The sequence below is a fragment of the Metabacillus sp. 22489 genome (genome assembly GCF_052044855.1).
In the GTDB taxonomy this organism is placed as follows: Bacteria; Bacillota; Bacilli; order Bacillales; family Bacillaceae; genus Metabacillus; species Metabacillus niabensis.
In genome coordinates this window covers 57,672-115,342 of record NZ_JBQENT010000011.1, presented here as the reverse complement: position 1 = coordinate 115,342, position 57,671 = coordinate 57,672, and the positions used below count along the sequence as shown (strand labels likewise).

The window sequence follows — 57,671 nt, the reverse complement described above, 5'->3', positions numbered from 1 at the left end:
CTTTTCTTCAAACAATTGCTCACCTTGCTTCGCTAAATCTGTTGTTGCGACAGCTTTACTATTTTCCATTTCTGAGATCCATTGGTCAAATTCATCTCTAGAAATGGCTTTTACTTTAAAGTCCATTAATGCGTGTGATGGTCCACAAAGCTCAGCACACTTCCCATAAAAATATTCCCCAGCTTGATCAGCACGTTTGGAATCAAACTTTAACCACATTTGGTTGACATTTGTTCCCTTTTCGATATTTGAATCAACATTTGTATCCATTTTTCCGCCAATTGATGGAATCCAGAATGAGTGCTTTACCTCATCTTGATTTGATTCTAAGTTAAAATAAACTTTTTCATCAGTTGGTACTACTAACTCTTGGCTAGTTACAACTCCATAATCAGCATACTCGAATTCCCACCAATAAAGATTTGCCCGTACATTAACGACGATGGCATCTTCTGGTTTACGATTTTTATCCTCAATTGCATCTACATCAGCAAGCTTAAACGTTGCAGAGACAACTGGGACTGTCAAGACAAGTAATAATAGAATAGGAATAACAGTCCAAATGATTTCTAGCTTATGATTCCCTTCAACTTGAACAGGAATATTGTTTTCTTCACCTTTGCGTCGACGGAATTTTACGACTACATAGATGAAGATTACCGTTACGACTGCAATGACAACAACCATTATGAGTGTACTTAACACCATAAGGTCATATTGCATATCCGCTACCTCACCAGCAGGTTGAAGCGTGGAAAGAAACGGTTCACCACAGCCGGCTAGGACAAGCGTCAATGCCGCAAATAAGGATAATAGACGCCATTTTGTCAGCCTTTTTCTCATAGCTAAATCAAACCCCTCTTTCAATAATTTAAAAATTCCTATTATACTTTAATAAGGAACTTATTTATTAATAAATTCTTTTTAAGAAAGAATTTCAAACTAAAAAGCGGTTAATTCACCACTAATAAATAATTTTTAATAAAAGAATAAGTAGGACTCTCACTATTTTTATCAATTGCCAAAATAAACTTTAACTTATCATTATCATGCCTGCTAATTAGGAGACTATCCAAATAACCTTTATGTACTAACCAAAAACAATAAGGAAAAATATTTTTTAGTAAAAAATTCAAGCCAATAAATTACAATAAAAATGAAGGCGGTTGCACTTACTATAAATTCTATGTTTTTTAAAATAGTCCTCTAGATATTAAAACATACTTCTCACTTAATTTGTGAACAAATCATGAAGTATTTTTGTCGAAATTGTGAATGGATTTTTGTAAAAAGTGCAAGTTTTTCTATTTTAACATATAATTCCAAAAAAGTCTCTAAAAATAAACCGTTTACACTTTTAAAGAAAAAAGAGAGAAAATATTCAAAACCCCTTCTCTATTTCTAACAAAATCCTCTTAAATATTCAACCTTTTTTAGTATATTAAAGAAATCAAAATTGAAGATTTTTTTCTCGCTTCATTATTTACGTCCAACTACAATATCCAATAACTTTGTGAACTTTTCCTTATATTTATTGTCTTTTTCCTATACATTGTGTACTATACGATGAGTATTTACTATTAATTTTCTAATAAAGTTATTAAGAAGGTGAACATATTTTGCAACGTGCACTAAAATGGTTTGCCGTGTTTACGACAATCATTATGTTATTAGTTCTACTTGGGGGAGCTCTTGTTACAAAAACGGAGTCTGGAGATGGCTGCGGAAAATCATGGCCTTTATGTCATGGTGAATTTGTACCTAGTGAAATTACCTTTGAGTTAGTCATCGAATTAAGCCATAGACTTGTAAGTGGGCTCGCAGGAATAACAGTAGTCATTCTCGCAATTTGGGCCTGGAAAAAAATCGGTCATATTAGAGAAACGAAATTTTTAGCCATTTTGTCTGTTTTGTTCCTCATTTTGCAGGCACTAATCGGTGCAGCAGCCGTAATGTGGGGTTCATCAGATGCAGTTATGGCTTTGCATTTCGGGATATCATTAATCTCCTTTGCTTCTGTTTTACTGTTAACATTGCTAATATTCGAAGTGGATAAAAAGTTTGAAGCAAGTTCTCTCGTAATTAATAATCAGATGAAGTTTCATATGATTGGGATTACTATTTATTCCTACTTAGTCGTTTATACAGGCGCTTATGTAAGACATAAAGAAGCCAGCCTAGCATGTCCAGATTGGCCTCTATGTAGCAGACGGGCTAGCGGGATGCCAACTACATTGCATGAATGGATTCAAATGGGACATCGGGCTGCTGCGGCATTAATCTTCATTTGGATAGCCTACGTAACATGGAGAGCTATAAAATATCATAAGCATCAAAAAGTTATTTATTGGGGCTGGATAATTGCCTTTATATTAATCTGCTTACAAGTAATTTCAGGTGCTTTAACAGTTGTTTCCGGATTGAATCTTTATATTGCTTTAGCTCATGCATTAATTATCTCATGTCTATTCGGCCTTCTAAGTTATTTTCTACTACTTGTTGGTCGCTCTAAGTACAATTAAATGTTTAAAAAAGCAGGAACCAAATTTAAAAGGTTCCTGCTTTTTTGTTAAGCTATTTAAGATTATTGTTGATTGGATCTGTAGGCATGAGACTCCTGCTTAGAGAATCCAATCAACAGGAGCCCCTACAGAAGCTTACTTCGAGTAGGGGCCCAGACCTCAGCGGAAAGCGAATACCTCGTTGTCAAAAACTCTATTTTATCTAAACGAAGAGTTTCGTCGATGATTTCGATGATGTCTATGTTGAATTGGCTCTACGATTGTTGGCTTTTTATTTTCCTCTTTTACTTTCGGTTTTTGATATGTATCACGATAATTTGTAAACATTGACACATTTACTAATAAGCCCATCGATAAAAGTAAAAGCAATATCGAAGAACCACCGTAGCTGATAAATGGCAGTGGGACACCAGTTATAGGGATTAAGCCTGTTAGACCCCCTAAATTAATTAAAGCTTGAATTGCTATCATACTTGAAATACCTACAGCAAGAAGAGTTCCAAAAGGATCCTGGCATTTTCTCGCGATTTGGAACCCTTTTAAAATAACAAATGTGAGGAGAACTAATACAAAGATTACACCTAAAATCCCTAATTCCTCTGCAATAATCGCCATAATAAAATCAGTATGAGATTCAGGTAAATAGCCATATTTTTGGACACTCTGTCCTAACCCTAAACCTTTTAAGCCTCCAGCTCCTATTGCATAGAAAGAATTAACTAGTTGATAACCATCACCTTGCACATCTCCAAACGGATCAATAACACCGCTAAAACGGCTTAACTGTTCTTGACTAAATAGGTTAACTCCCCTAATTAGTAAGAAGCCAACCATCATTCCTCCAAAAATAAAGACGAGCGAAACGAGCTTTAGAATATTCTTCATTCCCATTCCAGAACACAAAATCATACAAACGGCAATCATACTAATAATAAAGGCTGTACCGAAATCGGGCTGAATGATAACAAACGTACAGATAATCCCTGTAAAAATAAGCGGTGGTAAAACCCCTCTGCTAAATTCATTTAAATATGATTGTTTCTTATCATAGACGGCAGCAAGGTAAATAATTACACTTAATTTTACAAATTCACCTGGTTGTATGTTCATTCCACCAAGCTTGATCCAGCTTTGCGCATTTCCTGCAGCATGTCCAATAAAAAATAATGAACCAAGTAATATAATGGAGCCAAAAACGATTATTTTCAAAATCGTCTTATTTAAAAACGCGCGGTAGGGAAATATCATCATAACTAAGAAGACAAGGCCTCCAGCTATTAATGCAAGCTTTTGCCTTTGAAAAAAGTGATCTGGTTCATATCCCCATCGAGCAACAGCTGTAATCATACTTGAGCTATAGACCATTACAAGGCCAAACGCGCAAAGTAAAATGATCGCTAGTATTAATGAATAATCATAAGATTTTAGAATTTTCTTTACCATAATATCTCTTCCTTACTACTGTCATTATTCGTACGTTGCTTTTATTTTACTATATCTTCGCTCTAAAAAAGTTAATTTCCTTTAAAAACTGATAGAGAAATAAAAAAACTCAAACTTACTACCTAGTTAGTTTGAGTTTTGTTCATTATTTGCCTGTAAATGCATCATGTAGAGCTGAGAGCTCCCTTTCGAGTGTATCTAGCAATTCTTTTCCTTCACGTTCCTCAACTAAGCCTAATCGTACCGCGAAATCAATTTCTCTAGATAAACCGAACATTTGTGTATCTAAAACCTCTTCATAAAGAGGACACTGAGGCATTGTTAAATTGTCCATTTGGACTTTTATTAATTTCATGATTTTTTCAGCATCTGCCCTAAGTAACGCAAGTGCTTTTTCACGATGATTAATAGCAATCTCAGACGCCAAATGAATCCCTCCGTTTCCGAGCGATTACCCTCTACTTATGATTTAATATTATAACCAAATCATTGAAAAAGCAAGGACAATCAATATAAACTTCGATTTTTCGTAAAAAATACACAGATTTTTGATGATAGTTTCTAATTAATATTATGTGACAATTTGTGATAAAAAAGGTTATACTTGCGTTATAAAGGAGTGTCGTTTATGGAATCAATCGTAATGATTAAAGGTAATGTTCAATTTCAAATTACATTAGATCCCGGTGTTTGGATCTTCGATGACAGAAAGGTTGATTTAACAACGTATTTCACAGAAGAAGCTGCAACAATAGATGAAATTGAAGAATACACGAAGGCAACTTCAAAACATTGGGAACGTGAAATTAGAGAGGGAGCCATTCATCCCCCTACACTTAAAACTGAAAAAATCTATGAAAAACAAAAAGTGCTAAATGGTACTTTCGGTATTCCATTAAAGCCGTTCCTTGAAAACGCTGTTATTCTTGAAGATGCCACAACTGTCAATTTTGTGACGAAAGAAGGAAATATTTCATTATCAATTGAAGAAGCTCTTAATGTTGTTCTTGGGTTTAGTATTAATGGAAAACCTCTAAAAGAAGATGGTCCAATACATATTTATTATGGAGATGGTTCAAATTATTCAAACCCAATAAAAAATGTAAAGGAAATTGTTGTCGTTTAAGTATCTAATAAAGCCCCCTTAAATATGCCTAAGTATAGACCTTAAAAGGGGGCTTCATAAATCCCCCTTGGCTTTCTTAAAGTATGTCAGCTGCTAGTTGTGCTAACCCTGACCGTTCACCCTTAACAAGTCTTACATGTCCAGCAATTGGTTGATCCTTAAATTTCTCAACAACATATGTTAAGCCATTATTGTATTCATCAAGATATGGATGGTCAATTTGTTCTGGATCACCCATTAAGACAATTTTACTCCGTTCACCAACCCTTGTAAGAATAGTTTTCACTTCATGCTTTGTTAAGTTTTGTGCTTCATCTATAAGAATAATTTGTTCAGGGATACTACGCCCTCGAATATATGTTAAAGCTTCAACCTCAATCGACCCCATACCCGCTAAAATCGCATCTAATTCTCCCGGTTTTTTAGTATTGAATAGATATTCCAAATTATCGTAAATTGGCTGCATCCAAGGTCTTAATTTTTCTTCCTTTTCACCAGGCAAAAATCCAAGGTCCTTTCCAACCGGCACGATTGGTCTTGCGACTAACAGCTTTTTATAAGTTCCTAAATCCTCCGTCTGCATAAGACCTGCTGCAAGAGCTAATAATGTTTTTCCAGTACCAGCTTTACCAATAAGGGTTACTAATGGAACATCCGCCCTTAAAAGCAGCTCAAATGCCATTGTTTGTTGGACATTTCTCGGTCTTATTCCCCAAATATGGTCATGGTCAAAAACGAGCCTTTGAATCTTTTTACCTGATTGATCAACCTTACCAATTGCTGATGATGAACCACCTAATGCATCCTTCATAATAACGAATTGATTTGGATAAAATGGATGGTTTGTTATTTCCGAAAGAATAAGTTCGTTCTTTTCATAAAACCGATTTAAATTATCGCTACTAATATACAAATCAAGAAATCCAGTGTATATATGGTCAATTTCGACTACTCGATCACTTAGAAAATCCTCGGCTATAAGGCCAATAGCGTCTGCCTTAACCCTAACGAGCGTGTCCTTGCTTACTAAGATTACAGCTCGGCCATTTTCCTTTGTCTGCTCCTCCAAGGATAAATTTTTTGCAACAGCTAGAATTCTGTTATCATTTGTTTTTTCAACAAATATTTCTTGAAGTTGTTGAAAAGAACGGTGATTTAATTCAATTCTGAGTGAACCACCATTTGGCAACGGAATTTTTTCATGGAGCTTTCCAGATTCTCTTAATTGATCGATTAGTTTTGATACTTGTCTAGCATTCCTTCCAATTTCATCCATGTACCTTTTTTTTGAATCTACTTCCTCTAAAACAACTGCAGGAATAATTACTTCATTTTCTTCAAAGGAAAAGATTGAATTTGGGTCTTGCAATAAAACATTCGTGTCTAGTACATAAATCTTCCTCAAAACTCCGCCTCCTACTCCGTGCTATTTTTTTATGGAGTGAAACAATTAGTTCGTAAAAAAGTCAAGCTGTGAATGAAGCGTTGCTAAAATATATGAAAGGATGAATAAAGATAGAAGGTTTATTAGACAATAAAATTAAAAAGCAAGGAAAAAAACTGCAATGAATGTTCTTTAAATGGATTCAATTGCGGAATTAAGGAGTGATTTCATGAAAATAATTTATTTTGCTTTACTACTACTAACCCTTGCTCTTACTGGTTGTAATGTAAATCAAGGTGCACCCAATACTGACGACTCACTTAATAACGGGACACCAATTAAAGTAAAAAACAGTGTAGATGAAAATAATATAGACCGAAAAACTGGACAAGAAATCTCGAAGCACCTTGTTAATTTGGCTAACAGAATACCAGAGGTCAATGATGCTACTGCTGTTGTATTAGGGGATTTTGCTGTTGTTGGCATTGATGTAAATTCAAATTTGGATCGAAATAAAGTTGAATCAATAAAATATACAGTTTCGGAAAGCTTAAGGCATGACCCCTATGGTGCAAATGCTGTCGTAATCGCAGATGCAGATACAAACGCACGCCTTCGTGAAATGGGAAGAGAAATACAAGAAGGTAGACCAATTGTTGGCATATTAGATGAGCTTGCAGCAATTGTCGGGCGCGTTATACCTGAAATACCTAATGATGCACTTGATAATCAACAAAAACAACCAACTGAAACAAATGACGATCAATTAAATAACAAAAATGAGAAAAAAATAGAAGAAGAGCAGCAGGATCAATCAAATAATCAGAAGCACCGTTAAGACAAAGAGATAAGGAGGCAATCTGAAAGAAGCTAACCTCAAGCAACACTAAATTTGGAGATAAAAAATTGTATGCTCCCATTTAATGCCTAAAGAGGATTGAACACCTTTCAATTAAGAATGCCTCCTTAAACTGTTATTATACTAATTATCAAATTGGGCCTTTCATCCCTTCATTCACTCTCCAATTAATCACAAGTCACATTCATTTTTTCTTAGGTTCTTCATTATTTAACCTCTAACATGATATACTTAATAAAACGTACGACTAAAAAATTGTAAAAGGTTTGAGGTGTCGAATGAAGGTAAAGTGTGTAATTTGTGATAAAGTTGAAAATATTGAAGATGAAACATTAATGGCAAAACGATTAAGAAATCGTCCCATCCATACATATATGTGTAGAGAATGTAATGAACGAATTGAAGCGAAAACAAACGCTCGTATCGCAACTGGAAAATTTAGGCTTTATCAAGATAAAAAAACGGAAGACTCATGGTAACTTAAATTAATTAGGCTTTCTTTAAGCTATTTGTGAAATTAGTCTTTTGCGAATTAATTTATGGATAAAATTCTTTCTCTTTAAAGATACCCTTAAAAGAAAGCTATCAATTTGCAACAATAAAAAGCTGCCTTAACTTATGACCTACTTAAAGGACAAATGTTAAGACAGCTTTTCTTATGCCTCTTTTGCATCTTGTTTTTTTGATTGATAAAGTCTAATTTTGTAAATGATTAAGATTAATGCAGCGACAACTAACCCTTCAGCTATCGGTAAAAAGATACCTAAAAAAGTGAGCACTGTACATCCTAATGCGAGAAATATGTAAATGATAAGGGATTTTAATATCGGAAGCTTTTTGGCAAATCCCAGTTTATAAACAACCACTGATAACAGAAAAATTGTGATATATAACAGCCACATTCCTAAGTCTGGATTTTCGGTAACTTTATACAAACTAGGAAAAAATGATAATCTTTCTTCTATTTCCACCTTTCCCCCTCCTTATTCTCATCACATTTTATAAAAACGATAAAATCAACCTAAAAAAATGGCTGATTCATCTAAAATTATCTTCAAAAATTATTATTGTCTATTGGACTAGACACGTAACATTAAGATAACTTTCTATAGTTGAATCAGCCTTCTGCACAATTAATTATCAGCAGTGAATATAGTAAGCAAGATTAGTTTACTATGTGCACTCTATTCAAAGAAATCGTTAAATTCCTGCTAACTTTTTCTTTTTCGCTGCTTTTTCACGTTCATTTTTATCTAATATTTTCTTTCTAAGTCTAATGGACTCAGGGGTTAATTCACAATATTCGTCTTCGTTTAAATACTCTAACGCTTCCTCTAACGACATTATACGAGGTTTTTTCATTGTATTTGTTTGGTCTTTTGTAGCTGAACGAATATTCGTTTGTTGTTTCATTTTACAAATGTTAACAACTAAGTCGTTTTCACGTGTATGTTCCCCTACGATCATACCTTCATAAACATCAACACCGGCTTCAACAAATATCACACCACGGTCTTCAACACCTTGAATACCATATGTTGTTGATTTTCCGTTTTCCATTGAAACAAGAACACCTTGTCTGCGTCCACCAACTTTTCCTGGCTGCATCGGCTGATAGCTATCAAATGTATGATTAATGATACCGAAGCCACGTGTTAATGACATAAATTCTGTTGAGTAACCTATTAACCCACGAGCAGGAACATTAAAAATTAAGCGAACTTGCCCGTTCCCGTTATTAATCATATCAATCATTTCACCTTTTCGAGCACCGATTGATTCCATTACACCACCAGTATGCTCCTCAGGTACATCGATTTGAACTCGTTCAACAGGTTCACAACGAACACCGTCAATTTCTTTTACAATTACTTCAGGCTTTGAAACTTGAAGCTCGTAACCTTCGCGACGCATATTTTCAATTAAAATTGAAAGGTGAAGCTCACCACGTCCTGATACGATCCATGCATCAGGGGAATCCGTTGGCTCAACTCGTAAGCTTACGTCAGTTTGTAATTGTGATAATAATCTTTCTTCAATTTTACGAGCTGTCACGAATTTACCTTCACGACCAGCAAATGGACTATTATTTACTGCAAAGGTCATTTGTAATGTAGGCTCGTCTATACGTAAAATCGGTAAAGCTTCTTGATGCTCAACAGGACACACTGTTTCCCCAACGTTTATATCTTCCATACCTGAAACTGCAACTAAATCCCCAGCAACAGCTTCTTGAATTTCAATACGTTTAAGTCCTTGGAATCCGAATAATTTTGTCACTCGGAAGTTTTTAACAGAACCATCAATCTTCATTAATGCTACTTGCTGACCTACATGCATCGTTCCACGGAAAACACGACCGATACCAATTCGTCCTACATAATCATTATAATCAAGTAGAGCTACTTGGAATTGTAGATGTTCTTCTCTATTATCAATTGGAGCAGGAATGTGCTCAACGATTGCATCAAATAGTGATGCCATATTTTCTTCTTGATCTGCAGGATCTGGACTTGTACTAGCTGTACCATTAATAGCTGATGCAAAAACAACTGGAAATTCTAGTTGATCTTCATTTGCATCTAATTCAATAAATAAATCAAGAACTTCATCAACTACTTCTGACGGGCGGGCAAAATCACGGTCAATTTTGTTTACAACAACAATTGGAGTCAAATTTTGCTCTAGTGCTTTTTTCAACACAAAGCGTGTTTGTGGCATACAACCTTCATATGCATCAACAACTAATAGAACCCCATCAACCATTTTCATAATCCGTTCAACTTCGCCACCGAAGTCCGCATGTCCTGGAGTATCCATGATATTGATACGAGTATCTTTATAATTAATTGCTGTATTTTTTGCTAAAATCGTAATCCCGCGTTCACGTTCCAAATCATTGGAATCCATTGCACGTTCTGCTACTTGTTCATTCGAACGAAATGTACCAGATTGGTGTAAAAGCTGGTCAACCAAAGTTGTTTTCCCATGGTCTACGTGGGCAATAATAGCTATGTTGCGAATATCGTTTCGTAATTTCACTCTTTCATCTCCCAAAATGTATATTCAAATAGGATCTACTTAAAGGTTTTCCATACTTCTGACAAGTAATACGGTAAGTCTTTTCGCAGTATTCTAATTGATTTAAAAATAAATAAAAATTACCTTGGTATTATACCACAAACAATGTAGAAAAGTGATATGTTTTTATGTAAACTATATATTAAGATACGATAATTTTTTCTTCACAACTTAGGAGAGTGAAGTTTTTATGAAAATTGGCAAGTGGATTTTTCTAGTTTTAGCATGTGTTGCAGCTTTATCTATGATCGGGATTGGAATTGCAGTTGGTGAACGGAGTCTACTCGGAGTCCTACTCTCAATCGTATTATTAAATGCAGTTATGGCATTTGGATTTATCCTAAAAAAAAGAATGAGAGAAAAAGGAATATTAGAGTGAAAATAAGATTGTTAATCCTTAATTGAATAGTCCTTGTGAGACTCCTTATTTAAGGATTAACAATCTTCATAAAGGCTTCACTGTAAGTATATATTGTTGAGAAGTATGGTCATCAATTTCAAATTTATATTGCTCAAAGCCACATTTCCCAAGAAATAACAACCAAGAACTTTGATTTGAAGGACACGCAGCAAATAGCGCTTTATGGCCCCTCGCTTTTAATTCCTCTCCAATCATCGCAATTATTTTTTTGGCAAAACCTTGCCCTCTAAATGATGGATGAATAAGAATTGTTCCAAGCCAAGGCTTTTCATTTGAAGGTGACCACTCCAATACATAGCAAATCCCAACTAAGTCTCCATCAAGCTCCCAAACCTGCCAAACTCCACTATACATACTATAATTTGAGAGATATGTTTCTAGTTGTTCAGGAACACATTCCTCTTTGCTCCATTCGGGACTTGCCTTTACTAGCTCATTAAAAAAATGTACATCCTTTTCTATTTCAAGCTTTTTCCAAGAAAAAGATTGAGAATTCATCATTTGTTTAAATACTCCTCAATAATATGCTTGTGAAGATGTTTTTCACCTACGAAGAACGAGGTTTTTGTTAAAATATCAAGCTTCTCTCCAGTCATCGTTGAAATACTTCCTCCGACTTCTTCAATTAATACTAATCCTGCCGCAAAATCCCAAGGTGCGAGTCTCATAGTCATGTAACCATCTAATCGACCAGCAGCAACGTAAGCACATTCAAGAGCAGCGGAGCCATATGAGCGAGTGCCTCTTACCTTTTTAACAATTGGTACAATTAGTTGATAATCGATTCGCGGATTTTCAGTTACCCATACAGGATTGATTCCTAAAATTGCTTTTTCTATCTCTACTTTATCAAGTTTTGGTAAAGGAATATCATTCATAAAAGCGCCTTCACCTTTAAACGCATGATACAATTCATTATGTACGACATCATAAATTAAACCTATGTAACCCACTCCGTCACCATAGATTCCAATTGATATGGCAAAGTTGCGCTGTTGATGAACAAAATTCATCGTTCCATCAATCGGGTCAATAATCCAAAGAACTCCATCCATTGATGACACTTCATCACCATAACCTTCTTCACCTAAAATTCGATGTTCTGGATAGGTCTCTTGAATCCTGCTTATAAAAAATTGCTCAATTTCTTTATCCATGTTCGTTACTAAATCATTTGGATTTGATTTGTATTGAATGGAAAGAGATGAATCAAATGAATGCCGAATTTTTTCTCCAGCCTCTATTATCCATTGCTTTGCTTTTTGATCTATATCCTTCCAATTTGTCATGCAACAACCTCTTTTCTTTTTATATATCACTTTTTCATTTATAAGAATACTGTATTAAAAGAAAGGACGGAAAGCAAGCAAGACCATTTGCTAAACGCAGATAAAAACGAACCCTGATTAGGTTCGTTTGTAGCTTCATTTCAGCTCCAACAGCTAAGCTTGGAGCTTCATCCACTCTTTTCGAAGTTTTTCCAATTTTTGCTTACATTCTATTTTTTTCTTTACATCTTTATTCTGCATAGCTTCATAAAGGGTGGCTAATTCATAATCAAGTTCGAGTCTTAACACCCCAATACGATTGTTGTTGGTTTTTTGACCACTCGTTTTCACAATTTGTTTCATTTGTTTACCGCCCCTTTCTATCCAACCTTAATTTTTTTTGTCACCATTCAGTTGTCTCAAGAATTCATTAATTAGGATGCTATCGTTTTTTTATATAGTATGTAAAAGGAAAATCAGTTGGAACTATGAGTATGAAATTGTGTATCCACCTAACCGCCTATGTCAAAATGAATCATATTTGTTAAAAGTACATATTACTATCGAAAAGAAGCTTGTCGATATATAATAGTAGAATAGAGAACACAAACAGGAGGAATCATTACGTGAATTTTACCGGCTTTACTGAAAAAGATTTTGAAACCTTTACAATAGATGGGTTAGAAGACCGAATGGAAGCAATAAGGGAAAGAATTCAACCAAAGTTTAAAGAAATTGGTCAAATTTTAACAGATGACTTAACAGCTTCACTACAAAAAGAAATGTTTCTTCATATTGCGAAGCATGCCCGAAGAACGATAAACCCGCCAAAAGATACTTGGCTGGCAATTGCAGATAATAAACGAGGCTATAAACAACATCCACATTTTCAAGTTGGCTTATTCGATGATCATCTTTTCGTCTGGTTAGCTTATATCTACGAATTACCAAATAAAGAGGAAATGGCTGGAAACTTTTTAGAAAACTTAAATACAATTTCTAAACTTGTTCCAGATGATTACTATGTGTCACTTGACCATACTAAAAAAGATGCTAAGCCAATTACAGAAATCGATTTAAAGGGTGCTTTAGAGCGTTTTAGAGATGTAAAAAAAGCAGAATTTTTAATAGGACGTCACATTCCAGCTAATGATGAACTGCTACGTGATGGAGAAAAGTTACTTGCTTATATTAGAGAAACGTTTCATACTCTAATTCCACTATATAAGATGTCATATCATTAATTATTACTATAAACGTAAGGTATAAAATAAGTCACTCATGTATAGAAAAATTGTTCATGAGTGACTTGAAACTTTAAAGGAGTAGGCTAAAAAACTCCTCTCTCATATCCTATTACATTTTAATAGTTTCGCTATCATTGACGTCATCCTTCATTTTCTTTATGACTCGATAAATTGAGTAACCACTTACTTGCTCAAACTCATTTCCAATCGTTTTTTCTTCTGCTTTACTAGGAACAATCTCCTTAAATCTACGATATGCTTCCATTAAACTTTTTCTTTCAATTCCTTTTTCATATGCTTGTTCTATACATTGAAAAAATTGGATAACATCAACTGTTTCCTCTGTACTCCATTCGAAAGAAATTGGATATTGATAATCCATCTATACTCACTCCATCCTTAGCATTTCACTTTCATTATTTTATCAAAGCAAGTAAAGAGAATACAAATTTAAGCGTATTTTACGATGAATGGGAGTTGTCAGTTTGTAAAACAATAGTACTATCAATTTATTTTTATTGACTGTCCTTATTGATAAAGGTATAATTCTTTTGTTTTTTATAAAACAAATTGTGAATTATGCTATAACAGGTCAGGCAGCCATTTAGATATTTAGGCAATTATAATAAATGTATTTTTTGAACCTAAAATTCATAAGAGGCCGTTAGTTTGTCCTAAAAAATAGATGAAATGATTACTAAAAAGAAGGTGGAAAAACTTTGTCACAGAATGAAACACCATTGTTCACTGGTCTTGTTGAACATGCCAAAAAAAATCCTATTCAATTCCATATACCAGGCCATAAAAAGGGAGCTGGCATTGAACCAGAGTTTCGACAATTTATCGGTGAAAATGCATTATCAATTGATTTAATCAACATCGGACCTTTGGATGACTTACATGCTCCAAAAGGGATCATTAAAAAGGCTCAGGAGCTTGCAGCTGAGGCATTTGGTGCTGACTATACATACTTTTCAGTACAAGGGACCAGCGGAGCAATTATGACGATGGTTATGGCCGTTTGTGGACCTGGTGATAAAATCATTGTTCCTAGAAATGTTCATAAATCCATTATGAGTGCTATCGTCTTTTCAGGTGCAATCCCTATATTTATCCATCCAGAAATCGATAAAGAATTAGGAATTTCACATGGAATTACGATAGATGCTGTAGAAAAAGCATTAGAACAAAATCCTGACGCAAAAGGGGTTCTAGTAATTAATCCAACTTATTTTGGAATCTCTGCAGATTTAAAAAAAATTGTTGAGATTGCCCATTCATATAATGTTCCTGTTTTAGTTGATGAAGCACATGGAGTACATATTCATTTCCATGAAGATTTACCGATGAGTGCAATGCAGGCAGGAGCAGATATTGCGGCAACTAGTGTCCATAAGTTAGGTGGCTCGATGACTCAGAGTTCCGTATTAAATGTAAAAAAGGGATTAGTTTCCCCACAACGAGTACAATCTATTTTGAGCATGTTAACAACGACATCTACATCTTATCTATTATTAGCATCACTCGATGTTGCAAGAAAACAGTTAGCAACGAAAGGTCATGTATTAATTGAGAGAACGATTCAATTAGCTAATTACACTCGAGAGAAAATTAATGAAATTGATGACATTTATTGTGTTGGAAAAGAAATATTAGGTACAAAAGCAACCTTTGATTATGACCCTACAAAATTAATCATACCAGTTTATAAATTAGGGATTTCCGGTTACGATGTAGAGAATTGGTTACGGAACAATTATCAAATTGAAGTTGAATTATCAGATCTATATAATATTCTTTGTATCATAACTCCAGGTGATACGAAAGAAGATGTTGATACATTAGTCCATGCACTTAAGGAGCTTTCGACTACTGTTCATAAAAACAACAATATATCAAATGAAAAATCTCACATTTTATTACCAGATATCCCTGTTTTAGCTTTAACGCCTCGTGATGCTTTTTATTCTGAAACAGAGGTTGTTGATTTTAATGATTCTGCGGGTAGAATCATAGCCGAGTTTATAATGGTTTATCCACCAGGAATACCGATTTTTATTCCAGGTGAGATTATTTCAGAAGAAAATCTAACATATATTAAGAAAAACCTTGAGGTTGGATTACCAGTTCAAGGTCCAGAAGATCCTTCTTTAAAAACAATCAGGGTAATAAAAGAACATCGCGCAATTAAATAAACTAAACAAGCTTTCAATCAGTGTATTGTAAAGCAAAAAATGTGAGGAAATTTTCCTCACATTTTTTATTTGAGGTACAGCATTTAATTATTAATTCACTGATTTTCGACTTTCATTCCTACATTCGTGATGATCACATTTTCCATATAACGTTGTGACTTTCTCCCCATCAAGATGGCCGATTGTAGAGTTACAGTTTTGACATACAATTGTACACATGCCCATACCCCTTTCAATCATATATTCACTTTCAATATAAATGAAAGCGTTTAACGAAGTGTTATACCTAATAATATGACCTTCGAAACTTACTAAGAACATATTTATATAACATATTTAAAGAGTTTTTCTCATTAATTTGAGGACAAAATAAAAATTGGTGAGAAAATATATAACTGTATAGAAATTCTCTTTCAAACTATTTAATAAATAAGTGGAGGATAATTTGTAAACAAAGCATAAATATTGATAAACTCACCAACGTTATAACAATTGCATCTCTTTTGGACTTTATTAGTGTTAGTGCAATTAAATAAGCTAAATAGAAAAAAATTGTTAAGAGGATTGTTTTCGAGATAAGACTATCCTTTTTTGATAACCACGAAACAAAAGAATAACTACTCCATAGAATAAGATGATAACAATAAATACTGGAACATAATTTCACATCACCTTCTCCCCTTCCTATCACTTATAAAAGTCTATTCATTTTCTTCTAAAAACATCCATTGTTTCAGTCTAGTATCAATTCAATAATAGCCTACCGGGTAATTTTTCAATTATGTAACAATTAGGTGACAATAGGAGGAAAATCCAATATTTATGATAAAATAGGTTTAATTTAACAGAGAAGAATCGTTTTTAGCCATTTAGACTTGGAATTTTACACTGAATAAGACCTAATGTGAGAATAAATAAAAGAGGTGGGCAAGGATGAAACGCTCAATACTCATTGCCTTCATTATACCAGTTATACTACTTTCTTCATGTGAAAATCAACTTTTTTCTAATACAATTCCTGAAGATAACTCAAATGAAGATATTCAATTATTATTTTTTTCTGATAATAAAGACGTGAAAAAAGAAGAAGTATATTATAATGCTTTACTACAGATTAAAAATGATTTTCCAGAATTATATAATATAGAATTCGCCTCTAAAAAAAGCCTTGAATGGAAATATAATATTGATGTCTATCCTTCCCTTATTGTTATCAATGAAAACGAGGAAGTGGTCGCAAAAATAGAAGGATATGTTGAAACAGAGGAAGAAATTATAAATCCAATTGTTCAGGCATTATCGAAAAATGGAAGCTAGAAGCAAAAGCTTAAACGCACTCTAACAAAATGTTTAAGTGTTCTAAATATAATACATACATGCTAGATTCACTTATATCATGTATTCTTATTGTTAATAAAAAGCTAGTAGTTCATTTGTGGAGAACTAGCATATAAACATTATCATTATTAGAATTGGAATTAACCTTCAAGGCGGCTTTTGCAGCACCTTCTAAAAACTTTAGTTGAGTACTACGGATGCCGAATACTTTTATATTTCTGATTTAAAGACTAGCTTAAAAGCGTTTGCTGATCGTAGTTGATGATGTTATATAACTCCTGCCTTAAAGAGGCGTGCGTATGCCAAAGGGAGACCGGGGCCATAGGATCTTACTTAGAACAGGCTCTCGCACTACCCCAGCGAAACACGAAAGCCTCAAGTGGAAATCAACAAACTATTTAAAAAAGGAGATTACAGTTCAATCTGCAATCTCCTTTTTATATAGAGCTAAAAAAACTATCCCTTGAATAACAAGGAATAGTTTTAATTTTATATATTATTTTACAATATGGATAGGACTACCGATAGCAACTTCAGCAGCTTCCATTGTAATCTCACCTAGTGTTGGGTGAGCATGAATAGTCATCGCAATATCCTCAGCAGTCATTCCAGCCTCGATTGCTAAGCTTAACTCTGAGATCATATCAGATGCACTTGGACCAGCAATTTGTGCACCGATCACTAATCCATCCTCTTTACGAGTAACAAGTTTTAAGAAACCATCAGTGTCATTTAAAGATAGCGCACGACCATTTGCAGCAAATGGGAACTTCGCAGCAACTACTTCAATGCCTTCTGCTTTTGCACTTGCTTCAGTATAACCAACAGTAGCCAATTCAGGCTCAGAGAATACAACCGCAGGAATTCCTAAATAATCAATTTCTGCTTTTTCTCCAGCAATAGCTTCTGCAGCGATTTTACCTTCGTATGAAGCTTTATGAGCTAATTGAGGACCTTCAACGATATCACCAATTGCATAAATGTTAGGTACATTTGTACGACATTGCTTGTCAATTTTAATGATACCTCTCTCAGTCATTTCAACACCCACTTGTTCTAAACCAAGCTCATCAGTGTTTGGACGACGACCAACAGAAACTAAAAGGTAATCAGCCTCAACTACTTTTTCTTCACCATTGATTTCAAATGTTACTTTAACGCCAGTTTCAGACTCTTCAACACTTTTAGCAGATGCTTTTGTGAAAATTTCAGCGCCTTTTTTCTTAAGGTTACGAGTAACAATTGAAGTCATTTGCTTTTCAAAGCCAACTAAAATATCGTCAGCAGCTTCAATAAATGTAACTTCAGTACCGAAGTTAGCATATGCAGAACCTAGCTCGATACCAATTACTCCACCACCGATAACAACAAGCTTTTTCGGAATTTCCGGTAAATTTAACGCACCTGTTGAATCGATAACACGTTTAGAGAATTTAAATGTTGGGATTTCAACTGGACGAGAACCTGTTGCAATAATTACATTTTTAAATTTATATGTTTGAGAACTTTTTTCGTCCATAACTTTTACAGTTTCACTGTCAACGAAATATGCTTCTCCGTATACAACATCTACTTTATTACCTTTAAGTAATCCTGCAACTCCACCTGTAAGCTTCTTCACAACACCTTGCTTGAATTCTTGCACTTTAGAAAAGTCAACTGTTACGTTCTCAGCTTTAATTCCAAATTGCTCTGAATGTTTAGCATGCTCATAACGGTGTCCAGCAGAAATTAACGCTTTAGAAGGAATACATCCAACATTTAGACATACCCCACCTAAAGTAGCCTTTTCTACAACTGTTACTTTTTGTCCTAATTGTGCAGCACGAATTGCAGCTACATATCCGCCAGGACCTGCTCCAATGACAAGAGTATCTGTTTCAATTGGGAAATCACCTACTACCATCGATTACGCCTCCATTAAAATTAGTTGTGGATCATTTAGTAAACGCTTGATGTGGTTAAGAGCATTTTGTGCTGTCGCTCCATCAATCATTCTGTGGTCGAAGCTTAATGATAAAGCTAAAACAGGAGCTACAACAATTTCTCCATCACGAACAACTGGTTTTTCAGCAATACGACCAATACCTAAAATTGCAACTTCAGGATGATTAATAACTGGAGTAAACCATTGACCACCAGCTGAACCAATATTAGAGATTGTGCAAGAAGCACCTTTCATTTCGTTTGGAGCTAGCTTACCATCACGTGCTTTTGTCGCTAATCCGTTAATTTCATCTGAAATTTCAAATACAGATTTACGCTCAGCATTTTTAACAACTGGTACAAGAAGACCTTTTTCAGTATCTGCAGCAATACCAATGTTGTAGTAATGTTTTTGAACAACTTCATCTGTAGAATCATCTAATGATGTATTTAATACAGGATACTTTTTAAGTGCTGAAGTAAGAGCTTTAACAACATATGGTAAATAAGTTAACTTAATACCTTGCTCAGCAGCCACAGCTTTGAATTGCTTACGATGTGCAACAAGCTTTGTAACATCTACTTCATCCATTAATGTTACGTGTGGAGCAGTATGCTTAGAGTTAACCATCGCTTTTGCAATTGCACGACGGATTGGGCTCATTTTTTCACGAGTTTCTGGTAAATCACCTTCAGGAATAGCAATTGCAGCAGGTGCAGCTTGTTTTTCTTCTTTTGCAGCTGGTGCTTCAGTTGCAGCAGCTGGTGCTGTACCACCTTGTAAGAATGCATCAATATCAGCTTTCATTACACGTCCATTTTTACCAGTTCCTGAAACAAGACGAATATCAACATCTTTTTCACGAGCATATTTACGAACTGAAGGCATTGCAATAACGCGTTTGCTTGGATCAACTTCAGCTTCAGCAGTTGCACCTTGTGCCTCAGGAGCTGGTGCAGCAGCTTCTTGCTTCACTTCCTCTTTCGGCTCGTCATCACCATGGTCACCTTTAAATTTCAAATCTTCATATCCTGGTGCATCAAAAGTGATAATTGTTTGACCAACTGTAGCAACTGTACCTTCTTCAACATTTACTTCTGTTACAGTTCCTTTTACAGGTGAAGGGATTTCAACAACCGCTTTATCGTTTTGTACTTCTGCTAGTACATCATCTTCTTCAACTTTGTCACCTGGTTTAACAAACCATTTAACGATTTCACCTTCATGAATACCTTCTCCGATGTCAGGCAGTTTAAATTCGAATGCCAAATCATTCGACCTCCTTGTTGTAATAAAGTGAGATGATTGCTTAATACATTATTCATTTAGACACATGCATGAATGAAATGAGTGTCGATAAATCTCTCATTCATGCAGTGCTTTTTTTATGCTTTTACTAAAAGTAAATTTGTATTAAGCAAAGTGATTAATTACTCTAAAATTAGAAGTTCATAACTTTCTTAGCTGTTTCAATAACATCTTTATATGTTGGTAACCAAACGTTTTCTGCTTCTGTAAATGCATAAACAGTATCAGGAGCTGCAACGCGAAGAACTGGTGCTTCTAAGCTTAAAATTGCACGTTCAGTAATTTCTGCAACTACGCTTGCACCGATACCAGCTTGTTTTTGAGCTTCTTGTACAACCATAGCGCGACCAGTCTTTTCAACAGATGCAATAATTGTATCAATATCTAAAGGACTAATTGTACGAAGGTCAACAACTTCTACAGAAATTCCTTCTTTTTCTAATTCTTCAGCAGCTTTTAATGACTCATGAACCATTGCTCCATAAGTAATGATTGATAAATCAGTTCCTTCACGTTTAACATCTGCCTTACCAATTTCAATCGTATATTCCTCTTCCGGTACTTCTTCACGGAATGAGCGGTATAATTTCATATGCTCTAAAAATACAACAGGGTCATTGTCGCGAATAGCAGAAATTAACAATCCTTTTGCATCATATGGAGTTGAAGGAATAACAACTTTCAAACCAGGTTGTTGAGCAACTAATCCTTCTAAGCTATCTGCATGCAATTCAGGTGTATGTACGAATCCACCGAATGGTGAACGAATTGTAACTGGTGCATTCCAACGACCACCTGAACGGTAGCGCATACGAGCTAATTGTCCGCTTAATGAATCCATTACTTCGTAAACAAATCCGAAGAATTGAATTTCCATTACTGGACGGAATCCAGTAATACCAAGTCCAACTGTAAGACCACCAATACCAGATTCAGCAAGTGGAGTATCGAATACACGATCTTCACCAAATTCTTTTTGAAGTCCTTCCGTTGCACGGAATACGCCACCATTTAAGCCAACGTCTTCTCCATAAACGAGGACGTTTTCATCGTTTTTTAGCTCTGTGCGAAGAGCATCTGTAATGGCCTGAATCATTGTCATTTGTGCCATGGCTTATTTCGACTCCTTTTCTTTGTAAATTTCATATTGTTCTTTTAGGTTAGCTGGCATTTCTTCGTACATAATTTCCATTAAGTCAGTAACCTTTTGTTTTGGATATTTATCAGCTTTTTGAATTGCTTCTTTAATATCTTCTTTAGCTTGTTCAATTGTTTTATTTTCTTCTTCTTCATTCCAAATACCTTTAGCTTCAAGGTACTTACGGAAACGTACTAACGGGTCTTTCGCTGCCCATTCATTTTCAGTTTCTTTTGTACGGTAACGAGTTGGATCATCACCAGCCATTGTATGAGGTCCGTAACGGAAAGTAAGTGTTTCAATTAATGTAGGACCTTCTCCGTTAATTGCACGTTCACGAGCATCGCGTACAGCTGCATATACAGCTAACGGATCCATACCATCAACTTGAACACCAACAATACCAGCTGCAACAGCTTTTTGTGCAATTGTTTGTGCTGCAGATTGTTTTTCTACAGGTGTTGAAATTGCATAACGGTTATTTTGTACAACAAAAATTGCAGGAGCTTTAAATGCACCAGCAAAGTTAATTCCTTCATAGAAGTCACCTTGAGATGCTCCACCATCACCAGTATAAGTGATTGCAACAGCTTGTTTGCCTTTTTTCTTCAATCCAAGAGCTACACCAGCTGTTTGAATATATTGAGCACCAATAATGATTTGTGGTGAAAGACAATTTACACCTTCAGGCATTTGGTTGCCGTGGAAATGTCCTCTTGAGAATAAGAATGCTTGATATAATGGAAGACCATGCCAAATGATTTGTGGAACATCACGATATCCAGGTAAAATCCAGTCTTCTTTTTCTAATGCAAATTGTGATGCTAGTTGAGATGCTTCTTGACCAGCAGTTGGTGCATAGAAACCTAGACGACCTTGACGGTTTAAAGAAATTGAACGTTGGTCTAAAATGCGTGTGTAAACCATACGGCGCATTAATTCTTTTAATTGTTCATCAGTAAGATCAGGCATAGCTGCTTCGTTTACAACTTTACCCTCTTCATTTAAAATTTGTAACGTTTCGAACTGCTTAGAAATCGCTTCAAACTGCTTTTTACTGTCAACAACAGCATTTTTAGTTTTTGCAGCCATCTTATAACCTCTTCCTTTCCTTATTTAAGAGTGTTTGTTTCGGAGCATAATTAGAAGTAGTTTTTGTAAAAGATACTACTATCCTCTTATGACCTTAACTTTTTTAGTTAGTAAGAGAATTCCTTTAAGTACAGCATTAGGTTACCCTAAAATATGTTTCATGACACATTTTTTTGAATTCATACCTACCTACTTAATTTACCACTCATGAGATGAGTTAATCTCTCTATGTATGGTTTAAGAGATGCGAATCGATATTCTGTATTAGTTCCTATAATTTATGAACTAATACAACTATGAATAATTCATTATCAAGTTTACACCAATGTTTTTACGTCCGTCAATTAGTTTGCATAAGGTTTTTTAAAAGTTTTTCTAACTATTACGATTTAAAATTTAACCATTCTTTTATATCTGTATTATTACAAAAAGGAAATCTGTTATAGTTTTTTATAGTACAGTTTATCTTTCTAAAAAGTCTGAATCGTCTAACGCTTTTTATTTACCTAAAATTTCATTTTTGTATTCCTTACGTCATACTAAACGATTTATTATCTATACTTGCATATATCGATTTTTTTCGAGCAAAATATTATTTTAACAAAAGAAATGATTCCTACATGTGAAGATACTTAATTACAAATAAAAAAACCAATCATAAAGATTGGCCTTTGTTTTTATTCATCAGTTTCTTTAACATTCAATTCTGCAGCTTTATAAAAATCCATTTTTTCCTGATTATACTGTTCGGTAAATTTATTGAACGACTCGTTTTTTTCCATTACTTTTTGGTAAGTTTCATTAATTTTCGCCGTTTGTGCTTCGAGATCTTCAATAGATAAATCTTCTTTTTGTAACATTGTATATAGTTCTTTATCTAACGTAATCGAACTTTTATATAACTTATAAAGCTCTTCATATGCAGAATAGCGCTCATCCATTGTTTCCTTGAGCTGATTTGCTTTTTCTAACAAATCTTTATCCTCAATTTGCTCTATCTGTTCATCAATGGATTCGAATTCCTTTTTTGATGCCATAATGCTTTCATATTCACTGTCAATTTTTGATTCCCTGTCTTCAACTAGGGTCACTGCTTCTTTTGAAAGCTCTACTACCTTATTAAATTCATCCATACCTAAATCGATAATTTGATTATAAATTTCAGATTCCTTTTTCTCTAATTCTAAAAGCGGTGCTTGTTGTTTTTCAAAATCACCCTCTAGCTTAACAACTTCCTCAAGAGTGGTATATATTTTCTCTTCAGGAGATGGACCGAAACAGCCTGCTAAAAGTGTGACGAAAAGACAAGTAATAAACAAAATAAAAATCCGCTTATGTTTATAGTTAAACAACAAAAGTATTCCCCCTATCATTTCATTTCTACTATAATCTGTAAAAGACATTTTTACAATTAGTAATCTATTATTTTCATTTAATCTGTTTAACTGCTTATATAATTTATTTATTTTTTTCATCATTCAAAAAGGTTGTCCCTTTTTAAAGGCTAAATATATTGTCATAAATATGATTTATTTAGCGGGATTAGACCTATATTATTTAAATTTAGTACCCAAAAATAAAATTTGCCAATGCTAACTCTAACTATTTAATTAAAAATGGAATCATCTAATGTTTCTTACTAAAATTATTTTGTACCTATTTAATTAAATCTTTTTCAAAATACTGATCTTTTAAGTATACTTCGTAAAGGTTGTCGCGTAATTTGTGTGCCTCCTACAGGCTCTGTCGGATTGGTGAGTCCTACAAGGAAGGTACACCACCTGCTTAACGAGGTATCCAACCAAGCTACTACAAGTAAATAACAGCAGAGTTTACGAAAACAGTCTAACTGAAAGAAAATGATTTATACTCATTTCTTCCCGATTTTTATTTCTTCCGTTATAATTTATTTACTGAATCGTTTAACTTATTGTTTAAAAAGCAATTTGAATTACAAACGTTTATCAAATAAGGAGTGTTACATCATGATAACGATGAAAGACATTGTACGAGAAGGACATCCTACATTGCGTAAAGTAGCTGAGGAAGTCATTCTCCCTGCTTCAGACGAGGAAAAAGAAATTCTTGCAAATATGCTTGAATTCGTAAAAAATAGTCAAGACCCTGAAATTGCAGAAAAATATAATCTACGTCCGGGTATTGGCCTTGCTGCACCACAAATAAATGTTTCAAAACGAATGATTGCGATTTATGTTGAGGATGAAAAAGGTGTGCAACATAGCTACGCACTATTTAATCCTAAGATTGTTAGCCATTCTATAGAAAAAAGTTTTTTAAGTAACGGTGAAGGTTGTTTATCTGTTGACCGAGCAATACCTGGTATTGTTCCTCGGTATGCACGTATTCGCGTAAAAGCCACTACACTTGATGGCGAGGAAATCGATATTCGTTTAAAGGGATTACTAGCAGTTGTATTCCAACATGAAATAGATCACTTAAACGGAGTTATGTTTTATGACCATATTAATGATGAAAATCCATTTTTAGAACCTGAAAACGCTATTGCAATTGGTCGATAATGGTGAATAAAAAAGACGTGACCTTATAAAATGTCCAACACTAGGGTACATTTTATACAGTCACGTCTTTTTTATTTTTCAATCTATATCACAGGAAGAATTGACTTTGAACAAAGGAATAACTTAGCACGATCCTTTTTCCATGATTACCCATGTAAATGATTCGAACATTTTACATATACTATCAATAAAAGCAGCACATATTGAGCGGAAATATCACAATTTAAATTTGGGAGGTAATCATAATGCTAAAAAAACTTAAAGATTCATTAAGAAAACAATGGAAACATTTATTAAAACGTAAAACAATCGCATAAATCCGATATATTTGTCGTCTGAAAATAAAATTGTAAAGGAAAAATCATTATTTTTATTGTTTATTTATTAAAATACATTTGCACATTATTTGATTTTTTTGTTACTATTTATGAATTTAACTTTAATAATATGATAAATTGTTTTGTGCATATTCCCTACTAGGGTTGGCTTGTTCGTCATAATCGAATATAATAGAAAAAGTTAGTCTAACATACGGAAGTTAAGGAGAGATTTGGCAAATGATTTTCAAAGTATATTTTCAGGACAAGATTACAGAGGTACCTGTTCGTGAAAGAACAAACACTCTTTATATTAATGCTACTTCTGAAGGAGAAGTTCGCTCTAAATTAAAAGACCGTCCTTATAATATTGAATTCGTAACTCCTATTGATGGAGCGTATTTAGCTTACGAAGAACAAAGCGAAAACTTTAAAGTATTGGAGATTTGATTGTATGAAATTTGTTAAAAACGACCAAGTAGCTGTTTTTGCCTTAGGCGGACTCGGTGAAATTGGTAAAAACACATACGGTGTTCAATTTCAAGATGAGATTATCTTAATTGACGCTGGTATTAAGTTTCCTGAGGATGAGCTCCTAGGAATTGATTATGTAATCCCTGATTACACGTACCTTACAAAAAATGAGGATAAAATTAAAGGCTTATTTATTACGCACGGACATGAAGACCATATCGGCGGAATTCCGTATTTATTACGCCAAGTAAATATACCAATATACGGCGGAAAACTGGCACTCGGTCTTTTAAGAAATAAGCTTGAAGAGCACGGACTATTGCGCCAAACAAAATTAATTGAAATTCAGGAAGATGACATAATTAAGTTCCGGAAAACATCGGTTACTTTTTTTAGAACGACACATAGTATCCCTGATTCTTATGGAATTGTTGTAAAGACACCACCAGGTAATATTGTACATACAGGCGATTTTAAATTTGACTTTACTCCTGTTGGTGAACCGGCAAACTTAACAAAAATGGCAGAAATCGGAAAAGATGGTGTTCTCTGCTTACTATCTGATAGTACAAATAGTGAAGTTCCTCATTTCACGATGTCCGAGAGACGAGTTGGTGACAGCATTCAGGAAATTTTCCGGAAGGTTGATGGAAGAATTATTTTTGCAACATTTGCATCAAATATTCATCGTCTCCAACAAGTAGTTGAGGCAGCTGTTGCATCGAACCGTAAAATAGCGGTTTTTGGTAGAAGTATGGAAGCAGCTATCCAAATAGGTCAAGAATTAGGTTATATTAATTGTCCGAAAGATACATTTGTTGATGCACATGAAATCAATCGATTGCCTGCTCACCGTGTTTGTATTTTATGTACAGGTAGTCAAGGTGAACCAATGGCTGCTTTATCAAGAATCGCGAATGGAACACATCGACAAATACAAATTATCCCAGGGGATAATGTTGTTTTTTCATCTTCACCAATCCCAGGAAATGCGTTAAGTGTAAGTAAAACAATTAACCAGCTTTTCCGTGCAGGTGCTGAAGTAATTCATGGGTCATTAAATGATATTCATACATCTGGTCATGGTGGCCAACAAGAGCAAAAATTAATGCTACGACTAATGAAGCCAAAATACTTCATGCCGATTCATGGTGAATATCGGATGCAAAAACTGCATGCTAAGCTTGCAGTTGATTGTGGTGTAAAGGAAGAAAATTGCTTCATTATGGATAATGGTGAAGTGTTAGCAATTGGTGATCATGAAGTTGGCGTTGCTGGGAAAATCCCATCTGGGTCAGTTTATATTGATGGTAGTGGTATCGGTGATATTGGTAATATCGTTTTACGTGATCGTCGCATTCTTTCAGAAGAAGGCTTAGTTATTGTAGTTGTTAGCATCAATATGAAGGATTTCAAAATAGCTGCAGGTCCTGATATTATTTCTCGAGGCTTTGTGTATATGCGCGAATCTGGAGATTTAATTAATGATGCCCAATCCCTTATTACGAAACACTTAAATAAAATTATGGAGCGTCGTACGAGTCAATGGTCTGAAATTAAAAATGAAATTACAGACACATTAGCTCCATTCCTATACGAGAAAACTAAACGTCGTCCAATGATTCTTCCAATTATTATGGAAGTGTAATAAATACAGGCATTGAATAAAGGGTGTTGACAATTTTGTCAACACCCTTCTTTTAATCACCGAGCAAACGCTTTTCAAAACGATTAATATCGCTATCTGCTCCTATTACAATTAATACATCGTGCTTTTGGATTTTTTCATTTGCCTGTGGAGAAACAATAATTTCTTTGTTCCTTTTAATCGCTACAATATTTACTCCATATCTTGCTCGAACATCTAATTCAATAATGGAATGACCGTGGATTTTTTCATTTGCACTAATCTCGACAATACTATGCTCATCAGATAACTCCAAATAATCAAGAACATTATTAGAAACAATTTTATGAGCAATTCTTTTCCCCATATCTCGTTCAGGATGGACAATTCGATCGGCTCCTATTTTCGACAATACCTTCTCATGATAATCATTAGTAGCTTTAACAGTAATATCCTTTACTCCTAGTTCCTTCAAAATAATTGTCGTAAGAATACTTGCCTGTATATTATCACCTATAGCAACAATGACGTGGTCAAAATTTCTAATTCCAAGGCTTTTTAATACTGTTTCATCAGTTGTATCTCCTACAACCGCATGTGAAGCAATATTTGCATAAGCATTTACCTTATCTTCATCTATATCAATTGCCATTACTTCTAAACCCTCATCACTTAATGCCTGGCAAATACTACCTCCAAAACGACCTAGTCCAATTACTGCAAATTCTTTTTTCAAAATAATAACCTCCAAAACCTATGAAATCACCGATAATAAGAAGTAGTGCAGCGTCTTATCGCATGACATTATATAAGAGAAATCTAAAAACATTAAAAGCGATTACTTGTAGTCTTAATGTTTAAGTTTACTAGACGCTATAAATATTAACGAATAAATAGTGAACAATTTATATTTTTCTAACCTATTAAAAATCGTACCATAACTTTATTCGTTTTGACAGGGGGCAGTCAAGATAATATAAACCAACTCTTTCTTATGATAAAATACTACTGTTAAAATAAAAGTTTTGGAGGTTACATATGAAGCAGCTATACGTAACACTCTTTCCCTATATTATCGGTTGTTGTGGTGGCATAGTATTTAATGCCCTCAATATTCCACTACCTTGGATATTGGGTCCTATGATTTTCCTCATTACTTTACGGTCTATTCGTTCAAAGCAACCTAAATATGTACAACCATTGTTATTTAAAAATATTTCTTTAAGTATTTTAGGAATCAGTTTCGGACTTTCTTTCAATAAGGATACCTTTTTAACGGTTGCTCCTTATGTGGTACCATTTCTTATAGCAACGATCGTCTTAATTTCCTTTAGTATCATAAATGGAGTAATGATAAGCAAATTTGTAAAAATTGACCGAAACACAAGCATATTTGCATCTATTCCCGGTGGTTTAACTGAAATGGTTACTGCAAGTGAATCGTTAAATGCCAATACTTCGTTAGTAACCATCTTTCAAACCGTAAGACTGCTAACTGTCGTATTTTTTGTACCATTTACTATATTGCATATGTTTGAACCTCAACAAGGTGGAACTTTGATTGATACAATCACAAACAATGCTTCCTTTTTTTCGTTCGGCTGGTATATCCTTGCTGGTTTAACTGGTTACCTATTTAAATCATTTTTACCTGCTTCATACGTGATCGGTCCCCTTCTGACAACAGCAATGCTGAATATCATCGGTATTTCACTACCTTCTTTCCCTAATATTGTGTTGGTTTTTGCACAATTAACAATTGGTATAAGCTTTGGTTTAATGATAACGTTTAAGGATTTAAAAATTGGTGGAAAATATTGCGGATTATATTTTTTAACTACATTGCTTCTAATAGGGGCTAGCTTTGGAATTGGTTATTTATTCACGTTATTCACTGATTTGGATACAGGTACAGCGATGTTATCATTTGCTCCAGGTGGACTTGTTGAGATGGTATTAACTGCATCAAGCATTGGTGCCAATCCGGCAGTCGTAAGTTCTTTACAATTTATACGATTATTATTTATTATTAGTTTTTTACCTAGCATATTAAAATTCGGATTAAAGAAAATTACCTATGAAAGGATTTAAAAAATCTATGAGATTAGCAATGGTCCAGATCGTTTTCACTAACGATCTGGGCCATTGCTTGTATTCTATTTAGTTATAGTCGTTGACTCCAAATTCATTTTACAAATCGTAGCTTTTATTTGAAAATAACTAATTTCAGGCGGTAGTGCCTCTTTTAATGGTTTTAACAACTCTGTTCCTAGCTCATATATTTTCTCAATTATCATCGTTTCCTGCTCAGCTGTCATAATTTTTTCCCATTCAATCGGATGACCTTCTGTTATTGAACGAATAATATGATTCTGTATTGTGATTTCAGTAAGACCTCTCGCTTTACTAATTTCTGAAACTGTCGATCCTTCTTTAAATAACTGATAGCTCAAAACATGACTAGCTGTCTTATCTGTATCTATATTTTGTATGGTTTGCTTTACAACTGTATCTATCTCCTTTAATTCTGAAACAGTATCTTGTTGTAAAAATGCTCGGATTGCATGTAAAAATGCTTCCCCATATCTTTCAAGCTTTGTTTTCGCAACACCTTTTACTTCTAAAAACTCTTCATTTGTTGTTGGACATTTCTGGCTCATATCCTTTAAACTGCTATCAGAAAAAATAATATATGGAGGCACAGACAGTTGTGAGGCTAAGTTACGTCTCACTTGTTTGAGAACATCGAATAGGGCGTCATTTGCTTCAATCGCCTGTATTTTCGCTTGTTCTTTCTTAAAAACATGCTGTTTCTCAATGATTACCTTTCGAGCTTTATTTGTTAGCTCCAAGATTGGGTATTGGGCATTCGATAAAGCTAGATATCCTTCTGCTATAAGAAAATCTAAAAATTCAACAATCTGCTTCTCCGTTTTATGCTTCATTAAGGAATATGTTGAAAGCTTCTCAAATCCAAATTGACTAATCCGTTTGTTTTTTGAGCCCTTTAAAACCTGGGCTACTAATGTCTTTCCGAACCGTTCGTCCATTCTTTTAATACATGAAAATACCATTAACGCTTCATCGGTAACATCGATTTTTTCTCGTGTATCACGACAGTTCATACATTTCCCACAATCTGATTTAGGAGTTTCCTCTCCAAAATATTCAACGATATATGTTTGAATACATCTTTCAGTGTGACAAAGATCAACCATCTGTTGTAATTTTTGATACTCAAGTATTTTTTTTTCATCACTTAAAGTTGTCTGCTCAATTAAATACTTTTGGAGTTGAATATCTTGACCAGCAAATAATATCGTACATTCACTTATTTCACCATCACGTCCTGCACGTCCTGCTTCCTGATAATATGCCTCGATATTTTTAGGGAGATTATGATGAATAACATAACGAACATTTGATTTATTAATCCCCATCCCAAATGCATTTGTTGCAACCATGACGTCAATTTCATCATATAGGAATTGATCTTGCTGTTTAGTCCGTTCCTTTTCAGATAAACCTGCATGATATTTACCTGCTCTTACCCCATTTTTCGTTAAAAATTGATAAAGCTCATCAACTTCTCTTCTTGTAGCTGCATAAATAATTCCTGCTTGATCTTCGTTTGTTTTAATATATTTAGTGATAAAATCTCGTTTATTTTCACCTTTTATCACATTAAAAAGTAAGTTATCACGTCTAAACCCTGTTACAAATGTATTATCTGAATCGATATCTAATAATTGACATATATCGTTTGTAACTTCTTTTGTTGCAGTTGCAGTTAAAGCAATAACAATTGGTTTTTGTTGAAAATCATGAATCATAGTATTGATTCTTCGATAACTTGGTCGAAAATCATGCCCCCACTGTGAGATACAATGGGCCTCATCTACTGCAACCATAGATACATGTAAATCTAAGATGAGTGAGCAAAACGAGGCAGACTCAAGGCGCTCTGGAGCAATATATACAATTTTATAAATCCCATTTCGGATATCTTCTAGACGTTCATTTAATTGATTAATTGTTAAGCTGCTATTAATATATGTTGAAGGGATCCCTACTGTTTCTAAAGCATCAACCTGGTCTTTCATTAATGAAATGAGCGGAGAGATAACGATAGTTACACCATCCATAAGCAATGCTGGGATTTGATAGCAGATTGATTTACCACCACCAGTTGGCATAATCGCCAACGTATCCTTACCCTTTAAAACATTTTCAATGATAGACTCTTGCCCTTTTCGAAATGATGAATAACCAAAATATTCTTTTAATTGCTCTTTTGCTTTTTGTAACATATTCAATTCTAGCTCCTTGTGGTTCTAGTACTTTATCTATTTTCATCATTAATAGTATAACATGTTTCACATACAAGGTTCGGCTATGAAAATTCAGTCTTTTTTTGTATTTTTTTCATTCTCCATGCTGAATCATTTAAATATTGCTTGTAAGAGATATTTTTACTGTGAAAAATTTTCTTTTTAAATAAAATTATGGATCTTTTTTATCAAACTGATAACGATTATATTTCAGTATGATGACACTCCCCAAAAAACAACAAAGTTCAACATATTCTATAAGAAAGAAGGAGAAAAGAGGTTTGATATATCATGTTATCTATGACAGAGTTAGGGATAGATTTAGGAACTGCAAATATATTAGTTTATAGTAAAAACAAAGGAATTTTATTAAATGAACCTTCAGTAGTAGCAATCGATTCAGAGACAAATAAAGTTTTGGCTGTAGGAACTGAAGCTAAAAATATGATCGGTAAAACTCCTGGAAAAATTGTTGCCGTTAGACCTTTAAAGGATGGAGTTATTGCTGATTATGATGTCACAACAGACATGTTAAAATACATCATGAAGCTTACTTCTCGTAAATTAGGTATGTCAATGAGAAAGCCAACTGTTGTTGTTTGCACGCCTTCTGGAGCAACCTCAGTTGAACGTAGAGCAATTCAAGATGCAATAAAAAGCTCAGGCGCAAAAGAGGTTCATTTAATTGAAGAACCAGTTGCCGCTGCTATTGGAGCAGACTTACCAGTAGATGAGCCAATTGCCAACGTTATCGTCGATATCGGCGGTGGTACAACAGAGGTTGCGATTATTTCATTTGGTGGAATCGTTTCCTGCCACTCGATTCGAATTGCAGGAGACCAATTAGACGAAGACATTATTCAATACATTCGTAAACAATACAATCTCTTAATTGGTGAACGAACAGCCGAACAAATGAAAATGGAAATTGGCTATGCATTAATTAAACACGAAAAAGAAACTATGGATATACGTGGTCGTGATTTGGTAACAGGTTTACCAAAAACCATTACAGTATCTTCTTACGAAATGCAGGATGCCATGAAAGAATCACTTTATCATATTTTAGAAGCAATTCGTGCTACATTAGAGGACTGTCCTCCAGAATTAAGTGGAGACATTGTCGATCGTGGTGTCATTTTAACTGGTGGAGGAGCACTAATGAAAGGAATTCAAGAATGGTTAAGTGAAGAAATTGTTGTTCCTGTCCATATCGCACCTAATCCATTAGAATCAGTTGCAATCGGGACTGGAAGATCATTAACAGTAATTAATAAAATATTGAAAGCTGCAAAATAAACAACAATATGGAATCACACCTCATATATTATCTTCATTCGTGCACTTATTACTATGATAGCTGCTTATGAGGTTTGATTTCTAAATTTAATTAAAGACGAAAAAATCCGAACTATTATTTGAAATTTTGAATTTCGTATAAGTTCGGATTTTTTTAAATTGCTTTGAAAAAGCTCGATGTTCGCTTTTCATTTGCGAGATTTTCGTTAAGCTTAAGCTGCATTTCAATTGTTATAGAAGTAAGTGTAACAGCCACTTTTACCTAACCTCTTTTTTTACAAAAAATTTACACATTTATACACATCAAAATATTGCTTTATGAATATACTAGCTTTGGTTTAAATTTCATAACAAAATTGCTACAATTTAGAGCAATTTCATTTTTCGAATCAGTGTGTAAAATTGGGAGGTTTCTTTGTGAAAGATTTTAGTAGAAGAATCATTATTAGTTTGACTTTAGCGGTTATTATTATGGGTGGGATGAGCGTTTCACTCGCAAACATGCCAGCAGGTCCTTCAAATAATCATGAAGTTGTTCAAGTTCAAGGGGAGTAATGACATTTGAAAAAGACTGCATTACCTGTTCAAATTTATCATGTTAATATGAGGAAGAGTTTTCTAGGGCACAAATAAACGAGCTATAAAAATAGACATTTATTCCCCCCACTTTCCCTTACATAATCAAGTATTCAAGAATAGACTCTGAAATCTATTCTTGAATGCTTTTACTTATTTTATTTTAACTATTCACGAAACGCACGATCTGCTAATAGTTTGTATGTAATATCATCTGAAGGTGGATTATGTAAACCTGCACGTACATCTCGATAATGTCTTTGCAACGCACTTGATGTGAAAAGGCTTTGACCGCCAACAACTCTCATAGCAATATCGACAACCTCTACAGCCATGTTTGTCACGCTTGTTTTGACGATTGCTAAATCATAGGCTAAAGATGCACGTTCCTCTTTTGACTCATCCCATTTTCTAGCAATTTGATACATAAGTGAACGTGCTGTTGTTAATTTTAGATCAATATCAGCAATTTTCCTACGCACTTCAGGTACATGCATGATTGGATGTGGAAGACTTGTTGGTTGATATGTTTTCGCAAATTTAACTGCTTCATTTCTTGCCGCAATTGCAACTCCGCTATAGCAAGCTGGTATATGCAATAACCAACCTTGTGCAGTTGGACGTTCCTTTTTTTCCTTACGTTCGACTAAAGCATCAAAAGGCACTTTTACTTGCTCTAAGAGTAAGTCATCACTTCTTGTCCCTCTCATACCTAACGTATCCCATGTTTCCTCAATTGTTAAACCATTTGATGTTCTAGGGATGAGAAAATCACCAATTTCACCTGTTTCTTCTATCGTTGCAGGAACAATAAAATAATCTAATGCTGGCGCAAGGGATGTAAAAATCTTTTTCCCTGTAATAATCCAACCATTTTCACCCTTTTTAGCAATTGTTTCAGGCTTTCCTCCCCGAGCAGGACTCCCTGAGTTTGGCTCAGTTGCAGCACTATTAATTAATTTATTCCCGGAAATAACTTCCTGACAAATTCTCTCATACGTACTTGATTCCCACTTTTTTGTTTCATTTAAATTCATTAATAGCCCTAAATGCCACCCTAATGACAAAGCAGTTGCAGCATCACCTTGGGCAATTTTTTCTTGAACTAGTAAAAAATCATATAGTGATGCTCCATCCCCACCGAGATTTTTAGGGATTGTTAGCTTTAAATATCCCTCTTCCTTAAGACGGGAAAAATTCTCAAAAGGAAATAATCCCTCTCTGTCATAATGGTCAGCACGTAATGCAAATTCGTCTGAAAGCTTCGTAGTTTTTTTTAATAATTGTTTTTGTTTTGCTGTTAAAATAAATTGATCGTCTAAATAATTCAATATCTTCACCTCGATATGTCTATTTTAATCACTTTTTAACTCAGCTCAAAGTAATTAAGCTTTATTTGCTATTTCTTTTCCTAAAAATGATTATTTTGATAAAATAAATCTAACAGTTAAGAAATAATTAGAGATTTTCCAAAACTGTATGTAGTTAAGCATATCTTATTATTTGGAGGTAATCGTATTGTCAACATTTCAACAAAACCTAGAAAAGTACGCTGAACTAGCTGTTCGCGTAGGAGTTAATATCCAACCTAATCAAAATTTAACGATCAATGCTTCAACAGAGGTAGCAGAATTTGTTCGAATCGTTGTTAGAAAAGCTTATGAGGCAGGTGCTCGCAACGTTTATGTTGAATGGCATGATGACATTGTGTCAAGAACTCGCTTTGAGCTTGCATCTGAAGAAGCATTAAGCGAATACCCTGAATGGAAAGCGAAAGGTCTTGAAACATTAGCTGAAAATGACGGTGCGTTTATGTCCATTATATCATCTGATCCAGACCTTTTAAGTGGAATTGATCCGAAACGTATTGCTGCTGCTGCTAAAGCAACAGGGATTGCTCTTACAAAATACCGAAATTATTTGCAAGCAGATAAAGCAAGCTGGACAGTAATTGCCGCTGCTTCCAAAGACTGGGCTGCAAAGGTCTTTCCTAATGAAGCTGAAGACAAACAAGTCGAAAAACTGTGGGAAGCAATTTTCAGAACAACACGTACGGATCAACCTGATCCAGTAAAAGCCTGGAAAGAGCATGATCAAAATCTACATAATAAAGTTGATTATTTAAATAGTAAAAAATACAAAAAGCTTCATTACAAAGCACCTGGGACCGATTTAACAATTGAGCTTCATGATACACATACTTGGGTTGGTGCAGGTAGTGAGAATGAAAAGGGTAATTTCTTTATGGCAAATATGCCAACTGAGGAAGTATTTACTGTGCCTTTACGAAATGGAGTTAACGGTGTCGTAAAAAGTACAAAACCATTGAGCTATAGTGGAAATTTAATTGATAATTTTTCGTTAACCTTTGAAAATGGCAGAATCATTGATGTAAAAGCTGAAAAGGGTGAAGCAGTATTAAAGCAATTAGTTGAAACAGATGAAGGTTCACATTATTTAGGTGAGATTGCCCTTGTTGCACATGATTCGCCAATCTCACAATCAGGTATTTTGTTTTACAATACTTTGTTTGACGAAAATGCATCCAATCACTTAGCTATTGGAAATGGATATGCTTTCTGTGTTGAAGGCGGTAAAAAGATGTCCCGTGAAGAATTAGAAAAGGTCGGGGTGAATTCAAGTATTACACATGTTGATTTCATGATCGGCTCAGCAGAAATGGATATCGACGGAATTTTAGAGGACGGAACATCAGAAGCAATCTTCCGAAATGGAACATGGGCATTTTAATTAAGTTGGGGATCTGATGACGATCCCCTTTTAGAGCGTTTTGAAATGGGGAGAAATAGATGAAACCTGTCGAGGTTTATATTTTATCAGGATTTTTAGGTGCAGGAAAAACAACGTTATTGCAAAATATTCTGAGTCAGGAAAAACAGAATCAGCGAAAAATAGCTGTAATTATGAATGAATTAGGAGAAGTTTCAATTGATTCGAATGCAGTTGATAAAGATACACCACTTAAAGAATTGTTAAATGGCTGTGTTTGTTGTACGATTCAAGGTCAACTTGAAGTACAACTAGATAATATGCTTCGTGAATATGAGCTTGATGCTATTTATATTGAAACAACAGGTGTTGCTCATCCTATAGAAGTATTAGACTCTTGTTTATCACCGATTTTTGCTGAAAAGCTTTCTGTTCAAGCCATTATTACGATTGTTGATGCAATGCGCTGGGAAAGTCGTTCAAGTTTAAGCATACAGCTCAGAAAGCTGCTACTTGAGCAAGTTCAGCATGCAGACATTATATTGTTGAATAAAACCGATCAACTTTCAGAGATGAAAAAGGCAAATTTAGTTGCGGAAATTCAAGCCTTAAATAGCAAGAGTAAACTATTAATGACTGAATTCGCAAGCGTTCCATTAGCACAATTAAAACCGATGCAAAAGCCACTTAAAAGACATCATGAACAAACACACGTCCATGAGCATTTACATATGAGAACATATGTACATACATTTAACAAGCCTGTATCTTTGGAACAATTTGAACAATTTTTAAAAGAAATGCCAGAAACTATTTATCGAATTAAAGGCTATATTACCTTTACACATTCCGAATTACCATTTCTTTTTCAATATTCATATGGAATGCCACTATATATGAAGGAGCAACTGAAACGAAAAAATACGCTCGTTTTTATTGGAGAAAACCTTAATCACCAACAATTAGTAGCAGACCTAAAAGCTTTAGAATTAAATGATTAGAAAAAGAGATATTTTCAAACAGAAAACACATTGAGAAAAATAACCCAATGTGTTTTTTATTTGAAGCCACTTATTGATAGATAAATATGTATTATTTATTTCATGTTTGATTAAGAATAATTTTACGGCTCTATAACAAATTCGACGCGACGATTTTTGAGTTGGTCTTCAGGGTTTCCAGAATTCGGAACGATTGGATTTGCTTCACCAAACCCTGTAGCACTAAATTCAATATGATTCAATTGTTGTTGTGTTTGAAACTGCTCGATTAAATAATTTGCTCGATCCTTCGTTAACTGCAAATTAAAATTGTCGTCATCTTTGTCATCAGTATAAACATTGATATTTACCTTTGTTTTATTCGGTAATTCGCTAAATACTTTAACTAATTGATGAAAGTTTTCAATAGCTCTGTTATTGTTTGCTTGCTCATTCTTATCGTTCGATTCTTTCGGAAATTCAGTTTCATAGTAGTTAAATAATTCATCACCTTCCATACGAAGAATGATGGCATTTTCCTTCTCAATAACTACTGCATCGACTTGATCAAAGTTTACATCAAATTTAACGTTCGATTGAATTTTCTGTCCAGGAGTTACTTCAGTTCCTTCAATTTCACCAATCTCCGTTACTACAGGCTCTTCAGTCGCTTGACAACCATATAAACTTATTACTGAAAAAAATAGAAACAGGAAAAACTTATTTTTCAACAGAATATCACTCCATTACTATTGCACTACATTTACATTATTTAGAAAATATCCCAAAGTTTTCATTTCGGCAAAAAATTTCTAGACATGAAAAAAGAGGGTTACTCAAAAGGGTCTGACCCCTCCATCAAACACCGGTATATAGTAAACTAACCTCATCATTAGACTATAAATTGTGTTTGAGGGGTCTGAACCTTTGGTTTTGAGCCACCCTCCTTTTTATAAGTTAAGCATAAAGTTCCTTAACTTGCTTTTGAACATTTGCATCTTCTAAAAACTCATCATATGTCATTTGTTTATCAACAATTCCGTTTGGAGTCACTTCGATAATTCGGTTAGCAATTGTTTGAACGAATTGATGGTCATGTGAAGTAAATATCATTGCACCTTTATAAGCAACTAATCCATTATTTAGAGCTGTAATAGACTCTAAATCTAAGTGGTTTGTTGGCTCATCCAATAATAAAACATTTGCCCCACTTAACATCATTTTAGAAAGCATACAACGTACCTTTTCTCCTCCGGATAATACACTTGGCTTTTTCAATACCTCTTCACCTGAAAAAAGCATACGCCCTAAAAATCCACGAAGAAAGCTTTCACTTTGATCATTTGGCGAGTACTGACGTAACCAATCCACTAGGCTTGGTTCATTTCCAGAAAAATATTCGCTATTATCCTTTGGAAAGTAGCTTTGCGATGTTGTAACTCCCCATTTAAACGTACCGCTATCTGGCTCCATTTCGCCTGCCAAAATTTTAAATAGTGTTGTAATTGCAATTTCATTTCGTCCAACAAACGCAATTTTATCTTCCTTATTCATAATAAAGCTAATGTTATCTAAAACCTTTTCACCATCAATTGTTTTAGAAAGTCCTTCAACTCGTAGAACATCATTCCCGATTTCACGGTCTGGTGTAAAGTTAACATAAGGATATCTACGTGATGATGGTTGAATGTCATCAAGTGAAATTTTATCTAATAACTTTTTACGGGATGTAGCTTGTTTTGATTTAGATGCATTTGCACTAAAGCGAGCGATAAAATTTTGCAGCTCTTTAATTTTTTCTTCTTTCTTCTTATTCGCTTCTTGTGATAATTTCAATGCTAGTTGACTAGATTCATACCAAAAATCGTAGTTTCCTACATAAATTTTAATTTTTGCGAAATCTAAATCAGCGATATGCGTACAAACTTTATTTAAGAAGTGACGGTCATGGGAAACAACAATAACTGTATTCTCAAAATTAATCAAAAATTCTTCAAGCCATTGTATCGCATGAATATCTAGATGGTTAGTAGGCTCGTCCAATAATAGAACGTCTGGCTCACCAAACAAAGCTTGTGCTAATAAAACCTTTACCTTTTCTCCACCTGTTAAATCAGCCATCTTCTTCGAATGAAGCTCCTCTGAAATCCCAAGTCCTTTTAACAGGATTGCTGCTTCACTTTCCGCTTCCCAACCATTTAGTTCAGCAAATTCTCCTTCTAATTCAGCAGCTCTCATTCCATCTTCATCTGTAAAATCAGCCTTCATATAGATAGCATCTTTTTCTTGCATTACTTCATACAGACGTTTATGCCCCATTATAACCGTTTTTAATACTTCATGTTCTTCATATTCAAAATGGTTTTGCTTTAATACAGCTAATCGTTCACCTGGTGCCATGCTTACTTCACCAGTTTGAGCTTCGATATCACCTGAAAGAATCTTTAAAAACGTTGATTTTCCAGCACCATTTGCACCGATTAAACCGTAGCAATTTCCCGGAGTAAATTTAATATTAACATCTTCAAAAAGCTTGCGATCTCCAAATCGTAAGCTAACATTTGTCACTTGAATCATGAAACAGCCTCCAATACTTTATACATCCTCTCCAATTATAACACTTACTAACAGATTTTTATACTATCACCAATATATAGAGATTCTTTTTACAAAAACAAATAAAGATAACAACAAATATGAAAATTCACTATGCCTTTTTAACATAGTAAAAGCCTTGTTAGACAAGACAAGGCTTAAATTAAAGGAATCATACATTTTCAAACTGCTTTCTTTTTGACTGGTCTAATTGATCCAAAAAGAATTAGTCAATATATTTCAAATTATGCAACCTTACGTTTTTGTCTCCGTAAAACGATAAACATGAAAATTAATCCTGTTATGACTGTTGTTATCGCGGATGTCATCGCATTAACATTTGTCACAACAAATAGCGAAGGAATATCCCCAACAACTGTGTCCTCCATTGTTAGGAAAATACATAAAAACATATTATTTGCTGCATGAGCTCCTATTGAGTATTCTGAACTGTTCGTTTTTACTGTAATATATGTCCAAATAAAGCCCATTGCTAAATAATCAATCGCTACCCAAAATGCACCATGCTCCATCTCGGGATTAAAAAAGTGCAAACTTCCAAATATCCCCCCAATAATAATTGTGAGGATAAGCGGATGTTTCGTAATTTTTCCAGCCCATTGCAATAAGAAACCTCTAAATAATAATTCTTCAGAAGTTGTTTGAATAGGTACTAATAAGAAACACGCGACGACAAGCCACACAAACCGTGATGCATCAAATTCATTAAAAGCGTAATCGTTTGGGAAAAGTGCAAAATCTAGTATTGAAAATATAGCAAATATAGCTAGTGAAATAAAGAAACCAAAAAATATTTTAGACCAATTTACTTTCCTATAAGGCGTAATAAGTGAAATAAAACGTCTTTTTAAAATCGTTTTTACCGCTAGCCAAATTCCCAATACTGTAATGATGTTCACTATATGATATAGGTAAAAATCTACTAACGGATCTGTTAATAAGACACCTTCATTAGTCATTTCATCAAAATTCAGCAAATCAGGATTTATACATCCTGCGATTAACACTGCAATTAAATAGGCTACTGTCCCAATAATAAGCATAAATGCTAATATAACGAGAAGCGAGCTTATGTAACGCCAATGAGTGTTTTTCCCCTCATTTACTGTAATAAATGATTTTGTCATGTAACCTCTCCTCTGAATCTTCTTCAATAAGTATAACCAATCTATTTTTAACAGTTTTTAACAACTTTATCAATATTTTATAAGCTATTTTAATAAATTCTTTATAATCGGCTTCTCTTAACCGTTAAATCACCTCGTAATCTTCGTGATTCCTTTTGTTATCTGTTGTCTTCTTTTACAGGAGTACCTCACAACAATGTTCTTAAACGAAGTAATAAATATGTTATATAACCCAAGAGAAAAAAGTGGTTCACGTAACGTTGAACCACTCTTTCATTTAACCTTGGGTTTTATCACATATTCTTCATTTTCCTAAAAATATTCATGACGTTGACCCATTTCATTGATGCCTTTCCAAAGTCTTCAATATCCCAATAACGGCTTAATATCGTATGACAATAACACCATTTAATCATTCTTTCCTTTGATAAATGAAGCTGTTTAGCAAATAGTTCGAGTCGTTCCGTAATCGTTTCCTCTACATTTTGTTCTGGAAGTTCATTCAACATATATTGCGTCACATCATATTCCTTTTCACCAATTAACCCCTTTGGATCGATCGCAACCCATGATTCCTTTCCTGAAGCGAGGACATTGTAATGATGTAAATCACCATGAAGCAAAGATAATTGATTGATCGTGCTCCCTAAATGAGCATATAATGTTTCCGCTTCCATCAGCATTTCTTTTGTTATTGGTCCGATTCCATTTGGATGTGTTTTTCGGATATTAGAAAATTCATCAATCCTTTGAAAAATGGTAGGGAGTTTTGTATTTCTAGGTGCCGGCTTCCATAATTTTTTCATTACTTTAGTGATAATCATCGTCGCTTGTTTATTGTCTTTGATCGATGAAAGCTTTACACCAGGCTCAATACATTCTAAGAGCATTAATCCTTTATTTAAATCATAATCGATCATTTTTGCAATTCCATCACCATCAAATAATGTTAAAGCTTCTACTTCATTATGTAATGCATCATTTCCCGGGACAACGAGCTTCAGAACCATCCTTCTACCGTCCCTATGAAGAACTGGTGCAACGAAATTATAGGACAATTCATATGGAGATAAGACCTTAATCGACCATTGCTCCTCACATTCTTTAATTAAATCTGGAAATTTACGTAACCACCGTTCACCATGTTCTTTATGTACAGATTTTATTGTATAAATAAATTTTTCTGGTAACATCATGACTTAGAGTTAATACAAATCAAACATATTAATAGGATGATTTAACTGTTTAAGATAATTGAATAACTGTGCACGATGGTGATACGTATGAGTAACAATTTCCATTAGCCATTTTATTTGGACATGACCGCCTTGTTCATAGTAAAATGGCTTTGTTTTTTTATTCAATAACTCATCCTCACTAAGTGAGTTGACGTAATTTTTTAAAACGCTAAGGTTCTCCTTCATCATTTCTCCTAACTTTTCTCGATCTTTAACCTCCGCGATTTCCTTTTCTACCTTTTCATATTCCTCCATACTTTTTTCCAGCATGAGACAGGCTAAATCAGAGCGTGGAATTGCAATTAAATGGTGAACAAGCTCCTCTAGTGATCTCATATTTTCAGTTGGTCTATATTCCCATTGCTCATCCTCTATTTTTAATAGTAAATTTGCTGTTGTTTTAACCGCTAATTCTAGCTCATCAAAGAGCATATTTGTAACTGTATTTATCGAATTCATCTTTTAAAAAATCTCCCTTCCCAATTTCATAATTGCCTATTTTCTACATTCAACATTTCACACAATTGTTCCTCCTTATTTAGTCGATTTAAAGAAGATATGATAAAATAATTAATTAGTGAAAGGAGAATTCATCATGAAATTACATACATTAATCGAATACTGTCTACTTATCTTTATTTCAGGTCTTTATTTTGCTTTTCTTGGTTTTCAATCAAAAGGATTGACATTCATAATCGGAGTAATCTTCCTTTATATTATTATCAATTTTTCCACGAAAAAATTTATTTCAAACTATGTGCCAATTGATAAAAAAATGTCCATTTTAATAAGTGTTTTGATGATTTTAGGAACTGTTTTTATCACGATGTTACTATTAACGCTCCTTGCGATTTAATCGGTAGTTTCATCTATTTTAGGTGGTTTTCCATTTTGTTTGCGTCTCTTTATTACAAAAAGCCAAAGTAGAAATAGTAAACCACCTATTAGGATAAAAATTGGTAGACTTCCTACGAGGAGGACAAATAAGCTTGAGCCCGCCTGTAATAAAAAGTTTAAACTCTTCATAAATTGTTCCTTCGTTTTCTCCCAGGTATTTAAGTTGTCATTATCAAGTGATGGCACTTTTACCGTATCCTGTGTTATATAAATTGTAACCGTAGATAGCTCAACTTGATTAGAAAGATAATTCATCCTCCCTTTTATCTGTTCGATTTCTTCTTGAACAGTTGCTAAATCTGTTGAAATTTTTAATAAGTCTTCTGTCTTTTCTGCATTTTTCATAAAGTCTAATAAACGTGCTTCTACAACTTGTTTTGATTTCAAACGAGATTCTAGGTCTACAAATTCCTCTGTTACATCCTGTCCAGTAATGTTTCGCTCGATTACCTTTGTACTTCCAGCTTCAACAGCTTGGACAAATGATTCAAATTTATTTTGTGGAATTCTGACAGTAAGTGTCCCCTCTAAACCTTCATCTTCACCGATAGAATTTGAGTTAGAATTAACAATATAGCCGTTTGCTTCAGATAATTTTTGTTGAATTAGTTTTAATGTTTGCTCATAACTTTCAACTTTAATGGAGAGGTTTGCCGTATAAATAACCTTTCTTGCCTGTTGATTCATCTGCTTTATCTCCGCTGTTTCATTCTCCTTTTGGTCCATATTAACTTCAGTTTCTGATTTCATATTTGCATCTTGTTCCACTTCTGCTTGATTAGTAAAACTGCTTTTCGACTCCGCCTCAGATGGCGCTTTGTCAGCTTGACTGTTTTCTTCACTTGAATTGTTACTGCAACCGATAAATAACATCATCAGTAAGCTAAGAGAAATGATTGAGAAAATTCTTTTCATCTAAATCATCCTTTTTCATTTTTTTGACGCTTACAGAAGTAGTCGAACCATATGTAAAAATGTTACAAAGAAAAGTAAAAGTTCTCTGTCTATCATATAAATTTAGAGAATGAGCTATTTCGCTTTTGTATCCAGTTTTATCTTCGAGCACCTTGAGCTGCTCTAAAATAAAAAAGATAGAGGTTTTCCTCTATCTTTTTTATCACTATTCTGTTTTACTAAAATGACTTAACGGAAAAAAAATAAATTCCGATTTGCCTAAGATTCTATCTGATTCTATTAATCCAAGTCCATTGCGGCTGTCCATACTATCAAGGCGATTATCTCCCATAACGAAGTACTTATCTTCGGGAACTTCAATTTCTTCAAAATCGCTCGTTAGAAGCAAGCCCATTTCTTCTGCTTCCTCTTCATTAGCTGCTAAATACGGCTCTGAAATCTTCTTACCGTTAACATATACTTCTCCTTGTTCTGCACTAACCTTGTCTCCTGGTAAACCAATGATTCTTTTTACATAGCGAATATTTTCTTCTTTCCCATCTATTATGACGATATCTCCTTTTTTAATTTCTCCAATATATTTCAATGTTTTATTTACAAAAAGGCGATCTCCATCTTTTAATGTCGGATCCATTGATGATCCTTCAACAACATATGGTTCAAATATAAAGAAACGAATGATAAGCGCAAGCCCTAGTGCAAAAACAATCGCCTTCGTCCATTCCCAAATTTTTGATTTTGAAGATACTGTTTCAGTTCGTGCCATGGTTGAATCCTCCTAATTAAATGCTTATCTCCATTATACCTATTTACGACTAATTATTTGCTATAAATAAAAAAAATCCTTTAACTTTTTATATTTTTTACAAAATAATCATATAAAGTAAAAAAATGGGGTTTGTTTTTTTGTGGTAAGTTTATTTCATCTTTTCGTAATTTTTATGACAAAACATATTTATTTTTATTCTATATTAGCATGTTAATTTGCTTTCGAGTAATTACGTTATTAGCATTGCTTTAATTTTTTTATCAATACAAAATTACATATTCGAAGATCCATAGAGAGTTAGTATAAACCCAACATTCATTCGTTATCTTTTCCATTATAATAGAAAAAGGGCCCAAATCTTCGTTTCAAGACTTGAGCCCTTATGTTTATTCGTTTACTGGTTTTTTTAAGATTCCTAACAAAATCGCAGTAACAATAGCACCGATTACAATTGCAACAAAATATAATACTGGATTCCCTTCGACAAGCGGAATTACGAAAGCTCCACCGTGAGGGGCACGAAGACCATTTCCAAAGAACATTGCTAACGCTCCGGCAACTGCTGAACCTGCGACTACTGAAGGAATAACACGTGCTGGATCAGAGGCTGCAAATGGAATTGCCCCCTCAGTAATAAATGAAGCTCCCATAATATAGCAAGTAATACCTGCCTCACGTTCACGCTTTGTAAATTTATTTCTAAAAATTGTTGTAGCAAGTGCAATTCCTAAAGGAGGAACCATCCCACCTGCCATAACAGCTGCATGTGGAGCAAAATTCCCAGCGTCAATCATCGCAATCCCGAAAGTAAATGCCGCTTTATTGATTGGACCACCCATATCAATCGCCATCATTCCACCAAGAATTAAGCCAAGCAACACTAAATTTCCTGTACCTAATCCACCTAAAAAATCACTAATTAATAAATTTAATTCACTTACAGGTTTGTTTACGACAAAATACATAATCATTCCAACTGAAAATATCCCTAATACTGGATAAAGAAGAACTGGCTTTATTCCTTCTAATGAAGCTGGAAGACCAGATAATAGCTTTTTCAATAAGACAATTACATAACCTGCTAAAAATCCTGCAATTAATCCACCTAAAAATCCTGCTCCACCTTGTGCTGCCATAAAACCGCCGACCATACCTGGAGCTAAACCTGGACGATCTGCAATACTTAAAGCGATAAACCCAGCTAATACAGGAATCATTAACCCAAATGCATTTCCGCCACCAATTGTATTTAATGCCGCTGCAAACGCATTATAAGATTCATGATTAGGATCAGAAGCATGAATACCGAACATAAATGAAAGGGCAATTAAAATACCACCACCAACAACAAATGGGAGCATATTTGAAACACCATTCATTAAATGCTTATAAAATCCAGATCTCTCACTACCGCGATCTTCTTTTTTACCTTCACCATTTCCTTTATAAATGGCTGCATCTTGCTTTAATGCACGTTCAATTAATTCCTGTGGTTTTCTGATTCCGTCAGCAACCGGAACAATGATTACGTGCTTCCCTTTAAAACGTTCCATTTCAACATTTTTGTCAGCTGCAACAATAATGGCAGTTGCCTCTTCAATCTCTGCATCTGTTAAGACATTTTTCGCTCCACCTGAGCCATTTGTCTCAACTTTAATTGAAACATTCATTTCTTTTGCTTTTTCCTTTAAAGAATCAGCTGCCATATACGTATGCGCAATCCCCGTTGGACAAGCGGTAACAGCTAAGATTTTCCCACTGTTCAAAGCAGGTGCAACTTCTTCTTCATCTTGCCTATCATATTTATCAATAATTGATAACACTTCATCACTTGTTTTTGCTTGTAACAGCTGGTCTCTCACTTCTTGCTTCATCAAAATTGATGATAATTTCGACAACGCTTCCAAATGCGTGTTGTTCGCTCCTTCAGAGGCTGCAATCATAAAAAACAAATGACTTTGTTGCCCATCAAGTGCTTCATAATCAATTCCTGCTTTAGAACGACCAAAAGCAATTGCAGGACTTTTCACTGCGTTTGTTTTTGCATGGGGAATGGCAATACCATCACCAATGCCAGTTGTACTTTGCTTCTCGCGATTTAATACAGCCTTTTCATATTCTTCTTTGTTGTTTAATTTTCCAGCTGAATCTAATACGGTTACTAATTCGGAGATAACTTCTCCTTTTGAGCCAGAACCAAGATTTAGTTTTATTGTCTCTTTTGTTAAAAGCTCAGTTATTTTCATCGTTCTTCCCCCTTACACCTTTTTTACCTGTATTTGAGGTAATAATTCCTCAATTTTTTCTTCAGTACAAAGCTCCATTGAAAAAGCAGTAGCACTTCCTGAAGCAACGCCAATTTTAAAGGCATCTTCTAATGGAGCGTTTTTTGTATATGCACTTAAAAACCCACCTACGACCGAATCTCCGGCACCTACTGAATTAACCACATTTCCCTTCGGAACGTTTGCAATATAGCAATCGTTTTCAGTAACAAGTAAAGCACCCTTTTCTGCAAGAGATACGATTACATTTTCAACACCTTGATTCACTAATTTTTTTGCATATACAAGTGCTTCCTCTGGTGTTTGAATGTTAGTTTTAAATAAATCTCCAAGCTCATGGTGATTTGGTTTAATTAAATATGGTTTAAGTTGGACAACCTCTTCCAATGCATCACCTGAAACATCTGCAACAACTTTAATTTCTTTTTCTTTACATAAAGAAATAATTTTCTTATAAATTGTTGGTGGTAATGTTCCTGGAATACTACCAGCTAACACAACGATATCTTCCTTTGTCATTTTTTTAAATGCTTCCATGAATTCGCCTAACTGCTCATCTGTAATCATTGGTCCAAGTCCGTTAATTTCTGTTTCAACATTTGTTTTTAATTTAATGTTAATTCTTGTGTCCCCAGAAACTTGAACAAAATTTGTGTTTATTTTTTCGTTTGCTAGGAAATCTTTAACAAATTTCCCTGTAAAGCCACCAATAAAACCTAAAGCGCTTGATTCGACTCCTAATCGTTTCATAACGCGTGATACATTTATTCCTTTTCCACCTGGGAATTTTGTATCGTCAGTTGTTCGGTTCAAAGAACCTATTTCAAATTGTTCTACTCTTACGATGTAATCAACTGATGGATTCAATGTTACGGTGTAAATCATTTATTCACGACCTTTATTGCATTTATTTTTACAGTAAAGAACTAAAATACTCTGTATATAGCTTACGGAACTTTTAATTCAAATATAAATTCAGTTCAACCAATCAAAGCAAATCTTTTAATCTGAAATACTTAAGGATTATCTATTTATAAAGTCCTATTTTAAGATTAGAAAACTAGCATCTTATTTGTTTCTACTCACTGTAAGCGAATACATCCGTTCCTTACACGTTTATTATACTTTCACTTTCCGCCAAAATCAATCATATTTTTTTCAAAAATAATCAAAAACATTCATTTTTCGACTATTCCTGGTCGTTTATGATTATTACAAATAAAAAACGAGGGTGACTCAAAAGGCACTGCCCCCTCAAACACCATATATAGAACTAACTTCATCATTAGTCAATATATTGTGTTTGAGGGGTCTGAACCTTTGATTTTGAGCACCCTCGTTTATCTATTCGTATCGTAATGCTTCAATTGGATTTAATCGTGCTGCTTTATTTGCTGGAAGCATTCCGAAAACAACACCAATTATCATTGAGAATAACAAGCCTCCTACCACTACTTGCCAAGAAATTAGTGATGGCCAGCCTGCAAACATCGAAACTATATTAGCTGCTACTGTTCCTAAAAGTATCCCAACGATCCCGCCAATTAATGTTAATGTAACAGCTTCGATCAGGAATTGTGTGAGAATTTGACTTTTAGAAGCACCAAGCGCTTTTCGTATTCCAATTTCTCTTGTCCGTTCCGTCACAGAAACGAGCATAATATTCATCACACCTATCCCACCGACAACTAATGAAATTCCAGCGATCGATCCGATAATTAATGTCATAATTGTTGTAATTTGGCCGATACCTTCTGCCATCTCCTCCATATTAAACACTTTGTAGGATTCTTCTGCATTATGTTTCGTATTTAATAATGTTGTTGCTTTCTCTCCAGCTTCTCGCATAGCATCAGCATTTTCAGCTTGTAAAGTCACTTGGTTAAAGTCACTTTTACCGAAGGAAGATTTAAATGTATTTGAAGGGATATAGATTTCCATCGTACCGAAGGAAAACAATCCCGTTGGTTTTTCTAATACACCGACAATTTCAATTGGTTGACCTTTAATCCAGACGACTTGACCAATAGGGTCTTCTTCCTTGAACATTTCCTTTTGGAGTTCATAGCTAATAATTCCGACACGAGTTCCCCCAATAAAATCCGCCTCTAACAAATTTCGTCCATTTTCAACGTTCAATCCGTTAACTTCAATGTATGCTTGATTAATTCCGTATACATTTGTATCAGCCGTTTCTTCACGAAAACGTGTTTGAAAATATTCTGTAGAGGAGGCGACAACTTTTTTCACTTCAGGGATTTCACTTAACGCCTTTACATCATCTTGTGTGAACGCAGCTGTCAGAAACGCATTCGGATTTGACATTATTTCTTCTTCACTAGGTTCATAGTAAACCTCAATTGTATTTCCTGGTCCTGTTATCGAGGTTTTTAATAGTTGCTCTCCACCTTGCCCAATTGCTACAACTAAAATAACAGAGGCAACTCCGATGATAATCCCTAACATCGTTAAAATAGAACGAAGCTTATGTGCAAGAACTGAACTTAATGCCATCTTCATATTTTCAAGTAAACTCATCTCTATCTCCCCCGTTCTTCATCGGAGAGAATTAGTCCATCCCTTACCGTTATGATTCTCTTTGCATAATCTGCAACCTCTTGCTCATGTGTAACAAGAATAACAGTTACACCCTCTTTATTTAATTCAGTAAACTGTTCCATAATCGAAATACTCGTTTTCGTATCAAGTGCTCCTGTTGGTTCATCGGCTAAAATGATTTTTGGATGATTGACAATTGAGCGTGCAATTGCGACACGTTGCTTTTGTCCACCTGACAATTCATTTGGTAAATGGTTCACACGATTTGCAAGACCAACTTTTTCTAAGGCACGTTTTGCCCTTACTTCTCTTTCCTTCCTTCCAACACCAGCATAAATCATTGGAAGTTCTACATTCTTTAATGCCGTTAATCGTGGTAACAGTTGAAATTGCTGAAAGACAAAACCAATTGAGAGATTTCGGACCTTTGCTAACTCTTCATCTTTATATGCTGATATGTCTTCATTCCCTAATAAATATGTTCCACTTGTTGGATTATCTAAGCAGCCGATAACATTCATTAACGTCGATTTACCCGATCCAGATGGTCCCATAATGGCGACAAATTCACCCTCATTGATGCTTAAATTGATATCCTTTAAAACATCTAGAATTTCTTCTCCTACTTTGTAGCTTTTAGAAATAGATGTGAGTTGAATCATTTTTTTGTCACTTCCACACCGTTTGTTAAAGCATCTGAAGGATTTACAATAACCTCTTCCTCATCATTTAGCCCTGATTTTATTTCCATATACTCATCACTAGGGGTTCCTATCGTAATCTCTTTACGGATCGCTTTTCCATTCTGATAAATATAAACATAATTTGCTTCACCATCTTGCTTTACTGCACTTAACGGAACCGTTTTGACTGACCGTTTTTCTGTCTGAATTTCCATAATTAGCTTAAAGCCTGGTTTTGCTGGTAAATCCTTTTCATCAATCGAGACTTCAATGGGATATTGTACAGCTGCTTCTTCAGTTCCAACAGCTGTTTCAGTTTTTTCAGGTAATAAACTTACTTTTGTGACAGTTCCTTTCCATTCTTGCTCAGGAATGACATCTGATTTAAGAATAACAGGTTGTTTTTCTTTAATTTTCAATGAATCATATTCTGAGATATATCCTTTCACTACATAATGATCAATTTTTCCAATATGTAATATTGGTGTTTGTACCGTTCCTGAAATTGCTTCCTTGTCGATAGAAAGCACTGTACCCGCCATTTCACTTTTCACTTCAAGCTCAGCCAACTTCTTCTCAATCGTTTCCTTTTGCAGATCTGTTTGTCTTGCTTCAAGATTTGCCACCTTTAAATCGATTTCTAACTGCTCTTTTTCTGTATCGATTTGCTTTTCTGCCTCTTCTTCACCAACTTGCTTTGCAAGCTCTTCCTCCTTGTCCTCTAAATCTTCTATTTGCTCCTTTAATCGATTAATTTGCAAATACGACGATTCTAATGACAAGGCATTTTGCTCCTTTTCTAATTCAAGCTGTTCATTTTCGTAACGAAGTAAAGGAGTTCCCTCTTTCACCTGGTCTCCTTCATTAACAAGTATCTCTGCTATTTTTCCTTTCTCAGAATCTATATATATATAATCCTCCTGACTTAACGATAATGTTCCTGGAATCATAACATTTCCAGTAATCTCTCGTTCCTCTACCTTTGCAGTTTTGACAGTCGGGTTTTCTTTATTTAAAGATTTAACAACATTTATACCAATAAGCAAAACAATAAGTGTGCCAACGGCAATAGATATCCATACCTTTTTCTTCATTATACTTGTGTCAGTCCTTCTAGAGCACTACTACCCGCAGCTATTCCAGCAGTGATAAGAATTCCGATAACAAATAAAACGATAACGATAGTAATTGCGGATTGTTTTGACAACTTTGCTACCTTAATAAGACCGATGGCTAAAAGAACTTGATACCATATGCTAAATACTTCAATCGAGTTTAAAATAGCTCCGACTGGACCTGTCGCTGCAATAAAACTATTCAAACTAGTAAACATAATAGCTGGGTCCTCACCTAATACCAAAGCTAATAATTGATTAATAATAGAGCCTAAAATAGTAATAAAAGACACAAAAATGATTAAAGAAAACATCTGCTTAAATCTAACATCTGATTTCACCATTTTTGCTGCTAAAAAATATATTGCTGCGAAGAAAAGATATCCTATTGGTACCGTGAATAAACTTGCAATCCCACCACCAACAGCACCGAATATCTTAATCATTTCTAATTCTTCAGGTGACGATTCTTCAAGACCAGGAGTCATCGTATAATCCATATTTAATACAACTACTACAGCTAAAATTGTTGTAATTAAAGTAAACAAAATAAGCGGTATCCAAATAACCGGCCTTTCTCTTAATCTCTCAAATTGTTCACCTGGGCTAAAAATCATACCGAATAATGATGGCTTTTTCGTTTGTACTGTTTCATTCCCCATTTGTAAATAACCTCCATTTTATGTACTCATTAACTAATACGAGGAGATCCGGAAATAGTTTCATCATTTATTTTCCAAAAATAAAAAACGCCAAGATGACGTTTTTTATTCGGATATTAACCTACCTCTAACATTTGAAATTGTGCTTTTACAAGCCCATAATAAATCCCTCTTTGCTCCATTAATTCCGTATGATTCCCTTGCTCCATAATTTCCCCATGGTCAAGAACGAATATATTATCAGCCTCTCTAATTGTTGATAGCCGGTGGGCAATCATAATCCCTGTACGACCATGCAATAATGTTTTTAATGCCTTTTGGATTTTTATCTCTGTTTCCGTATCAATGCTTGCAGTCGCTTCATCTAAAATGATAATAGTTGGATTTGCTAATAAAGTTCGTGCAAAAGATATAAGCTGTCGCTCTCCGACAGATAATACATTTCCTCGCTCTTCAACCTCTGTTAAATAGCCATCTGACAATTTTTGAATAAAGTCATCCGCACCAACTGCTTTTGCGGCTTCAATCACTTCCTCATCAGATGCTAAAGGATTACCAAAACGAATATTATCAATTATCGTCCCAGAGAAAATAAATGTATCCTGAAGAACAACACTAATTTGTGAGCGCAATTTTTCAATTGAAATATCTTTAATATTGACACCATCTATCCTTACTTCGCCACTTGTTACATCATAAAATCGACTAATCAAATTGGCAATCGTCGTTTTTCCAGATCCCGTATGACCAACCAACGCGACCGTTTGACCTGCATCTATTGTAAATGAAACTGAGTTTAATGCCTTTCTTTTTGAATCATACGCAAATTCAACCGACTCAAACTCAATTTTCCCTTTCATTTCATTTACTTCAATTGGATTAAGTGCATCCTTAACAATTGGCTTTTCATCAATAAATTCAAAAATTCGTTCAGAGGAAGCCATTCCTATTAAAAGCTGGTTATATACTTGACCTAATCTGGATATCGGCTCCCAAAACATTCCTAAATAAAATGCAAATGAAACAAAGATACCAATTGAAATTGTTTCATTTGCAATTAAGGTTGCCCCATACCATAATAAGATGGCCGTACCAATTGCATTTGTCATCTCAACCATTGGCGTAAACATCGCATTTCTTCTTGTTGCATTTCTCCATGACTGAAAGTTTTCCGTGTTAACACCATCAAAAAATGCGATATTTTCTTGCTCCTGTGTATAGGATTGCGTAACACGAATCCCTTGAATCGCCTCATTTAAATGTGAATTTAATTTTGATTGCTTTAATCTCACCGATTGCCATGAACGACGAATTTTTTTTCGAAGACTCGTCGAAATAAAAAACATGATCGGTACAATAATTAGAATAGCGAGAGTCAGCTGTGGGCTTAGTGTAAATAGCAAAACGACTACCCCTATTAAAAGGAGGAAATCCATTAATAGATTAATAACTCCACTTGTAAATAGCTCCTGTAAGGAATTAATATCATTCATAATACGAACTAAAATTGAACCCGCTGATCTTTGATCAAAAAACCGATGTGAAAGTGATTGAACATGTGTAAATAAATGTTTGCGCAAATCATAAATGACATTTTGCCCCAACTGATTCGTCCATTTTATTCGAAAACGGTTGGCTATATAGGATAGCACATACATCCCAGCTATTGTTGAAACAAGAATTGTTAACAGCCTAGTGTCATTGTTCTTAATTGCATAGTCCAACGTATATTTACCGATTAATATTGGCGCAACTAACCGGACGATTGCTGATACGATTACTGCTAAGAAGGCTAAAGGAAGCAGATTTTTAACATATGGTTTTAAATAGCTTAATAATCTCCACATCTGCTTCCAGTTAAACGGCTGGTCAATAATTGTATCTGTTGAATATTGAAACCTTTCCTTTATCAATACTTTTTTCTCTTGATTATTCATTATTCACACCTACCCGACAGTTGACTGAAGCACAGCCTTCTGATCTTTATATTGAATATCATAAATCCGCTTATAGTACCCATTCCTCTCAACTAGCTCCTCATGCTTACCTCTCTCAATGATTTCACCATTTTCAAGCACAAGAATTTCATCTGCATGCTTGAGTGAAGAAATACGGTGAGCAATAATAAATGTCGTTCTACCGTACATTACTTCCTTTAGTGCCTTTTGTATATGCACCTCTGTTGTCATATCTACAGCACTTGTAGAATCATCTAATATTAAGATTCGAGGATTCAAACAAATTGCCCTTGCGATTGCAATCCGTTGCTTTTGACCACCAGATAAACCCATTCCTCTTTCACCAAGCATCGTATCATACCCATTAGGAAGCTCCATTATAAAATCATGTGCCTGTGCTCTTTTAGCAGCATCAATTATCGTTTCCATTGATGCATCAGGTCTTCCATAAGAAATATTTGCTTTTATAGTAGAGGAAAAGAGAAACGATTCTTGTAAAACAACACCAATATTTTCTCTAAGTGTCTTTAATGAATAATCACTTATTTCCCTGCCGTCAACAAGAATCCGTCCACTTGTTGGCAAGTAAAACCTCGTTAACAATTGGGTGATACTCGTTTTCCCAGAGCCCGTTCCACCAATCAATCCAATCGTTTTACCTGGAGGAGCATCAAAGGAAATATGCTGAAGTGCTAAACTGTCTTCAGGCTTATATCGTAAACTAACATTTTCAAACGTGACATGTCCTTCAATTCCAGAAACATTTACGATATCAATCTTGTTTCGAATTGTCTCCTCTGCTTCAAGAATTTCTAGTAAGCGTTCACCAGAAGCCTTAGATTGGGAAAAATGATTGATTGTAAAACCAAGATGCATAATCGGCCCCATTAAATACCAAACAAGGCTAAAAAAAGCAACTAGCTCGCCAAGCTGTAAGCTACCTCGCATAACGAGAACGCTTCCAAATGCCAATAGCGCAACAACACTTATATTTCCAATCAACTCCATAAGCGGAAAATACTTCGACCAGACAAGTGATGTATTCAAATATTTTTCTTTATAATTTCCATTAGCATTGTTGAATTTTGAAATTTCAAAATTCTCCTGAGACAATGCCTTCACGGTTTGAATTCCACTTATATTCTCTTGAACATTCGTATTTAGCTTACCAAAGGATTTACGTATATTACGAAAAGCGGGATGAACGCGTTTATCAAATTGATAAACAGCAATCCCTAGAAAAGGTAATGCCGCGATCGTAACCAGCGTTAATGGCACCGAATAAAAAAACATAACCGTTAATGTACCAAATACTAGGAGAAAGAATCGCATAAGCTCTGCAAAGCCAAATGATAAAAAGAAGCGAAACCCCTCAACATCTGCAGTAAGCCTTGACATTAAATCACCAGTCTTCGCATTATCATAATAGGAAAACGGCAATCGTTGTAATTTTTCATATAGCTCATTGCGAAGACGATATACGGAGTTAATCCCAAACATATCACCAAGAAACTGATGAAAATAAGCAGATACCCCTTTTACTGCCATTAATGATAAGAAGCCAACGACAATCCATGGTATGTATTCATACTGTTCCTTTAGGACGACTTCATCAATTGTTAATTGTAATACGATAGGATAAATGACTGTGATTGCTGTTATAAATATGACAAAAAACAATGACCAAAAGAAATATCTTTTATATGGCCAATAAAAGATTTTCAGCTTTTTAAACGTCTCCATCCAAACCCCTCCCCTTTGTGAAAAACTTTGTTTTATTTTTACAATAATTGATTATATCACAGGAAATGAATAGATATATCGGAAATCGAAATAATTTTAAAACAAAAAAAAATAGTTACTTTTAGCTTTGATGCTCCCTCCCTTTTTGAAAAAATGAGAATCATTTCTTATAGGTTTCAAAATTAAAAAAGAGAAACAACAAAAAATGCAGTTTTTCATACCTAGTAACGATATGCATAAAAAGCATTTTTATGAGTTGTCTCTTCATTATTTATCTTTTTTTAATTTTATCTTTTATTGGGCTTCTACTTGTTCAGCCTTCGTCAGAGTATACGATTCTTGTCTCTTTTCTATTTTAGAAAAAGCAAGTAACGCCGACCACATAACGATAAACGCAAGTGTGCTTGCACCGAAAAAAGGAAGTAATCCTGGAATTGCAGTCATTAGGAAGTAGATAGCAATAGCTCCAATTATCATCATGGTCGTTGAAAATGGTGACAACACCATTATAATAAACGAATTTTTTAAGGCCTGACCAATCTTTGTCTCATAATGAACAATAATTGGAAATGTATAACATGATGCTAGGAAAAAGCCGATTATTATAATGACTAGAGGGAAAGTAATAAGATTAATAATACTGTTTGCTTCCATTACAATTGATAAATCAACGTAAAGGATATAAGCAATTAATAATAGGAACAAGCCAATACAATTACTTTTAAAAAATTCTTTTTTATATACTGTAAAAAACGTTTTAAAGACAGGTATATCAACCTCACCGATAATCCATTTCCTTACAATAGTTAACATTGCAGTATATGCAGGAAAAAAACCAAATATAATAGCGCCCAATAAAGTAAAAACTATCCATAAGAAATTTATATAGGCAAGTTTCATAATCCATTCTGATATTTTATAAAAACCACCTGCAATCCCATTCAATAATGCCCCCTCCTTTTCAGTGTAGAAATCTAGTGCCTTAACCTCATATTCAGACTAGAAAGAGTTCAAAGCGTTATATCCTTGCATTTAATTGATTATAAGCTGCTAAACGACAAGGTCTGTTCTTGTTCCACCTTTTACTTCAATTAGCTTTTCATCGACATTTAGCCAAATTGATATAGCAGATGGATTAAAAACAAAGTGACTGTTAGCAGAGAACCTTAAAGATTGAAACGCCTTCATATAGTCCACGATCTCGATATTCGTTGCGTACCAAATATCATTCCTGCCACCAACCAAATGACAAAACTCTTCAATCAAGCCCCAATTTTCGTCTAAATCAAATTCGTAGCTATGTCCCCAAACATACATCATATATAAGTATTGTTTTTTGTGAAGATTTATAAATGTCTCAGCTAGCTCCAATAAATTACGCTTATGATGACATGTAGGATTCCATTCATAAAAATCATTTGGAATAGAAAATTGACCAGTTGAATGTACAGTTCTCCCGTATTCAATTCCTAAAAATGGAAGGATATCTTTGACAAGCTCGTTATATGAACCATTTGGATAAGAATGGCCTCTAACTGTATATTCAACAATGCTTTCAAATTTTTTACGATCATCCATAATTTCCTCAATTAATTGTTCTTTTGGTGAGCGAGCAATTGTCGGGTGAGTTTTCGTATGTGTTGCAATTTCATGGCCCTCATATATTTCCTTTATCTCATCCTCACGAATGCGATCATCAATTCCGAGAAGCCCAGAATTAAGATGGAATGTTCCTTTAATACCAAATTGATTAAAGATATTTACTAGTCGTTTGTCAGCTTCTTTGCCATCATCATAGCTCATTGTCAATACTTTATGTCTCCCCTTTGGAAACGCCAGCATTACTTTAGGCATTTAAAAACCTCCTATTTTGTTATGCTT

The 57,671-nt window shown here is 34.5% G+C and carries 54 protein-coding genes (2 of these 54 cut by a window edge); 17 read left to right on the top strand and 37 right to left on the bottom strand.

Annotated features, from left to right (window positions below; genetic code table 11):
* Positions 1-843 carry the 5' portion of a cytochrome c oxidase subunit II gene (coxB, locus tag ACTJJ9_RS09240; protein WP_095298932.1) on the bottom strand. Its footprint begins 264 nt before the window's first position, so 843 of the gene's 1,107 nt are visible here — the first part of the coding sequence; its start codon is at positions 841-843; its stop codon lies off the left edge, out of view.
* Between the two features lie 776 nt (positions 844-1,619).
* Here coxB and ACTJJ9_RS09235 point away from each other — a divergent pair.
* Complete coding sequence (locus ACTJJ9_RS09235; protein ID WP_095298934.1) at positions 1,620-2,522, top strand: COX15/CtaA family protein; 903 nt, start codon at positions 1,620-1,622, stop codon at positions 2,520-2,522.
* Positions 2,523-2,720: 198 nt separating this feature from the next.
* On the opposite strand, the gene ACTJJ9_RS09230 is transcribed toward ACTJJ9_RS09235, so the two are convergent.
* Both ACTJJ9_RS09230 and ACTJJ9_RS09225 read right to left on the bottom strand, forming a co-directional pair.
* Positions 2,721-3,965, bottom strand: a complete 1,245-nt coding sequence (locus ACTJJ9_RS09230) for an FtsW/RodA/SpoVE family cell cycle protein (RefSeq protein ID WP_145580817.1) — start codon at positions 3,963-3,965, stop codon at positions 2,721-2,723.
* Between the two features lie 145 nt (positions 3,966-4,110).
* Positions 4,111-4,392 carry a YlaN family protein gene (locus tag ACTJJ9_RS09225; RefSeq protein WP_095298938.1) on the bottom strand — a complete coding sequence of 94 codons (282 nt, stop codon included), beginning with the start codon at positions 4,390-4,392 and terminating at the stop codon, positions 4,111-4,113.
* Positions 4,393-4,593: 201 nt separating this feature from the next.
* Between ACTJJ9_RS09225 and ACTJJ9_RS09220 the strand changes: the two genes are divergently transcribed.
* On the top strand, positions 4,594-5,091 hold the full coding sequence (locus tag ACTJJ9_RS09220; RefSeq protein ID WP_095298940.1) for a hypothetical protein: 498 nt from the start codon (positions 4,594-4,596) through the stop codon (positions 5,089-5,091).
* A gap of 76 nt (positions 5,092-5,167) precedes the next feature.
* On the opposite strand, the gene ACTJJ9_RS09215 is transcribed toward ACTJJ9_RS09220, so the two are convergent.
* Positions 5,168-6,496, bottom strand: a complete 1,329-nt coding sequence (locus ACTJJ9_RS09215) for a PhoH family protein (RefSeq protein WP_095298942.1) — start codon at positions 6,494-6,496, stop codon at positions 5,168-5,170.
* Between the two features lie 208 nt (positions 6,497-6,704).
* Here ACTJJ9_RS09215 and ACTJJ9_RS09210 point away from each other — a divergent pair, with 208 nt between their 5' ends.
* The gene (locus ACTJJ9_RS09210) at positions 6,705-7,313 is read left to right on the top strand and encodes a YhcN/YlaJ family sporulation lipoprotein (protein WP_095298943.1); all 609 of its coding nucleotides are present in this window, start codon (positions 6,705-6,707) and stop codon (positions 7,311-7,313) included.
* Positions 7,314-7,612: 299 nt separating this feature from the next.
* Entirely contained in the window at positions 7,613-7,813 is a 201-nt protein-coding gene (locus ACTJJ9_RS09205; protein ID WP_095298945.1) for a YlaI family protein, read from the top strand.
* A gap of 177 nt (positions 7,814-7,990) precedes the next feature.
* Here the strand turns inward: ACTJJ9_RS09205 and ACTJJ9_RS09200 are convergent, their stop codons facing one another.
* A complete protein-coding gene (locus ACTJJ9_RS09200) occupies positions 7,991-8,305 on the bottom strand; it encodes a YlaH-like family protein (RefSeq protein WP_095298947.1) in 315 nt (104 codons plus the stop codon).
* A 229-nt stretch (positions 8,306-8,534) separates the two neighbouring features.
* Positions 8,535-10,376 (bottom strand): translational GTPase TypA, encoded by a 1,842-nt coding sequence (typA, locus tag ACTJJ9_RS09195; RefSeq protein ID WP_095298948.1) that lies wholly within the window; start codon positions 10,374-10,376, stop codon positions 8,535-8,537.
* A gap of 229 nt (positions 10,377-10,605) precedes the next feature.
* Here typA and ACTJJ9_RS09190 point away from each other — a divergent pair, with 229 nt between their 5' ends.
* Positions 10,606-10,794, top strand: a complete 189-nt coding sequence (locus ACTJJ9_RS09190) for a YlaF family protein (protein WP_095298950.1) — start codon at positions 10,606-10,608, stop codon at positions 10,792-10,794.
* Positions 10,795-10,860: 66 nt separating this feature from the next.
* On the opposite strand, the gene ACTJJ9_RS09185 is transcribed toward ACTJJ9_RS09190, so the two are convergent.
* From ACTJJ9_RS09185 to ACTJJ9_RS09175, 3 genes are all read right to left on the bottom strand, one after another.
* On the bottom strand, positions 10,861-11,337 hold the full coding sequence (locus ACTJJ9_RS09185) for a GNAT family N-acetyltransferase (RefSeq protein WP_255451793.1): 477 nt from the start codon (positions 11,335-11,337) through the stop codon (positions 10,861-10,863).
* Positions 11,334-12,125, bottom strand: coding sequence for an inositol monophosphatase family protein (locus ACTJJ9_RS09180; protein WP_095298952.1), 792 nt, complete (start codon positions 12,123-12,125; stop codon positions 11,334-11,336). Before ACTJJ9_RS09180 ends, ACTJJ9_RS09185 begins: the two co-directional genes overlap by 4 nt.
* Before the next feature lie 153 nt (positions 12,126-12,278).
* Positions 12,279-12,467, bottom strand: a complete 189-nt coding sequence (locus ACTJJ9_RS09175; RefSeq protein ID WP_095298954.1) for a hypothetical protein — start codon at positions 12,465-12,467, stop codon at positions 12,279-12,281.
* Positions 12,468-12,730: 263 nt separating this feature from the next.
* Between ACTJJ9_RS09175 and ACTJJ9_RS09170 the strand changes: the two genes are divergently transcribed.
* Positions 12,731-13,348 (top strand): DUF1054 domain-containing protein, encoded by a 618-nt coding sequence (locus ACTJJ9_RS09170; protein ID WP_145580818.1) that lies wholly within the window; start codon positions 12,731-12,733, stop codon positions 13,346-13,348.
* A 112-nt stretch (positions 13,349-13,460) separates the two neighbouring features.
* On the opposite strand, the gene ACTJJ9_RS09165 is transcribed toward ACTJJ9_RS09170, so the two are convergent.
* Entirely contained in the window at positions 13,461-13,733 is a 273-nt protein-coding gene (locus ACTJJ9_RS09165) for a UPF0223 family protein (RefSeq protein WP_095298958.1), read from the bottom strand.
* A gap of 337 nt (positions 13,734-14,070) precedes the next feature.
* Between ACTJJ9_RS09165 and ACTJJ9_RS09160 the strand changes: the two genes are divergently transcribed.
* The gene (locus ACTJJ9_RS09160; protein ID WP_440768633.1) at positions 14,071-15,546 is read left to right on the top strand and encodes an aminotransferase class I/II-fold pyridoxal phosphate-dependent enzyme; all 1,476 of its coding nucleotides are present in this window, start codon (positions 14,071-14,073) and stop codon (positions 15,544-15,546) included.
* Between the two features lie 90 nt (positions 15,547-15,636).
* Here ACTJJ9_RS09160 and ACTJJ9_RS09155 read toward each other — a convergent pair whose 3' ends face one another.
* On the bottom strand, positions 15,637-15,765 hold the full coding sequence (locus ACTJJ9_RS09155; RefSeq protein WP_095298962.1) for a GapA-binding peptide SR1P: 129 nt from the start codon (positions 15,763-15,765) through the stop codon (positions 15,637-15,639).
* A 714-nt stretch (positions 15,766-16,479) separates the two neighbouring features.
* On the opposite strand from ACTJJ9_RS09155, the gene ACTJJ9_RS09150 reads away from it, so the two are divergent.
* Positions 16,480-16,863 carry a hypothetical protein gene (locus ACTJJ9_RS09150; protein WP_440768632.1) on the top strand — a complete coding sequence of 128 codons (384 nt, stop codon included), beginning with the start codon at positions 16,480-16,482 and terminating at the stop codon, positions 16,861-16,863.
* 517 nt (positions 16,864-17,380) lie between these two features.
* On the opposite strand, the gene lpdA is transcribed toward ACTJJ9_RS09150, so the two are convergent.
* From lpdA to ACTJJ9_RS09125, 5 genes are all read right to left on the bottom strand, one after another.
* A complete protein-coding gene (gene lpdA / locus ACTJJ9_RS09145; RefSeq protein WP_095298965.1) occupies positions 17,381-18,790 on the bottom strand; it encodes a dihydrolipoyl dehydrogenase in 1,410 nt (469 codons plus the stop codon).
* A 3-nt stretch (positions 18,791-18,793) separates the two neighbouring features.
* Positions 18,794-20,080, bottom strand: coding sequence for a dihydrolipoamide acetyltransferase family protein (locus ACTJJ9_RS09140; RefSeq protein ID WP_095298967.1), 1,287 nt, complete (start codon positions 20,078-20,080; stop codon positions 18,794-18,796).
* Positions 20,081-20,252: 172 nt separating this feature from the next.
* Positions 20,253-21,230 carry an alpha-ketoacid dehydrogenase subunit beta gene (locus ACTJJ9_RS09135; protein WP_095298969.1) on the bottom strand — a complete coding sequence of 326 codons (978 nt, stop codon included), beginning with the start codon at positions 21,228-21,230 and terminating at the stop codon, positions 20,253-20,255.
* A 3-nt stretch (positions 21,231-21,233) separates the two neighbouring features.
* Positions 21,234-22,349: a pyruvate dehydrogenase (acetyl-transferring) E1 component subunit alpha gene (gene pdhA, locus ACTJJ9_RS09130; RefSeq protein ID WP_095298971.1), complete on the bottom strand. Its 1,116-nt coding sequence runs from the start codon at positions 22,347-22,349 to the stop codon at positions 21,234-21,236.
* A 677-nt stretch (positions 22,350-23,026) separates the two neighbouring features.
* Complete coding sequence (locus ACTJJ9_RS09125) at positions 23,027-23,704, bottom strand: YkyA family protein (protein ID WP_440768631.1); 678 nt, start codon at positions 23,702-23,704, stop codon at positions 23,027-23,029.
* A 630-nt stretch (positions 23,705-24,334) separates the two neighbouring features.
* Between ACTJJ9_RS09125 and def the strand changes: the two genes are divergently transcribed.
* The 3 genes from def to rnjA all read left to right on the top strand — a co-directional run bounded on the left by def (position 24,335) and on the right by rnjA (position 27,328).
* Entirely contained in the window at positions 24,335-24,889 is a 555-nt protein-coding gene (gene def, locus ACTJJ9_RS09120) for a peptide deformylase (RefSeq protein ID WP_440768630.1), read from the top strand.
* 557 nt (positions 24,890-25,446) lie between these two features.
* Positions 25,447-25,656, top strand: a complete 210-nt coding sequence (locus ACTJJ9_RS09115) for a DNA-dependent RNA polymerase subunit epsilon (RefSeq protein WP_095298975.1) — start codon at positions 25,447-25,449, stop codon at positions 25,654-25,656.
* Between the two features lie 4 nt (positions 25,657-25,660).
* Positions 25,661-27,328, top strand: a complete 1,668-nt coding sequence (gene rnjA, locus ACTJJ9_RS09110; protein ID WP_145580822.1) for a ribonuclease J1 — start codon at positions 25,661-25,663, stop codon at positions 27,326-27,328.
* Between the two features lie 52 nt (positions 27,329-27,380).
* Here rnjA and ACTJJ9_RS09105 read toward each other — a convergent pair whose 3' ends face one another.
* The gene (locus ACTJJ9_RS09105) at positions 27,381-28,043 is read right to left on the bottom strand and encodes a potassium channel family protein (protein ID WP_095298978.1); all 663 of its coding nucleotides are present in this window, start codon (positions 28,041-28,043) and stop codon (positions 27,381-27,383) included.
* Between the two features lie 302 nt (positions 28,044-28,345).
* Here ACTJJ9_RS09105 and ACTJJ9_RS09100 point away from each other — a divergent pair, with 302 nt between their 5' ends.
* A complete protein-coding gene (locus ACTJJ9_RS09100) occupies positions 28,346-29,398 on the top strand; it encodes an AbrB family transcriptional regulator (protein ID WP_440768629.1) in 1,053 nt (350 codons plus the stop codon).
* 65 nt (positions 29,399-29,463) lie between these two features.
* Here ACTJJ9_RS09100 and recQ read toward each other — a convergent pair whose 3' ends face one another.
* A complete protein-coding gene (recQ, locus tag ACTJJ9_RS09095) occupies positions 29,464-31,617 on the bottom strand; it encodes a DNA helicase RecQ (protein WP_440768638.1) in 2,154 nt (717 codons plus the stop codon).
* A 312-nt stretch (positions 31,618-31,929) separates the two neighbouring features.
* On the opposite strand from recQ, the gene mreBH reads away from it, so the two are divergent.
* Together mreBH and ACTJJ9_RS09085 are read left to right on the top strand one after the other, a co-directional pair.
* Complete coding sequence (gene mreBH / locus ACTJJ9_RS09090) at positions 31,930-32,937, top strand: rod-share determining protein MreBH (protein WP_095298983.1); 1,008 nt, start codon at positions 31,930-31,932, stop codon at positions 32,935-32,937.
* A gap of 417 nt (positions 32,938-33,354) precedes the next feature.
* Positions 33,355-33,492 carry a protein YkpC gene (locus tag ACTJJ9_RS09085; RefSeq protein ID WP_095298984.1) on the top strand — a complete coding sequence of 46 codons (138 nt, stop codon included), beginning with the start codon at positions 33,355-33,357 and terminating at the stop codon, positions 33,490-33,492.
* 188 nt (positions 33,493-33,680) lie between these two features.
* Here ACTJJ9_RS09085 and ACTJJ9_RS09080 read toward each other — a convergent pair whose 3' ends face one another.
* Positions 33,681-34,844 carry an acyl-CoA dehydrogenase family protein gene (locus ACTJJ9_RS09080; RefSeq protein WP_440768628.1) on the bottom strand — a complete coding sequence of 388 codons (1,164 nt, stop codon included), beginning with the start codon at positions 34,842-34,844 and terminating at the stop codon, positions 33,681-33,683.
* 187 nt (positions 34,845-35,031) lie between these two features.
* Here ACTJJ9_RS09080 and ACTJJ9_RS09075 point away from each other — a divergent pair, with 187 nt between their 5' ends.
* Together ACTJJ9_RS09075 and ACTJJ9_RS09070 are read left to right on the top strand one after the other, a co-directional pair.
* A complete protein-coding gene (locus ACTJJ9_RS09075) occupies positions 35,032-36,264 on the top strand; it encodes an aminopeptidase (protein WP_440768627.1) in 1,233 nt (410 codons plus the stop codon).
* Positions 36,265-36,323: 59 nt separating this feature from the next.
* Complete coding sequence (locus ACTJJ9_RS09070) at positions 36,324-37,244, top strand: CobW family GTP-binding protein (RefSeq protein ID WP_095298990.1); 921 nt, start codon at positions 36,324-36,326, stop codon at positions 37,242-37,244.
* 122 nt (positions 37,245-37,366) lie between these two features.
* Here ACTJJ9_RS09070 and ACTJJ9_RS09065 read toward each other — a convergent pair whose 3' ends face one another.
* The 5 genes from ACTJJ9_RS09065 to ACTJJ9_RS09045 form a co-directional block, all read right to left on the bottom strand.
* A complete protein-coding gene (locus ACTJJ9_RS09065) occupies positions 37,367-37,954 on the bottom strand; it encodes an OmpA family protein (RefSeq protein ID WP_440768626.1) in 588 nt (195 codons plus the stop codon).
* A 226-nt stretch (positions 37,955-38,180) separates the two neighbouring features.
* The gene (locus tag ACTJJ9_RS09060; RefSeq protein WP_095298994.1) at positions 38,181-39,800 is read right to left on the bottom strand and encodes an ABC-F family ATP-binding cassette domain-containing protein; all 1,620 of its coding nucleotides are present in this window, start codon (positions 39,798-39,800) and stop codon (positions 38,181-38,183) included.
* 263 nt (positions 39,801-40,063) lie between these two features.
* Complete coding sequence (locus ACTJJ9_RS09055; protein WP_440768625.1) at positions 40,064-40,966, bottom strand: CPBP family glutamic-type intramembrane protease; 903 nt, start codon at positions 40,964-40,966, stop codon at positions 40,064-40,066.
* A 293-nt stretch (positions 40,967-41,259) separates the two neighbouring features.
* Positions 41,260-42,162 (bottom strand): aminoglycoside phosphotransferase family protein, encoded by a 903-nt coding sequence (locus ACTJJ9_RS09050; RefSeq protein WP_440768624.1) that lies wholly within the window; start codon positions 42,160-42,162, stop codon positions 41,260-41,262.
* Between the two features lie 9 nt (positions 42,163-42,171).
* Positions 42,172-42,663: a DinB family protein gene (locus ACTJJ9_RS09045; protein ID WP_145580831.1), complete on the bottom strand. Its 492-nt coding sequence runs from the start codon at positions 42,661-42,663 to the stop codon at positions 42,172-42,174.
* Between the two features lie 136 nt (positions 42,664-42,799).
* Here ACTJJ9_RS09045 and ACTJJ9_RS09040 point away from each other — a divergent pair, with 136 nt between their 5' ends.
* Positions 42,800-43,060, top strand: coding sequence for a hypothetical protein (locus tag ACTJJ9_RS09040; protein WP_095299002.1), 261 nt, complete (start codon positions 42,800-42,802; stop codon positions 43,058-43,060).
* Here the strand turns inward: ACTJJ9_RS09040 and ACTJJ9_RS09035 are convergent.
* The 13 genes from ACTJJ9_RS09035 to ACTJJ9_RS08975 form a co-directional block, all read right to left on the bottom strand.
* Positions 43,057-44,016 (bottom strand): DUF4349 domain-containing protein, encoded by a 960-nt coding sequence (locus ACTJJ9_RS09035; RefSeq protein ID WP_440768623.1) that lies wholly within the window; start codon positions 44,014-44,016, stop codon positions 43,057-43,059. The two genes, ACTJJ9_RS09040 and ACTJJ9_RS09035, sit on opposite strands and share 4 nt — an antisense overlap.
* A 205-nt stretch (positions 44,017-44,221) precedes the next feature.
* Positions 44,222-44,782: a signal peptidase I gene (gene lepB, locus ACTJJ9_RS09030; RefSeq protein WP_095299006.1), complete on the bottom strand. Its 561-nt coding sequence runs from the start codon at positions 44,780-44,782 to the stop codon at positions 44,222-44,224.
* Positions 44,783-45,171: 389 nt separating this feature from the next.
* Positions 45,172-47,031 (bottom strand): PTS fructose transporter subunit IIABC, encoded by a 1,860-nt coding sequence (locus ACTJJ9_RS09025; RefSeq protein WP_440768622.1) that lies wholly within the window; start codon positions 47,029-47,031, stop codon positions 45,172-45,174.
* 12 nt (positions 47,032-47,043) lie between these two features.
* Positions 47,044-47,955 (bottom strand): 1-phosphofructokinase, encoded by a 912-nt coding sequence (gene pfkB / locus ACTJJ9_RS09020; RefSeq protein WP_440768621.1) that lies wholly within the window; start codon positions 47,953-47,955, stop codon positions 47,044-47,046.
* 459 nt (positions 47,956-48,414) lie between these two features.
* Positions 48,415-49,608, bottom strand: coding sequence for an ABC transporter permease (locus tag ACTJJ9_RS09015; protein ID WP_440768620.1), 1,194 nt, complete (start codon positions 49,606-49,608; stop codon positions 48,415-48,417).
* A gap of 2 nt (positions 49,609-49,610) precedes the next feature.
* Entirely contained in the window at positions 49,611-50,291 is a 681-nt protein-coding gene (locus ACTJJ9_RS09010) for an ABC transporter ATP-binding protein (protein ID WP_412964907.1), read from the bottom strand.
* On the bottom strand, positions 50,288-51,406 hold the full coding sequence (locus tag ACTJJ9_RS09005) for an efflux RND transporter periplasmic adaptor subunit (RefSeq protein WP_440768619.1): 1,119 nt from the start codon (positions 51,404-51,406) through the stop codon (positions 50,288-50,290). The genes ACTJJ9_RS09010 and ACTJJ9_RS09005 overlap by 4 nt, the downstream gene beginning before the upstream one ends.
* Positions 51,406-52,089 (bottom strand): Yip1 family protein, encoded by a 684-nt coding sequence (locus ACTJJ9_RS09000; RefSeq protein ID WP_440768618.1) that lies wholly within the window; start codon positions 52,087-52,089, stop codon positions 51,406-51,408. The genes ACTJJ9_RS09005 and ACTJJ9_RS09000 overlap by 1 nt, the downstream gene beginning before the upstream one ends.
* A 116-nt stretch (positions 52,090-52,205) precedes the next feature.
* On the bottom strand, positions 52,206-54,026 hold the full coding sequence (locus ACTJJ9_RS08995; RefSeq protein ID WP_440768617.1) for an ABC transporter ATP-binding protein: 1,821 nt from the start codon (positions 54,024-54,026) through the stop codon (positions 52,206-52,208).
* 9 nt (positions 54,027-54,035) lie between these two features.
* Entirely contained in the window at positions 54,036-55,790 is a 1,755-nt protein-coding gene (locus ACTJJ9_RS08990; protein ID WP_095299021.1) for an ABC transporter ATP-binding protein, read from the bottom strand.
* A gap of 294 nt (positions 55,791-56,084) precedes the next feature.
* Complete coding sequence (locus ACTJJ9_RS08985) at positions 56,085-56,735, bottom strand: YesL family protein (protein WP_440768616.1); 651 nt, start codon at positions 56,733-56,735, stop codon at positions 56,085-56,087.
* 105 nt (positions 56,736-56,840) lie between these two features.
* Positions 56,841-57,644, bottom strand: a complete 804-nt coding sequence (locus ACTJJ9_RS08980) for a polysaccharide deacetylase family protein (protein WP_440768615.1) — start codon at positions 57,642-57,644, stop codon at positions 56,841-56,843.
* Between the two features lie 19 nt (positions 57,645-57,663).
* Positions 57,664-57,671, bottom strand: partial view of a DUF1961 family protein gene (locus ACTJJ9_RS08975; RefSeq protein ID WP_440768614.1) — the 3' end only. Its footprint extends 700 nt past the window's final position; 8 of the gene's 708 nt are visible here — the last part of the coding sequence; its start codon lies beyond the right edge, outside the window; its stop codon occupies positions 57,664-57,666.

What these genes read in the sequence shown, in the direction of transcription:
- ACTJJ9_RS09205 (WP_095298945.1), top strand. Translation starts at nt 7,613, where the DNA reads ATGAAGGTAAAGTGTGTAATTTGTGATAAAGTTGAAAATATTGAAGAT.
- recQ (WP_440768638.1), bottom strand. Translation starts at nt 31,617, where the DNA reads ATGTTACAAAAAGCAAAAGAGCAATTAAAAGAATATTTTGGTTATTCA.
- ACTJJ9_RS09220 (WP_095298940.1), top strand. Translation starts at nt 4,594, where the DNA reads ATGGAATCAATCGTAATGATTAAAGGTAATGTTCAATTTCAAATTACA.
- ACTJJ9_RS09040 (WP_095299002.1), top strand. Translation starts at nt 42,800, where the DNA reads ATGAAATTACATACATTAATCGAATACTGTCTACTTATCTTTATTTCA.
- ACTJJ9_RS09050 (WP_440768624.1), bottom strand. Translation starts at nt 42,162, where the DNA reads ATGATGTTACCAGAAAAATTTATTTATACAATAAAATCTGTACATAAA.
- ACTJJ9_RS09060 (WP_095298994.1), bottom strand. Translation starts at nt 39,800, where the DNA reads ATGATTCAAGTGACAAATGTTAGCTTACGATTTGGAGATCGCAAGCTT.
- ACTJJ9_RS08990 (WP_095299021.1), bottom strand. Translation starts at nt 55,790, where the DNA reads ATGGAGACGTTTAAAAAGCTGAAAATCTTTTATTGGCCATATAAAAGA.
- ACTJJ9_RS08995 (WP_440768617.1), bottom strand. Translation starts at nt 54,026, where the DNA reads ATGAATAATCAAGAGAAAAAAGTATTGATAAAGGAAAGGTTTCAATAT.
- ACTJJ9_RS09035 (WP_440768623.1), bottom strand. Translation starts at nt 44,016, where the DNA reads ATGAAAAGAATTTTCTCAATCATTTCTCTTAGCTTACTGATGATGTTA.
- ACTJJ9_RS09155 (WP_095298962.1), bottom strand. Translation starts at nt 15,765, where the DNA reads ATGTGTACAATTGTATGTCAAAACTGTAACTCTACAATCGGCCATCTT.
- ACTJJ9_RS09070 (WP_095298990.1), top strand. Translation starts at nt 36,324, where the DNA reads ATGAAACCTGTCGAGGTTTATATTTTATCAGGATTTTTAGGTGCAGGA.
- pdhA (WP_095298971.1), bottom strand. Translation starts at nt 22,349, where the DNA reads ATGGCTGCAAAAACTAAAAATGCTGTTGTTGACAGTAAAAAGCAGTTT.
- ACTJJ9_RS09000 (WP_440768618.1), bottom strand. Translation starts at nt 52,089, where the DNA reads ATGGGGAATGAAACAGTACAAACGAAAAAGCCATCATTATTCGGTATG.
- pfkB (WP_440768621.1), bottom strand. Translation starts at nt 47,955, where the DNA reads ATGATTTACACCGTAACATTGAATCCATCAGTTGATTACATCGTAAGA.
- ACTJJ9_RS09230 (WP_145580817.1), bottom strand. Translation starts at nt 3,965, where the DNA reads ATGGTAAAGAAAATTCTAAAATCTTATGATTATTCATTAATACTAGCG.
- lepB (WP_095299006.1), bottom strand. Translation starts at nt 44,782, where the DNA reads ATGGCACGAACTGAAACAGTATCTTCAAAATCAAAAATTTGGGAATGG.
- lpdA (WP_095298965.1), bottom strand. Translation starts at nt 18,790, where the DNA reads ATGGTAGTAGGTGATTTCCCAATTGAAACAGATACTCTTGTCATTGGA.
- ACTJJ9_RS09015 (WP_440768620.1), bottom strand. Translation starts at nt 49,608, where the DNA reads ATGAGTTTACTTGAAAATATGAAGATGGCATTAAGTTCAGTTCTTGCA.
- ACTJJ9_RS09175 (WP_095298954.1), bottom strand. Translation starts at nt 12,467, where the DNA reads ATGAAACAAATTGTGAAAACGAGTGGTCAAAAAACCAACAACAATCGT.
- ACTJJ9_RS08980 (WP_440768615.1), bottom strand. Translation starts at nt 57,644, where the DNA reads ATGCCTAAAGTAATGCTGGCGTTTCCAAAGGGGAGACATAAAGTATTG.
- ACTJJ9_RS09005 (WP_440768619.1), bottom strand. Translation starts at nt 51,406, where the DNA reads ATGAAGAAAAAGGTATGGATATCTATTGCCGTTGGCACACTTATTGTT.
- def (WP_440768630.1), top strand. Translation starts at nt 24,335, where the DNA reads ATGATAACGATGAAAGACATTGTACGAGAAGGACATCCTACATTGCGT.
- rnjA (WP_145580822.1), top strand. Translation starts at nt 25,661, where the DNA reads ATGAAATTTGTTAAAAACGACCAAGTAGCTGTTTTTGCCTTAGGCGGA.
- ACTJJ9_RS09010 (WP_412964907.1), bottom strand. Translation starts at nt 50,291, where the DNA reads ATGATTCAACTCACATCTATTTCTAAAAGCTACAAAGTAGGAGAAGAA.
- ACTJJ9_RS09135 (WP_095298969.1), bottom strand. Translation starts at nt 21,230, where the DNA reads ATGGCACAAATGACAATGATTCAGGCCATTACAGATGCTCTTCGCACA.
- ACTJJ9_RS09185 (WP_255451793.1), bottom strand. Translation starts at nt 11,337, where the DNA reads ATGATGAATTCTCAATCTTTTTCTTGGAAAAAGCTTGAAATAGAAAAG.
- ACTJJ9_RS09115 (WP_095298975.1), top strand. Translation starts at nt 25,447, where the DNA reads ATGATTTTCAAAGTATATTTTCAGGACAAGATTACAGAGGTACCTGTT.
- mreBH (WP_095298983.1), top strand. Translation starts at nt 31,930, where the DNA reads ATGTTATCTATGACAGAGTTAGGGATAGATTTAGGAACTGCAAATATA.
- ACTJJ9_RS09100 (WP_440768629.1), top strand. Translation starts at nt 28,346, where the DNA reads ATGAAGCAGCTATACGTAACACTCTTTCCCTATATTATCGGTTGTTGT.
- ACTJJ9_RS09025 (WP_440768622.1), bottom strand. Translation starts at nt 47,031, where the DNA reads ATGAAAATAACTGAGCTTTTAACAAAAGAGACAATAAAACTAAATCTT.
- ACTJJ9_RS09190 (WP_095298950.1), top strand. Translation starts at nt 10,606, where the DNA reads ATGAAAATTGGCAAGTGGATTTTTCTAGTTTTAGCATGTGTTGCAGCT.
- ACTJJ9_RS09165 (WP_095298958.1), bottom strand. Translation starts at nt 13,733, where the DNA reads ATGGATTATCAATATCCAATTTCTTTCGAATGGAGTACAGAGGAAACA.
- ACTJJ9_RS09180 (WP_095298952.1), bottom strand. Translation starts at nt 12,125, where the DNA reads ATGACAAATTGGAAGGATATAGATCAAAAAGCAAAGCAATGGATAATA.
- ACTJJ9_RS09150 (WP_440768632.1), top strand. Translation starts at nt 16,480, where the DNA reads ATGAAACGCTCAATACTCATTGCCTTCATTATACCAGTTATACTACTT.
- ACTJJ9_RS09055 (WP_440768625.1), bottom strand. Translation starts at nt 40,966, where the DNA reads ATGACAAAATCATTTATTACAGTAAATGAGGGGAAAAACACTCATTGG.
- ACTJJ9_RS09210 (WP_095298943.1), top strand. Translation starts at nt 6,705, where the DNA reads ATGAAAATAATTTATTTTGCTTTACTACTACTAACCCTTGCTCTTACT.
- ACTJJ9_RS09045 (WP_145580831.1), bottom strand. Translation starts at nt 42,663, where the DNA reads ATGAATTCGATAAATACAGTTACAAATATGCTCTTTGATGAGCTAGAA.